This is a genomic window from Williamsia sterculiae (assembly GCF_900156495.1).
Taxonomy (GTDB): domain Bacteria; phylum Actinomycetota; class Actinomycetes; order Mycobacteriales; family Mycobacteriaceae; genus Williamsia_B; species Williamsia_B sterculiae.
Genome location: NZ_FTNT01000011.1, coordinates 1 through 57,159, shown reverse-complemented (window position 1 = coordinate 57,159; position 57,159 = coordinate 1). Strand labels below are relative to the sequence as shown.

The 57,159-nt window shown below is 64.5% G+C and carries 58 protein-coding genes, 2 pseudogenes and 1 riboswitch; of the genes and pseudogenes, 38 read left to right on the top strand and 22 right to left on the bottom strand.

Features of this window, described 5'->3' with window-relative positions:
• Positions 1-55 precede the first annotated feature (55 nt).
• The 10 genes from BW971_RS16725 (at position 56) to BW971_RS16680 (ending at position 7,770) form a co-directional block, all read left to right on the top strand.
• Positions 56-1,618 (top strand): amidase, encoded by a 1,563-nt coding sequence (locus BW971_RS16725; RefSeq protein ID WP_076481894.1) that lies wholly within the window; start codon positions 56-58, stop codon positions 1,616-1,618.
• A 106-nt stretch (positions 1,619-1,724) separates the two neighbouring features.
• Positions 1,725-2,789 (top strand): aliphatic aldoxime dehydratase, encoded by a 1,065-nt coding sequence (oxdA, locus tag BW971_RS16720; protein ID WP_076481891.1) that lies wholly within the window; start codon positions 1,725-1,727, stop codon positions 2,787-2,789.
• A 52-nt stretch (positions 2,790-2,841) separates the two neighbouring features.
• Positions 2,842-3,549: a nitrile hydratase subunit beta gene (gene nthB / locus BW971_RS16715; RefSeq protein ID WP_076481888.1), complete on the top strand. Its 708-nt coding sequence runs from the start codon at positions 2,842-2,844 to the stop codon at positions 3,547-3,549.
• A complete protein-coding gene (gene nthA / locus BW971_RS16710) occupies positions 3,546-4,145 on the top strand; it encodes a nitrile hydratase subunit alpha (protein WP_076481885.1) in 600 nt (199 codons plus the stop codon). The genes nthB and nthA overlap by 4 nt, the downstream gene beginning before the upstream one ends.
• Positions 4,145-4,561 (top strand): nitrile hydratase accessory protein, encoded by a 417-nt coding sequence (locus BW971_RS16705; protein WP_076481882.1) that lies wholly within the window; start codon positions 4,145-4,147, stop codon positions 4,559-4,561. Before nthA ends, BW971_RS16705 begins: the two co-directional genes overlap by 1 nt.
• A 34-nt stretch (positions 4,562-4,595) precedes the next feature.
• On the top strand, positions 4,596-4,829 hold the full coding sequence (locus BW971_RS16700; RefSeq protein WP_076481879.1) for a CbtB domain-containing protein: 234 nt from the start codon (positions 4,596-4,598) through the stop codon (positions 4,827-4,829).
• Positions 4,830-4,840: 11 nt separating this feature from the next.
• Complete coding sequence (locus tag BW971_RS16695) at positions 4,841-5,656, top strand: CbtA family protein (protein ID WP_076481877.1); 816 nt, start codon at positions 4,841-4,843, stop codon at positions 5,654-5,656.
• Positions 5,657-5,738: 82 nt separating this feature from the next.
• Positions 5,739-5,945 (top strand): DUF2510 domain-containing protein, encoded by a 207-nt coding sequence (locus tag BW971_RS16690; protein ID WP_076481874.1) that lies wholly within the window; start codon positions 5,739-5,741, stop codon positions 5,943-5,945.
• A gap of 43 nt (positions 5,946-5,988) precedes the next feature.
• Entirely contained in the window at positions 5,989-6,699 is a 711-nt protein-coding gene (locus BW971_RS16685; protein ID WP_076481871.1) for a DUF1345 domain-containing protein, read from the top strand.
• Between the two features lie 6 nt (positions 6,700-6,705).
• A complete protein-coding gene (locus BW971_RS16680; RefSeq protein ID WP_159441878.1) occupies positions 6,706-7,770 on the top strand; it encodes an erythromycin esterase family protein in 1,065 nt (354 codons plus the stop codon).
• A gap of 10 nt (positions 7,771-7,780) precedes the next feature.
• Here the strand turns inward: BW971_RS16680 and BW971_RS16675 are convergent, their stop codons facing one another.
• The 5 genes from BW971_RS16675 to BW971_RS16655 all read right to left on the bottom strand — a co-directional run bounded on the left by BW971_RS16675 (position 7,781) and on the right by BW971_RS16655 (position 13,547).
• Complete coding sequence (locus tag BW971_RS16675) at positions 7,781-8,770, bottom strand: iron-siderophore ABC transporter substrate-binding protein (RefSeq protein ID WP_076482133.1); 990 nt, start codon at positions 8,768-8,770, stop codon at positions 7,781-7,783.
• A gap of 64 nt (positions 8,771-8,834) precedes the next feature.
• A complete protein-coding gene (locus BW971_RS16670; RefSeq protein WP_076481865.1) occupies positions 8,835-9,851 on the bottom strand; it encodes an ABC transporter substrate-binding protein in 1,017 nt (338 codons plus the stop codon).
• Positions 9,848-10,636 carry an ABC transporter ATP-binding protein gene (locus BW971_RS16665; protein ID WP_076481863.1) on the bottom strand — a complete coding sequence of 263 codons (789 nt, stop codon included), beginning with the start codon at positions 10,634-10,636 and terminating at the stop codon, positions 9,848-9,850. Before BW971_RS16665 ends, BW971_RS16670 begins: the two co-directional genes overlap by 4 nt.
• Positions 10,633-11,673 carry a FecCD family ABC transporter permease gene (locus BW971_RS16660; RefSeq protein WP_076481860.1) on the bottom strand — a complete coding sequence of 347 codons (1,041 nt, stop codon included), beginning with the start codon at positions 11,671-11,673 and terminating at the stop codon, positions 10,633-10,635. Before BW971_RS16660 ends, BW971_RS16665 begins: the two co-directional genes overlap by 4 nt.
• Positions 11,674-11,775: 102 nt before the next feature.
• A riboswitch (cobalamin riboswitch) is annotated at positions 11,776-11,993 on the bottom strand.
• 57 nt (positions 11,994-12,050) lie between these two features.
• Positions 12,051-13,547 (bottom strand): ArnT family glycosyltransferase, encoded by a 1,497-nt coding sequence (locus BW971_RS16655; RefSeq protein WP_234974451.1) that lies wholly within the window; start codon positions 13,545-13,547, stop codon positions 12,051-12,053.
• Positions 13,548-13,865: 318 nt separating this feature from the next.
• Here BW971_RS16655 and BW971_RS16650 point away from each other — a divergent pair, with 318 nt between their 5' ends.
• Both BW971_RS16650 and BW971_RS16645 read left to right on the top strand, forming a co-directional pair.
• On the top strand, positions 13,866-15,611 hold the full coding sequence (locus BW971_RS16650) for an ABC transporter substrate-binding protein/permease (RefSeq protein WP_407701233.1): 1,746 nt from the start codon (positions 13,866-13,868) through the stop codon (positions 15,609-15,611).
• A gap of 5 nt (positions 15,612-15,616) precedes the next feature.
• Positions 15,617-16,366 carry an amino acid ABC transporter ATP-binding protein gene (locus BW971_RS16645; protein ID WP_076482125.1) on the top strand — a complete coding sequence of 250 codons (750 nt, stop codon included), beginning with the start codon at positions 15,617-15,619 and terminating at the stop codon, positions 16,364-16,366.
• A gap of 21 nt (positions 16,367-16,387) precedes the next feature.
• Here BW971_RS16645 and proP read toward each other — a convergent pair whose 3' ends face one another.
• Positions 16,388-17,803, bottom strand: a complete 1,416-nt coding sequence (gene proP, locus BW971_RS16640; protein ID WP_327201774.1) for a glycine betaine/L-proline transporter ProP — start codon at positions 17,801-17,803, stop codon at positions 16,388-16,390.
• 180 nt (positions 17,804-17,983) lie between these two features.
• Here proP and BW971_RS16635 point away from each other — a divergent pair, with 180 nt between their 5' ends.
• Positions 17,984-18,337, top strand: coding sequence for a TetR/AcrR family transcriptional regulator (locus BW971_RS16635; RefSeq protein WP_076481857.1), 354 nt, complete (start codon positions 17,984-17,986; stop codon positions 18,335-18,337).
• Complete coding sequence (locus tag BW971_RS16630) at positions 18,334-18,681, top strand: hypothetical protein (RefSeq protein WP_076481855.1); 348 nt, start codon at positions 18,334-18,336, stop codon at positions 18,679-18,681. The genes BW971_RS16635 and BW971_RS16630 overlap by 4 nt, the downstream gene beginning before the upstream one ends.
• 21 nt (positions 18,682-18,702) lie before the next feature.
• Here the strand turns inward: BW971_RS16630 and BW971_RS16625 are convergent, their stop codons facing one another.
• Entirely contained in the window at positions 18,703-19,440 is a 738-nt protein-coding gene (locus tag BW971_RS16625) for a FadR/GntR family transcriptional regulator (protein WP_076482120.1), read from the bottom strand.
• A gap of 190 nt (positions 19,441-19,630) precedes the next feature.
• On the opposite strand from BW971_RS16625, the gene BW971_RS16620 reads away from it, so the two are divergent.
• The 3 genes from BW971_RS16620 (at position 19,631) to BW971_RS16610 (ending at position 22,058) form a co-directional block, all read left to right on the top strand.
• Positions 19,631-20,131, top strand: coding sequence for a gluconokinase (locus tag BW971_RS16620; protein ID WP_083710229.1), 501 nt, complete (start codon positions 19,631-19,633; stop codon positions 20,129-20,131).
• Positions 20,131-21,552, top strand: coding sequence for a GntT/GntP/DsdX family permease (locus BW971_RS16615; RefSeq protein WP_143690438.1), 1,422 nt, complete (start codon positions 20,131-20,133; stop codon positions 21,550-21,552). Before BW971_RS16620 ends, BW971_RS16615 begins: the two co-directional genes overlap by 1 nt.
• Positions 21,553-21,695: 143 nt before the next feature.
• Positions 21,696-22,058 (top strand): hemophore-related protein, encoded by a 363-nt coding sequence (locus BW971_RS16610; protein ID WP_076481850.1) that lies wholly within the window; start codon positions 21,696-21,698, stop codon positions 22,056-22,058.
• 55 nt (positions 22,059-22,113) lie between these two features.
• Here the strand turns inward: BW971_RS16610 and BW971_RS21725 are convergent, their stop codons facing one another.
• Entirely contained in the window at positions 22,114-22,416 is a 303-nt protein-coding gene (locus tag BW971_RS21725) for a glycosyltransferase (protein ID WP_200799464.1), read from the bottom strand.
• Between the two features lie 28 nt (positions 22,417-22,444).
• Between BW971_RS21725 and BW971_RS16600 the strand changes: the two genes are divergently transcribed.
• From BW971_RS16600 to BW971_RS16590, 3 genes are all read left to right on the top strand, one after another.
• On the top strand, positions 22,445-23,662 hold the full coding sequence (locus BW971_RS16600; RefSeq protein WP_143690428.1) for a glycosyltransferase: 1,218 nt from the start codon (positions 22,445-22,447) through the stop codon (positions 23,660-23,662).
• A 128-nt stretch (positions 23,663-23,790) separates the two neighbouring features.
• The gene (locus BW971_RS16595; RefSeq protein WP_076481846.1) at positions 23,791-24,405 is read left to right on the top strand and encodes a class I SAM-dependent methyltransferase; all 615 of its coding nucleotides are present in this window, start codon (positions 23,791-23,793) and stop codon (positions 24,403-24,405) included.
• 161 nt (positions 24,406-24,566) lie between these two features.
• Positions 24,567-24,848 carry a hypothetical protein gene (locus BW971_RS16590; RefSeq protein WP_234974450.1) on the top strand — a complete coding sequence of 94 codons (282 nt, stop codon included), beginning with the start codon at positions 24,567-24,569 and terminating at the stop codon, positions 24,846-24,848.
• A gap of 11 nt (positions 24,849-24,859) precedes the next feature.
• Here BW971_RS16590 and BW971_RS16585 read toward each other — a convergent pair whose 3' ends face one another.
• Positions 24,860-26,383: an MFS transporter gene (locus BW971_RS16585; protein ID WP_083710182.1), complete on the bottom strand. Its 1,524-nt coding sequence runs from the start codon at positions 26,381-26,383 to the stop codon at positions 24,860-24,862.
• Complete coding sequence (locus BW971_RS16580; RefSeq protein ID WP_076481840.1) at positions 26,380-27,285, bottom strand: SDR family oxidoreductase; 906 nt, start codon at positions 27,283-27,285, stop codon at positions 26,380-26,382. Before BW971_RS16580 ends, BW971_RS16585 begins: the two co-directional genes overlap by 4 nt.
• 283 nt (positions 27,286-27,568) lie before the next feature.
• On the opposite strand from BW971_RS16580, the gene BW971_RS16575 reads away from it, so the two are divergent.
• The 5 genes from BW971_RS16575 to BW971_RS16555 all read left to right on the top strand — a co-directional run bounded on the left by BW971_RS16575 (position 27,569) and on the right by BW971_RS16555 (position 33,047).
• Complete coding sequence (locus tag BW971_RS16575) at positions 27,569-27,931, top strand: PLDc N-terminal domain-containing protein (protein WP_327201723.1); 363 nt, start codon at positions 27,569-27,571, stop codon at positions 27,929-27,931.
• Between the two features lie 1,014 nt (positions 27,932-28,945).
• Entirely contained in the window at positions 28,946-29,890 is a 945-nt protein-coding gene (locus tag BW971_RS16570) for a site-specific integrase (RefSeq protein WP_234974449.1), read from the top strand.
• 167 nt (positions 29,891-30,057) lie between these two features.
• Positions 30,058-30,423 carry a helix-turn-helix domain-containing protein gene (locus BW971_RS16565; RefSeq protein ID WP_076481835.1) on the top strand — a complete coding sequence of 122 codons (366 nt, stop codon included), beginning with the start codon at positions 30,058-30,060 and terminating at the stop codon, positions 30,421-30,423.
• Positions 30,424-30,634: 211 nt separating this feature from the next.
• A complete protein-coding gene (locus BW971_RS16560) occupies positions 30,635-31,729 on the top strand; it encodes a Fis family transcriptional regulator (RefSeq protein WP_234974448.1) in 1,095 nt (364 codons plus the stop codon).
• Positions 31,730-32,231: 502 nt separating this feature from the next.
• Positions 32,232-33,047, top strand: coding sequence for a hypothetical protein (locus BW971_RS16555; RefSeq protein WP_143690427.1), 816 nt, complete (start codon positions 32,232-32,234; stop codon positions 33,045-33,047).
• Between the two features lie 33 nt (positions 33,048-33,080).
• Here the strand turns inward: BW971_RS16555 and BW971_RS16550 are convergent, their stop codons facing one another.
• Entirely contained in the window at positions 33,081-33,695 is a 615-nt protein-coding gene (locus BW971_RS16550; RefSeq protein WP_143690426.1) for a hypothetical protein, read from the bottom strand.
• 134 nt (positions 33,696-33,829) lie between these two features.
• Here BW971_RS16550 and BW971_RS21980 point away from each other — a divergent pair.
• The 5 genes and pseudogenes from BW971_RS21980 to BW971_RS16525 all read left to right on the top strand — a co-directional run.
• A pseudogene (locus BW971_RS21980) lies at positions 33,830-34,046 on the top strand (integrase core domain-containing protein); the annotation flags it as partial.
• A gap of 175 nt (positions 34,047-34,221) precedes the next feature.
• Positions 34,222-34,839 (top strand): GntR family transcriptional regulator, encoded by a 618-nt coding sequence (locus BW971_RS16540; protein WP_076481826.1) that lies wholly within the window; start codon positions 34,222-34,224, stop codon positions 34,837-34,839.
• Positions 34,840-35,009: 170 nt separating this feature from the next.
• Complete coding sequence (locus BW971_RS16535; protein WP_234974447.1) at positions 35,010-36,434, top strand: MFS transporter; 1,425 nt, start codon at positions 35,010-35,012, stop codon at positions 36,432-36,434.
• A gap of 44 nt (positions 36,435-36,478) precedes the next feature.
• Positions 36,479-37,402: an ABC transporter substrate-binding protein gene (locus BW971_RS16530; RefSeq protein WP_076481823.1), complete on the top strand. Its 924-nt coding sequence runs from the start codon at positions 36,479-36,481 to the stop codon at positions 37,400-37,402.
• Positions 37,399-38,385 (top strand): ornithine cyclodeaminase family protein, encoded by a 987-nt coding sequence (locus tag BW971_RS16525; RefSeq protein ID WP_076481820.1) that lies wholly within the window; start codon positions 37,399-37,401, stop codon positions 38,383-38,385. Before BW971_RS16530 ends, BW971_RS16525 begins: the two co-directional genes overlap by 4 nt.
• 1,152 nt (positions 38,386-39,537) lie before the next feature.
• On the opposite strand, the gene BW971_RS16515 is transcribed toward BW971_RS16525, so the two are convergent.
• The 6 genes and pseudogenes from BW971_RS16515 to BW971_RS21720 form a co-directional block, all read right to left on the bottom strand.
• A complete protein-coding gene (locus BW971_RS16515) occupies positions 39,538-39,720 on the bottom strand; it encodes a hypothetical protein (RefSeq protein WP_076481814.1) in 183 nt (60 codons plus the stop codon).
• 108 nt (positions 39,721-39,828) lie between these two features.
• Positions 39,829-40,407: a hypothetical protein gene (locus tag BW971_RS16510; RefSeq protein ID WP_076481811.1), complete on the bottom strand. Its 579-nt coding sequence runs from the start codon at positions 40,405-40,407 to the stop codon at positions 39,829-39,831.
• Positions 40,408-41,044: 637 nt separating this feature from the next.
• Positions 41,045-41,188: pseudogene (locus tag BW971_RS22175) on the bottom strand (TetR/AcrR family transcriptional regulator); the annotation flags it as partial.
• A 1,081-nt stretch (positions 41,189-42,269) separates the two neighbouring features.
• On the bottom strand, positions 42,270-43,103 hold the full coding sequence (locus tag BW971_RS16505; RefSeq protein ID WP_143690425.1) for a hypothetical protein: 834 nt from the start codon (positions 43,101-43,103) through the stop codon (positions 42,270-42,272).
• A 248-nt stretch (positions 43,104-43,351) separates the two neighbouring features.
• A complete protein-coding gene (locus BW971_RS16495; protein ID WP_143690424.1) occupies positions 43,352-44,155 on the bottom strand; it encodes a site-specific integrase in 804 nt (267 codons plus the stop codon).
• A 948-nt stretch (positions 44,156-45,103) separates the two neighbouring features.
• On the bottom strand, positions 45,104-45,991 hold the full coding sequence (locus BW971_RS21720; RefSeq protein WP_200799463.1) for a hypothetical protein: 888 nt from the start codon (positions 45,989-45,991) through the stop codon (positions 45,104-45,106).
• A gap of 142 nt (positions 45,992-46,133) precedes the next feature.
• Between BW971_RS21720 and BW971_RS16480 the strand changes: the two genes are divergently transcribed.
• Together BW971_RS16480 and BW971_RS16475 are read left to right on the top strand one after the other, a co-directional pair.
• Complete coding sequence (locus BW971_RS16480; protein ID WP_076481793.1) at positions 46,134-46,889, top strand: hypothetical protein; 756 nt, start codon at positions 46,134-46,136, stop codon at positions 46,887-46,889.
• Positions 46,886-47,599 carry a hypothetical protein gene (locus BW971_RS16475; RefSeq protein ID WP_076481791.1) on the top strand — a complete coding sequence of 238 codons (714 nt, stop codon included), beginning with the start codon at positions 46,886-46,888 and terminating at the stop codon, positions 47,597-47,599. The genes BW971_RS16480 and BW971_RS16475 overlap by 4 nt, the downstream gene beginning before the upstream one ends.
• A gap of 261 nt (positions 47,600-47,860) precedes the next feature.
• On the opposite strand, the gene BW971_RS21290 is transcribed toward BW971_RS16475, so the two are convergent.
• Positions 47,861-48,334, bottom strand: a complete 474-nt coding sequence (locus BW971_RS21290) for a hypothetical protein (RefSeq protein WP_143690423.1) — start codon at positions 48,332-48,334, stop codon at positions 47,861-47,863.
• A gap of 414 nt (positions 48,335-48,748) precedes the next feature.
• Positions 48,749-49,297, bottom strand: coding sequence for a cupin domain-containing protein (locus tag BW971_RS16470; protein ID WP_076481789.1), 549 nt, complete (start codon positions 49,295-49,297; stop codon positions 48,749-48,751).
• Positions 49,298-49,394: 97 nt separating this feature from the next.
• On the opposite strand from BW971_RS16470, the gene BW971_RS16465 reads away from it, so the two are divergent.
• Complete coding sequence (locus BW971_RS16465) at positions 49,395-49,952, top strand: TetR/AcrR family transcriptional regulator (protein WP_076481787.1); 558 nt, start codon at positions 49,395-49,397, stop codon at positions 49,950-49,952.
• A gap of 102 nt (positions 49,953-50,054) precedes the next feature.
• Here BW971_RS16465 and BW971_RS16460 read toward each other — a convergent pair whose 3' ends face one another.
• Positions 50,055-50,798, bottom strand: a complete 744-nt coding sequence (locus BW971_RS16460) for a sulfite exporter TauE/SafE family protein (RefSeq protein WP_076481785.1) — start codon at positions 50,796-50,798, stop codon at positions 50,055-50,057.
• Positions 50,799-50,938: 140 nt separating this feature from the next.
• On the opposite strand from BW971_RS16460, the gene BW971_RS16455 reads away from it, so the two are divergent.
• Complete coding sequence (locus tag BW971_RS16455) at positions 50,939-51,871, top strand: LysR family transcriptional regulator (protein WP_076481783.1); 933 nt, start codon at positions 50,939-50,941, stop codon at positions 51,869-51,871.
• A gap of 203 nt (positions 51,872-52,074) precedes the next feature.
• On the opposite strand, the gene BW971_RS16450 is transcribed toward BW971_RS16455, so the two are convergent.
• Positions 52,075-52,203 (bottom strand): VOC family protein, encoded by a 129-nt coding sequence (locus BW971_RS16450; protein WP_200799462.1) that lies wholly within the window; start codon positions 52,201-52,203, stop codon positions 52,075-52,077.
• A 410-nt stretch (positions 52,204-52,613) separates the two neighbouring features.
• Here BW971_RS16450 and BW971_RS16445 point away from each other — a divergent pair, with 410 nt between their 5' ends.
• Both BW971_RS16445 and BW971_RS16440 read left to right on the top strand, forming a co-directional pair.
• The gene (locus BW971_RS16445; RefSeq protein WP_076481781.1) at positions 52,614-53,453 is read left to right on the top strand and encodes a helix-turn-helix domain-containing protein; all 840 of its coding nucleotides are present in this window, start codon (positions 52,614-52,616) and stop codon (positions 53,451-53,453) included.
• A 216-nt stretch (positions 53,454-53,669) separates the two neighbouring features.
• The gene (locus BW971_RS16440; protein ID WP_076481779.1) at positions 53,670-54,254 is read left to right on the top strand and encodes a dihydrofolate reductase family protein; all 585 of its coding nucleotides are present in this window, start codon (positions 53,670-53,672) and stop codon (positions 54,252-54,254) included.
• A gap of 201 nt (positions 54,255-54,455) precedes the next feature.
• Here the strand turns inward: BW971_RS16440 and BW971_RS16435 are convergent, their stop codons facing one another.
• On the bottom strand, positions 54,456-55,097 hold the full coding sequence (locus BW971_RS16435; RefSeq protein WP_076481777.1) for a class I SAM-dependent methyltransferase: 642 nt from the start codon (positions 55,095-55,097) through the stop codon (positions 54,456-54,458).
• A gap of 482 nt (positions 55,098-55,579) precedes the next feature.
• Here BW971_RS16435 and BW971_RS16430 point away from each other — a divergent pair, with 482 nt between their 5' ends.
• Positions 55,580-56,251, top strand: coding sequence for an alpha/beta hydrolase (locus BW971_RS16430; RefSeq protein ID WP_076481774.1), 672 nt, complete (start codon positions 55,580-55,582; stop codon positions 56,249-56,251).
• 285 nt (positions 56,252-56,536) lie between these two features.
• A partial coding sequence (locus tag BW971_RS16425) for an MlaD family protein (RefSeq protein ID WP_143690168.1) occupies positions 56,537-57,159 on the top strand: 623 nt, incomplete at its 3' end.

The following is a 57,159-nucleotide window of genomic DNA, read 5'->3' as shown; positions in this document are numbered from 1 at the left end:
ATTGGTTCATACTGTTCTCGCATCAGGCGAGGATCCATCCGAGGAGTGCGTACCGATGACCGTAGAACGTCCCAGCTCTGATCAGATCGGTTCTGCTGCTGAGCATTTCGGACTCAATCTCGACGAGGCGGCTCGAAACGAGTTCGTCGGGTTGATCGATGGCGCGCTGGGTTCCTACGACGTGGTCGACGACTTGTACGCCGCCGAGGCGCCGGTCGCTCCGGCTCGTGCCCACGCGATCCCGGCGGCGGAGGATAATCCCCTCGGCGCGTGGTACGTCACCACCCGGATCACCGACACCCACCCGGTCGCCGACACCCTGTCGGGCAAGCGAGTGGCCATCAAGGACAACGTCGCGGTCGCCGGCGTCCCGATGACGAACGGGTCGAGAACCCTGGAGGGATTCGTCCCGACCCGGGACGCCACGGTCGTCACCCGGTTGCTCGACGCGGGTGCGGAGATCACGGGCAAGTCGGTGTGCGAGGACCTCTGCTTCTCGGGTTCGAGCTTCACACCCGCCGGCGGACCGGTCCGCAACCCGTGGGACCCCACTCGTGAAGCGGGTGGATCGTCCGGTGGCAGTGCGGCATTGGTGGCGGCCGGTGTGGTGGACCTCGCTGTCGGAGGTGATCAGGGCGGCTCGATCCGGATCCCCGCGTCCTTCTGCGGCGTCGTGGGACACAAACCCACCTTCGGTCTCGTTCCGTACACCGGCGCGTTTCCCATCGAGCGCACGGTGGACCACCTCGGACCCATCACGCGGACGGTCGAGGACGCCGCGACCATGCTGTCCGTACTCGCCGGCCGCGACGGCAACGATCCGCGGCAACCCGCGGACGTCACCGTCGACGACTATCTCGATGGTCTCGAAGGCGGAGTGGACGGTCTCCGCATCGGTGTGGTCACCGAAGGTTTCGGGCATCCCGCATCGCAGACCGAGGTCGACGAGACGGTACGCGCGGCCGCCGCCCGCTTCGCCGAGTCAGGGGCGACGGTGGAGGAGGTGAGCATCCCCTGGCACCTGCATGCCTTCCACGTCTGGAATGTGATCGCCACCGACGGCGCGGCGTACCAGATGCTCGACGGCAACGGGTACGGACTCAACGCCGAGGGGCTCTACGACCCGGAACAGATGGAATACTTCTCCCGTCGGCGGCTCGAGTACGCCGACGCCCTCTCCGAGACCGTGAAACTCGTGGCGCTGTGCGGGTACCACGGGGTGAAGGAACTCGGTGCCGCGAGTTACGGCAAGGCACGCAACCTGGTGCCGACCGCCAAGGCGGCCTACGACGAGGCGTTGGAGAACTATGACGTCCTGGTCATGCCCACGCTGCCGTACGTCGCATCCGAGCTGCCCGGACCCGACGTGGACCGCGCGACCTACCTGACCAAGGCACTTGGCATGATCGCCAACACCGCACCGCTCGACGTCACCGGGCACCCGGCGCTCTCGGTCCCTGCCGGTCTCGTCGGCGGCCTGCCCGTCGGGATGATGATCGTCGGCGGCGCTTTCGACGACGCCACCGTGCTGCGTGTCGGGCGGGCCTTCGAGAAGCTCCGTGGCGAGTTCCCCAGCCCCGATGCGAACCGTCACGCGGAGCTCAGCGCCGCACAGTAGCGCCCCCGAACACGCACCAGATCCAGCCCATTCGACAGCCCGGTTCGGCGCACCTTCGCTCGCAGCCCTCGAGCCTCACCGCCGAACCCGATCAGCGAGGACACCCATGGAATCAGCAATCGACACACACCTGACCGCCTGCCCGCGCACCATCTCCCGCCGTGTACCCGACGCATACCAGCCGCCGTTCCCCATGTTCGTGGGGCGCGCCGACGAGACTCTGCACCAGGTCACCATGGCCTACCTCGGTGTGCAATACCGCGATGGGGGTCAGCGCACCGCGGCTCTCGCGGCCGTGGCCGAGATCGTCGGAACCTTCGACATCGCCGATGGTCCGGCCCACAACGACATCACCCGGCACACCGACAAGGAGGGGTACGTGAACCTCATCGTCGTCGGGTACTGGCGCGACCCGGCCGCGTTCTGTCGATGGTTGCGATCGCCGGATGTCAACGGCTGGTGGGACTCTCCGGAACGTCTGTCCGGAGAGCTCGGTTACTTCCGCGAGATCGTCTCGCCGCGGGCCGAACAGTTCGAGACCCTGTACGCCTTCACCGACAACCTGCCCGGGGTCGGCGCGGTGATGGACGACATCAGCGGCGAGATCAACGAACACGCCTACTGGGGCTCGATGCGGGAACGTTTCCCGCTGTCCCAGACGGATTGGATGGAGTCGTCGGGTGAGCTCGTCGTCGTCACGGGCAATCCCGCCGATGGCGGGCGCGTGGTGGTACAGGGGCACGACAACATCGCGCTCATCCGATCCGGGCAGGACTGGCGCGAGGCCGGGCCGGAGGAGCGCGCGCTCTACCTCGAGGAGATCCAGCCGACGCTGCAGGCGGGCATGGACTTCCTCCGCGACAACGGCGAGACGGTCGGTTGTTACAGCAATCGGTTGGTGCAGAACATCGACCTCGACGGCAACCTGCTCGACGAGACCTACAACATCGGTCACTGGCGGTCGTTGGAGAAGCTGGAGCGGTGGGCCGAATCGCATCCCACCCACCTCCGTATCTTCACCACCTTCTTCAAGGTCGTCGCCGACCTCGACAAACTCCGCCTCTACCACGAGGTCTCGGTATCCGATGGTGCGAACCAGATCTTCGAATACCTCAACTGTCATCCGTCGACCGGGATGATGCGCGACGCCAAGGTGATGGCGTCGCGATGAGTCGCAACACGAACGGTCGGGTCATCACATCACCTGTAATGAGGAGCAACGTATGAACGGCGTCTTCGACCTCGGCGGCACCGATGGGCTGGGTCCCGTCGACCCACCCGAGAGCGAACCCATCTTCCGCGCCGAGTGGGAGAAACCGATGTTCACGATGTTCTCGGCGTGCTTCCGGGCCGGTTACTTCGGGCTCGACTCGTTTCGTCACGGTATCGAGAAGATCGACCCGGCGACCTACTTGCAGTCGCCGTACTACGAACACTGGTTGCACACCATCGAGGACCACGCGGTGGCCGCAGGCGCCATCGATCCGGATGAACTCGATCGGCGGACTCGGTACTACCTCGACAATCCGGACGCGCCACTACCCGATCACGAACAGAACCAGGAGCTCATCGACTTCGTCGACGCGGTGGTCCCGGCAGGCGCCCCCGCACAGCGAGCGACGGACAAGCAACCGCGATTCTCGGTCGGTGACGTGGTGCGGGTGCGTGATGACAGCCCGCATGGGCACACCCGGCGGGCCCGCTACATCCGCGGCAGGACCGGCACCGTGTCGGCCCATCGTGGTTCGTTCATCTACCCGGACGCGGCAGGCAACGGCCTCGGGGAGAACCCCGAACACGTCTACACCGTCAAGTTCACCAGTGACGAACTGTGGGGTCCCGAGTACGCGGACCCCAAGGGCTCGGTCTACTTCGACGTCTGGGACCCCTACATCGAACTGGTTTCCGCAACAGAAGGAGCGAACGCATGAGTACCGGAGTGTCGAGCCAGGAGGAGATCGCGGCGCGCGTCAAGGCCCTGGAGTCCATGCTCATCGAACGCGGGGTGATGACCACCTCGATGGTCGATCACATCGTCGACATCTACGAGAACGAGGTGGGTCCCCAGCTGGGAGCGAAGGTGGTGGCCAAGGCATGGGCGGACCCGGACTTCCGTACCCGGCTGCTCGACGACGCCACCGAGGCCTGCAAGGAGCTCGGCATAGGCGGTCTCCAGGGCGAGGACATGGTGGTACTCGAGGACACCGACGAGGTGCACCACGCGATCGTCTGCACTCTCTGCTCTTGCTACCCGTGGCCGGTGTTGGGACTCCCGCCCAACTGGTACAAGGATCCGCAGTACCGGGCCAGGATCGTGCGTGAACCGCGCAAGGTCCTCTCCGAGGACTTCGGCTTCGCGGTGTCCGACGACCGCGAGATCCGCATCTGGGATTCCAGTTCGGAGATGCGCTACTGGGTCCTGCCGCAGCGTCCCGCAGGTACCGGGGGATGGTCCGAGGATCAACTCGCCGAGCTGGTGACCCGCGACTCGATGATCGGTGTCGGGCCGGTCAAGGAGGTCGCGTGATGAGTGACGTGGCAACGCCGGTGAACCCGCAGCGCGACGCCGTCGAGGATCTGGTGTGTGACCTGCCCGGAGGGCGTCCCGACGAGCTCTCCTTCGACAGTCCCTGGGAGATTAGAGCATTTGCGCTCGCCGTGACCGCGCACAAGGCCGGCCACTATCAGTGGGAACAGTTCCAGGGCGCGCTGATCGACTCGATCGCCGAGTGGGACTCGAGGGCAACACGACTCGACGACGAGTCGTGGTCCTACTACGAACACTGGGTCGCGGCGCTGGAACGGGTGTTGGCTGATTCTGGTGCGCTGGACGCCGCCACACTCGCCGACCGCACCGCGGACGTTCTCGCGACCCCGCCGAATCGCAACCACCACAGGGCAGTCCTCGAACCCGTAGCAGTGGATCCGCGCCGCGCCGCGTGAGCGAACGGTGCACCAGACAACCCCGATCAGGAGAATGACCATGACCATGACCGATCCGGTTGCGCGTACCGCGCAGCGTGAATGGGCAGTAGCCGACCTCGACGTCGCGACCGCGGCGTTGTGGCTCAGCCTCACCGTCGTCTTCGCGGCGATGGCCTACTACTTCGTCGGCTACGACCAGGGCGCGGTGTCGGTGTTCGGACAGGACACCCATGTCCACGAATTCGTCCACGACGCCCGCCATTTCCTCGGTTTCCCCTGCCACTGAGGGATACCGCCATGGAGAAGAGGAACATCGCCGCCGGACTGCTGGCCGGACTCGTCGCCGGCATCGTGTCGTTCTGCTACGCCCGACTCTTCGTCGAGCCGCAGGTGCGGACGGCCATCGCCTACGAGGGGGGCCGATCGCACGCGGCCGCTGCCCTGAGCGGCGCACATGAACACGACCACGAGGTGTTCAGCCGAGCCGTACAGGAGAACGTGGGAGCCGGGGTGGGCACGATCGTCTTCGCTGCAGCCATGGGGGCGGTGTTCGCCGTGGCGTTCACCTTGCTGTGGTCCTACCTCGGCAAACGGTATCCCGCTACCGATGCCCGCTGGGTTGCCGCGGCGACAGCTGCCGCCCTGTTCGTCGCTGTATATCTGACACCGTTCGCGGTGTACCCGGCCAACCCGCCCTCGGTCGGCGACGGCGACACCATCGACGCCCGTTCGGGCGCGTATCTCGGCATCACCGTGGTGTCGGTGATCGCGATGGTGGTCGCGGTGACGGCGGCGGTGTTGCTGAGGGCGCGGATCAACGGCCTGCTGGCCGCGACGTGTGCTGCGGTCGGATACACGGCCGTGGTCGCGGTCGCGGCCGCGCTGCTCCCACGTTTCGACGAGGTGCCACGGCCGCTGACCGTACCGTCCGGTGACATCGTGTTCCCGGGCTTCCCGGCGGAGACGCTGGCCGACTTCCGGCTTCATGCGATCGGCGTACAGCTGGTGCTCTGGGTGGTCATGGCGGCGGTGTTCAGCGTGGTGATCGGCAGACGCCGTACGCCGGTGAAGACCAGTTCTCCGGCGAACATCTCGGCGCCGGCTCGCATCTGACGATTCCCGATCGCACGTCGGTTGGTCCACCATCCGGGGCGGGTGATGGACCGACCGCTGGGCGTCGCACATAATGAGGCCCATGCCGACCTGGATCATCGTCGTCCTGATCATCGCCGTGCTCATCGCGCTGGGTGCCGCGGTCGGCCTCTGGCGGTATTCCCAACAGAAGCCACCCCCGATTCCCGAGGGGTGGTACCCGGACCTGCACGACCCGACGATCGAACGTCGTCACGACGGCCGCGGCTGGACCGAGGAGACTCGGCCCAATCGCGAGGAACAGGAGTGACCCGGCCCCGTCGAACCCTTCCTCCGGTGGCGACGGGAGCGAGGTGAGCAGCGACGCCTCCGGTTCGTCCGGTACGGCCGTACCCGGGTCGCGCTGGCTCTCCGAACACCGTCGGACGACGGTGGCCCTCGTTCTCGCCGTGGCGGCCGGCGTCGTCTTGGGCTTGGCGGTGCGGCCGGTGACGACGATCTCGGTCACCGACTCGCTGGTGGTGACGCTGATCTGCTACCTGGCGGCCTACGTCGTCATCACGGCGATCACTTTCTCGCAGGCGACGGATTCGAATCTGGAGCAGTGGGCCGACCGCGAAGAGCGCGGCAACTTCGTCGAGCGATATGTGCTCGGTACCGCGCCCGGGCCGGGCATCTCGATCGGCGCGGCGGCATTGGCCCTGGTGGTGGCCACCGTGTGGCTCCCGGGAAACGGCAACAGTGGACTCAGCCATGGCTGGCGCGCGCTGATCGCCGTCGTATTGCTGGTCGTCTCGTGGAGCACGGTGGTGTGTTCCTATTCGGTGACCTTCATGGCCGACAACATCGTCGACCGTGGCGCCAGCCTGGATTTCCCCGACGACTCCAATCCAGGTTGGAGCGATTACATCTACTTCGCGTTCGCGGTGATGACGACATTCGGTGCCACCGACGTCACTGTGACGTCGAAAGCCATGCGGCGGACCGTCACCGTCGCTGCCACCATCGCCTTCGTCTTCAACACGGTCATCGTCGCGGCGGCGGTCTCGGCACTCATGGGCTGACTGCTGTTGTCGACACCTTGGGAGGACGCGGCGATCCGTGACGGGTTGCTGGACGATCTGTGCTCCGATGCCACGGTCGTGGGCTGGTCAGAGGGTCCGCACCGGACCTCCGAGTTTCTCGACGCCCGGAACATCGCGTTCCGGGCGCTCGTACAGAACCACGGTGTCGAGGTGCTGGCCGCCGAAACCGGCTTCACGGATGGGCTGGTCACCCAGCGGTACCTCGACGATGATGCGGCCGTGACGTTGTCGGAGGCGACGCATTGCATGTGGATCTGGAACGATCGGCCGCTGACGCAGAACAGGGATCTGCTCGAGTGGATGTACGCCCACAACCGCCGTCGTCCCGCCGATGCGGTGCGATTCGTCGGGATCGACATGTGCGGTGGTCGGTTCGGACGATTCGCGCGCGCTCACATCGGGCTCGGTCAGGCGCTTGCGGTGGCAGCGCGAATCTCGCCGCGGGCGCTCGGGGCGCGCACCGAGGTGGCGCCGCTGCTGCCGCTGTTCACCGCCGACGATTACCGACGACTCACCGGGAGACAAGCGGACACGATCACCGCGGTCATCACCGAGCTCACCGAGGTGCTCGCATCCCTCGACCCCCACGATCCGGACGTCGCGATCGCACTACGGCAGTGTGCGATCGCCGCGCACCACGACGCCAACTTCCGTCACGACCCCACGACATGGTCGATGGGCATCCGCGACGCCGCGCAGTTCGAGAACCTCCGCTGGACGCTGAACCGGCTGTGCGCACCGCGGAAGGTGATGGTCTTCGAGCAGGTTTCACACCTGGAACCGCACAACCCGGTGTCGCTGGGCCACGCCATCCGCGCCGCACACGGTGACCGTGCGGTACTCGTCGCCGCGGCCTGGGGTGATGGGACCGACTCGCGCGCCAGTCGGGACACCGCGCGGCTGAGCTCGGCAGTCGCACGGTGGCTACCGGCATCGGAGAACGGACCGATACTCATCGACCTGCGGCGGGACTCACCGCTGCGACCTCACGCGGCAGGGTTCGACGCGGTGCTCTACGTACGACAGCCCACCTCGGCGTCACCACTGTGAGTACTGATGCTCACGGCTGAGCAGGGCGTTTCGCGGCAGTCACCAACTGGGGCACCACGGTGTCGAGCACCCAGTCCAGACTCTCCGACGACGGGAAGGCCATCGCCTGCGCCGGAGTGGGCTGGAGTGGGATGTAGGCGCCGCGGCGAACGGCGTTCAGACTCTTGGCGACCGGGTTCTCGGAGAAGTTCGCCAACGTCGATCCGGTGCCGGTGACGAGTACCACATCGGCGTCCATCGCCTGCAGGTTCTCGTAGCTGAGTTGCGCGCGACCGGGAATCGACGACGTCGGCAACGACGTGACCGTCGGGTTCAACCGCATGCCCAGCGCCACCAGCAGTCGGGCGGTGACGTCGTCGGTCGAATTGACCACGTACAGAGATTCTTTCCCGGGCTGCACGCCGAAACTGAAGGTCTTACCGGCAAGGTCGGGATTCGCCTTGGCGGCATCGGCGATGCGTTTGTCGGTTGCGGCGATCGCGGCCTCGGCCTGATCCGACTTGCCGGTCGCGGTGCCGACCTTGGTCAGACTGTCCTGCCAGGAATCGGAATTCGGTGCGGTGTCATAGCTGATGACCGGCGCCAACTTGGACAATCGGTCGTAACTGTCCTTGAGGTTGTAATCCTTGGTCGCGACGATCAGATCCGGTTTGAGTGCGGCGACCTGATCGATCGGATCGCCCTTGTTGACGTCGAACAGCGTTGGCTGCGTGGCACCCAGCGCCTCTTTGGTCCACGGCTGGATTCCGTCCTCCCGGGTGGGTACGCGGGCCATCCCGACGGGTTTGATACCCAGGGCCAGGGGGAAGTCGGCATCGGTCCACGACATCGCCACGACCCGCTTCGGCTTGCCGGCGATCGTGGCCGTGCCCAGCTTGCCGGACACGGTGACCGCCGGACCGGACGCACCGCCGTCGTCGCCGGCGGGGGCCTGACACCCCGCGAGAGCCACGCTCAGCACACCGAACAACACCAGGATCCCGAGAACTGGTCTCCGCATCAACACCTCCGTTTGTCCCGGTCCGACTGTAGGAGATGGACGCAGATAAGGATAGGCGTACCTGTCAGAAACCCTTGCTGCGGAGATATTGGGCAAGCGCTGTGATGGTGGCCGGGTTCCGCGGGCTCTCCACCAGTGCCGCGTAGGGAAACGCGACGATGTTTCCCTGTCGGACCGCGGTGGTCTGCGACATGAGCGGCTGTGCGCGCAGCGTGTCGATCTTCGACTGCACCGTGTTCGACGGTCCGGTCGGATAGTCCACGATGACGATCACCTGCGGGTCGTCCCGCGCCGCGGCCTCCCACGACACCGAGGTCCACGAATCGTCGAGGTCGGCGAACACGTTGTCGCCCCCGGCCTGCGAGATGATCTCGTCGGGGGCCGCGTTGTGACCGGCGGTGAACGGCGCCGGGTCGGCGCTGTCGAACACGAGCACCCGCGCGCGTCCGTCCTTGGTCGGTGCCGACGCGGCCGCCCGTGCGACCTCCGCACGGTAGGTCTGCACCAGCGTCGTCGCCCGAGCCCGCACCCCGAAGATGGTGCCCAGATTGGTGAGGTCGTCGTAGAGCGCATCCAGCGGACGCTCGATGCCGCGACGGGTGGTCCCGGGTTGCCGACAGGCCTCGGTGAGTTGGTAGGGCGTGGCCCCGATGCTGCGGATCCAGTCGGGCGTGACGCCCGTGGACTCCTTGAATCCGTAGTTCCATCCGGCGAACACGAAATCGGGGTCGGCATGCTGCACCACCTCACGGGTGAAGGCGGTTCCCAGTGACCGCACACTCCCGAAGTCCGACCGCCACGGTGAGCTGTCGATGTCGATCTTCTTGCTGTCGTACGTGGTGTAACCGACCATCCTGGCTTGCAGACCCAGCGCGAACATCATCTCCGTGATGCCGGTGTCGTTGGTCATCGCCCGCGTCGGCGTTCCCGGAACCGTCAGCGGGGCATGACAGTTGGTCACCGTGGCTGTGCTCGCACCCGACGACCTGCTGGGCTCGGAGACCGTTGCGCCACAAGCGGATACCGTCAGTACCGTCGCGACATACACCGCGGCCGCGAGAATGGTCGATCTCGTGTTCATGGGGACAATCCTTCGTCGAAGATGATCTGAGGAACCGACAGACGTGGATGTCGGACGACGTGACAGCCGATCCCGAACCACTGCCCGATGGACGCGGCGGTCAGCACGTCCGCGGGCGTGCCCGTGCGGACGACGCGGCCGCCCGCGACCACGGCCAGGTCGGTGCAGAACCGGGCGGCGACGTTGAGGTCGTGCAACGCGGCGATAACCGTCGTACCGCGGTTGCGGGCCGCCTCGAGTACCGCGTACTGATGCCTGACATCGAGATGATTGGTCGGTTCGTCGAGAACCAGGACAGGGGTCTGCTGAGCGAAGGCACGCGCGATCAGTACCCGTTGCGACTCGCCGCCGGAGAGCTCGCTGAACAGCCGTCCGCGCAGCCCGCCGACCCCGGCCTCGTCCATCGCCTGATCGCAGACCCATGTGTCGTCGGTGGTTGTCGAACGCAACAGGCCGGTGTGGGGGAGCCGGCCGGTTCGTACGACGTCCTCGACCGTGAAGTCCAGGAACATCTCCGACGACTGCGTCAAGGCAGCGACATGGCGTGCGTTGGCCCGCAACGAACTCGCGGCAACGTCCCTGCCGTTCAGCGTGATCGCACCGGTGACGGGGGTCAGGGCGCGATACAGGCATCGGAGGATCGTCGACTTGCCACCCCCGTTGGGCCCGATCAGCCCGAAGAATCGTCCCTCGCCGACCGAGAGGTGGATGTCGGTCACGATGTCGACGTGACCGAGGCGAACGGTCACCTCCCGGTAGTCGACCGCGGGCGCGGGGGTGTTCACGGTGCCATCACCCGTCGCCGTCGTCGCATCAGGAGCACGAAAGCGGGAACGCCGACAGCCGCGGTGATGGCGCCGATCGGCAGTTCGTAGGGCGGAACCGTGGTGCGTGACAGAGTGTCGGCGACGACCACGAACACCGCGCCGAGTACCGGACAGACGAGCAGTACTCGGCGGTGGTCGGCACCCACCAGGAGTCGGGTCACGTGCGGCATGATCAATCCGACGAAACCGATGGCGCCGCACACCGACACGATGACTCCGACGACCACGGCCGTTCCCGCGAAGAGCAGCAGTCGAAAGCGACCCGCGTCGATGCCGACGCTGGCCGAGACGTCGTCACCCATCGACAGCGCGTTCAGATGACGAGCAGTGCACAAGGCCAGAACCGTGGCAATGCTCACCACCACCCCGACCAGCCAGACCGACTGCCACGTCGCCGCGGCCAGGCTGCCCAACAGCCAGAACATCACGTTGCGTGCGGCGTCACCGGCAGGGGCCAGGAACACCAGAACGGTGGTCACGGCCGAGAAGCCGTAACCCAGAGCGGTGCCCGTCAACACCAGGCGTAGCGGTTCGAGACCCGACGGGGTACGGGCCAGTGCGAACACGACGACCGTGGCGACCAGTGCCCCGAGGAAGGCCGCCGAGGGCAGCGCGTAGACACCGAGACCGCTGAGTGCGCCGAACAGTACGACCGCGGTGGCTCCGACGGATGCACCGGAGGAGATGCCGAGTACATAGGGGTCGGCCAAGGCGTTGCGCACGATGGCCTGGACCACCACCCCCACCACACTCAGGCCCGCGCCCACGAGCATCGCCGTCAGCACCCGCGGAAGACGCGACTCGACGACGATGCGGTATCCGGGCAGTTCGGAGGCGGCGATCCGCCCACCGCTCACCTCGGCCCAGAGGTAGTGCAGGGCGTCTCCTGCTGGAATGGGAACACTGCCGACCACCAGGCCGAGGACGCCGACACCGGCGAGCACCACCGTGCCGGCGGTCAGCAGAGCAGTGACGTGCAGACGCCGCAACCGCATCCGCAGGTCCCTTCGTCGTGTGAGACCGGTGTGCGGATGCCAGCCGACGACAAGGGCACCGCACCGACCATGTCCCACGAGGCCGATGAGTGGCCGCAGCATCCGCCGCGGCCAACGGCGGCAGGTCTTCGGACTCTCGGGCACGGCATCGGACACCCGATGCCACCTACCGGCGACTGCTTCCCGGCCGGAGCCAGTGCACCTCTGTCGCGTCGTTCCCGATCACCGCTGCGGGGCAGTTCCGGACTCGCACCGGATTCCCTCTCTCGGTGCTCCGGACCCGAATCGCCCCGGAGCACACCGACGTCGGGTGGGAATATACAGCAGGCCTCGGCGGTCGTCGGGAGCGGTGAGTCGATGCCGGCGGAGCAGAACGATCACGTTCGGCGGAGGTGTGGCCAGAGCACCGACCACGGACGGTGCGGTCCGGTGCACAGCCACACGCCGGTGCCCTGCTCGTCGTTGTCGACACCACTGTCGATGCGGGCGGCGTGCCGGCAGTCGGTGAAATATGCAGGCGCCCGGTGCGGATGGCCACCGTCGACCACGACGACGGGGCCGGTCTCCCGGTCGGAGGGTGGTCCCCAGTTCGCGAAACTCATGTGTCCCGAGTACGGCATGAGGTCGGTGGCGTACCGATCCAGAGCTCCTGCCTCACCGTAGTTGTCCGAGTACACCACCGCCGTCGGCCTACTGCTCTCCGGTATCTGATGCCATACACCGTCCACCGTCGCGGCGAACGACTGCCAACCGATCTGTTCGCCCTGTTCCTTGTCCGCCGCGTTGACCACCCCGATCGCTGTTGCCGGCAGTAGCGGTAGTCCGATCAGCGCGTTGGTGATCAGGGTGATCACCACCGCGGCCGACGCCATCACCAGACGTGCACCACCACGTCGTAGCCAACGCAGGGTGGGCGCGGCCCCCGTGACCAGCAACACGGCCAGCAATCCGAAGACGTAGTAGAACTTGCCTGCCCCGATGATCACCGCCACCGCGGCGACAGGATAGGCCACACCGAACGCGCGAAACCGGCGCAACCCCGGATCACGCCACAGTGCCAACAACCCGACAACCCACATCGGGGCGAGCAGCGGGCCGACGATCAGGATCTGCATGGGAAAGAACAGGATTCGGTTGGTGGTGGCGTCGTCGGCAATCGACGACGCCACCGCAAACTGTGGAAATCCTTGCGCTGCCTGCCATCCCAGGGTGGGGCTGATGATCAGGACGGCCAGTATCGCGCCGACCGCCACCCACCACGAGCGCAGGACGTCGCGCGGACCGACGATCATCACTCCGATCACCAACGTGGCCACCAACAGGAACACGGTGAACTTGTTCAACGCACCCAGACCGGCCATCAGCCCGACGGCCACCCACCAACGGGATTGTCCGGTGCGCAGCATACGGGCGAACACCACCGCGATCGCCAACCAGATCGCGATGTCGGTGGTGGGGGTGGACAACATGTGGCCCACCTGCAGCACCATCGTCGTGCTACCGACGGCTCCGGCGGCCAGCACCTGGGCCCCCCTCGTCGCGCCGAGTTCCCGGGCGAGCAGCCCTGCGGTCACCACGATGATGCCCGCGATGACGGCCGGGAGAACACGCAGCCCGATGACCGTGTCACCGAACAGATCGACGCCGATCCGGGCCAGCAGAGGCGTCCAGGGTGGCTGATCGACGTATCCCCACGCCAGGTGGCGCCCGGCGACGCGGAAGTACAGTTCGTCGCGGTGATAGCCGTATCGGGTGGAAAGTGCCAGCAGTACCGCGCAGAATCCCACGGCGGCCGCCCCGACGGGCACCCACGCCATCGCGGGCACCCATTCGGGCGAATCCGTCGTGCGATCCGTGGCTGTCGTCTCGTCCACCCTGATTGCTCCCGGGTTCTGCGATGGTGACCCGACGCAGTGATGATCGCAGATCCACGACAAGATCGAGCGATGAGTGGGTGCCCGGTTCGGAGAATTGCGCGGCCACCCTCTCGTGGGTTCCGGCCATGTACTGTTCGTCGACACCGGCGTTCGGGTGTTGCGCTCGGACTGATTGCAAGTTGGTTGCCGCTACCCGTCTGTGGCTAATATCCGTCGGTGCTGTCACGCCGATCCGCCGATCTCAGCTCGCCGACGTCCGCGATCGCTCGCTGCGCGGCGTTGGTCCTGGCCATAGCGCTGCTCGCCGCCGTCGCGGTGCTCGGGGCGCCGGCATCTCGAGCATCCGCGGCACCGGCTGCCGACAGCTGTGCCCCGGCGGGGTTGGCGTCCGCGTCGGCCGCGCCGGTCAACCTCGCGGCGGCCGAACAGGGCGGGGAGGACAAGTACACCACCGCGACGACGACGCCGGTCGATCAGATAGACGTCGATGCGTTGGGTCTGCTGGATCCGGGCACCATCTCGGTGGGCACGTTGTCCGATGCCGGACCGAGCATCTGCGTCAACGGCAAGGGTTCCTTCACCGGATTCGACAACGAATTGCTCAAGGCGATCGCCGCCAAGTTGAAGCTGCGTATCCAGTTCTCCGGAACGGAGTTCTCCGGACTCCTCTCGCAGGTTGCCAACAACCGCTTCGACGTGGGGTCGTCCTCGATCACCACCACCGACGAGCGCCGCAAGACCGTCGATTTCACCAACGGTTACGACTTCGGTTATTTCTCGTTGGTCGCGCCCGCGGGTGGGTCGATCAAGGGATTCGCGAACCTGTCGAAGTCGACCCGCATCGGCGTGGTGCAGGGGACCGTGCAGGACGACTACGTGCAGAACACGTTGCACCTGGAGGCGGTCAAGTTCCCCGACTACGCGACCGCGTACGCCAACCTCAAGAGCGGGCAGATCGACGCCTGGGTGGCGCCCTCGCAGCAGGCCGAGGGCGCGATCCGCCCGGGCGACGGCACGACGATCGCCGAGAACACGTTCAGTGTCAACAATTTCGTGGCGTGGGCGGTCGGCAAGAACAAGCCGAAGCTCACCGAGGCGCTCAACTCCGGCCTCGACGCGATCATCGCCGACGGTACCTACGCCAAGCTCTACACCGACTGGGTGCCGCGGGAGCTGCCCAAGGGTTGGAAGCCGGGCAGCAAGGCCGCGCCCGCACCACGGCTACCCGACATCGCAGCCATCGCGCGAGAGAACGAGGCGAAGGCTCCGAAGACCGACAACGCGGCCAAGCCGAAGAGCACTCTGCAACAGCTCGGCACCACCTTTTTCAGCTGGGATCTCTACGCCAAGGCTCTGCCCGATCTGTTGAAGACCGGTCTGCCCAACACGTTGATCCTGTCGGTGGTCTCGGGGGTTCTCGGCACGATTCTCGGCATGGTCCTGGCCGTCGCGGGCATCTCCCGATCGCGCTGGCTGCGGTGGCCCGCCCGCATCTACACCGACATCTTCCGTGGTCTACCCGCGGTGGTGGTGATCCTGGTTGTCGGTCTGGGTATCGGACCGGTGGTGAAGAATCTGACCGGGAACAATCCGTACTGGTTGGGTGCGGTGGCACTGGCGTTATTGGCCGCGGCGTACATCGGGGAGATATTCCGTTCCGGTATCCAGAGCGTCGACGACGGACAGCTGGAGGCGTCGCGGGCCATCGGGTTCAGCTACCGACAGTCCATGCGACTGGTGGTGGTGCCCCAGGGCGTGCGGCGGGTGTTGCCCGCGTTGATGAACCAGTTCATCAGCCTGATCAAGGACAGCTCGCTGGTGTACTTCCTGGGTCTGTTGGCCAGCCAGCGCGAGCTGTTCGCCGTGGGTCGTGACCTCAACGCACAGACCGGCAACCTGTCGCCGCTGGTCGCTGCCGGACTGATCTACCTGGTGCTGACCATCCCGTTGACACACCTGGTGAACTACATCGACCACAGACTCCGTACCGGGCGACCCACTCAGGCCGAGCCGGAACCGCTGCCCGCCGGAACTCCCGGTGCGACGCCAGGAAAGGGGTGATCGGCGTGTCCGCCGAACCCACCACACGCGAGGCCGTGTCGCTCACGGGCACCGATCTGCACCTGTCGTTCGGTGACCACAAGGTGTTGCGCGGAGTCGACATCCAGGTCGACGCGGGCACCACCACGACCGTGATCGGTCCGTCCGGGTCGGGCAAATCGACTCTGTTGCGGGTCTTGAACCGGCTGCACGAGCCGGATGCGGGTGACATCCTGCTCGACGGGCGATCGGTGCTCAAGGACAACCCCGACGACCTGCGCCGCCGAATCGGCATGGTGTTCCAGCAGTTCAACCTCTTCCCGCACAAGACCGTGGCCGAGAACGTGGCGCTGGGTCCGCGCAAGCTACGAGGCCTCGACAAGGAGCGGGCGCGGGCGTTGGCCTTGCAACAGTTGGAGATCGTCGGTCTCACCGCCAAGGCGGACGCCCGTCCGAGCCGGCTGTCGGGCGGGCAGCAACAGCGCGTCGCCATCGCCAGGGCGTTGGCGATGGAGCCGCAGGTCATGTTCTTCGACGAGGCCACGTCGGCCCTCGACCCCGAACTTGTGAAGGGCGTGCTGGGTCTGATGGCCGACCTCGCCCAGCAGGGGATGACCATGGTGGTGGTGACCCACGAGATGAGCTATGCCCGCAACGTGTCCGACAACGTGCTGTTCATGGACAACGGGGCGGTGGTCGAGACCGGTGAACCCGATCAGCTCTTCACCGATGCAGCCTCCGAACGCCTGCGTAGCTTCCTCTCGCAGGTGTTGTGACCCGGGGTCGTCCATCCGGGCCTAGACGGGGTGGGTATCGGCGTAGTCCTTCGCATCCCGGTACACCTCGGCCGCTTCCTCGGGATCGTCGACCTGTGGCGGTGACCCCTCCAAGGGGTGAGTGGCCGTCTCGCGCAGGAAGACCACCGCGATCAGACCGATCACGCCGCTGATGACCAGGTAGAACCCGGGCATCAGATTGTTGCCGGTTCCACTGACCAACGCCGAGGTGACCAGCGGCGTGGTGCCGCCGAAAGCCGAGACGGCGATGTTGAACCCGATCGAGAGTGCGCCGTAGCGCACCGCGGTCGGGAACAGGGCAGGCAGTGTCGACGCGGTGGGAGCGGCGAAGCAGGCCAGGATGACACCGAAGACGACACAGGCGATGATCGGCGCCCACAACGAGTGCATGCTCAACAGCCAGAATGCCGGCACCGCCAGGATGATCTGCGCGATCGCGGCGGCCGCGAAGATGGGTCGCCGACCGAAACGGTCACTGAGATGTCCGATGAACACGATGCTGGCGACGACGATCAGCATGGAGAGCAAGACCAGCAGGTCGCTGGTCAGCTGGCTACGTCCCACCACGTCGGTGAAGTAGGTCGGCAGATAAGCCGTGATCATGTAGTTGGTGACGTTGTAGAGGATCACGAGGCCGATGCAGATGAGCAGCCCGCGCCAGTACTTGACGAAGATCTCGCCGATCTTGTGGCCGCTGCTCTCGTTCTGTTTCACCTTCTTGTCGTGTTCGTCGAGTTGCTGACGGAACGCCGGAGTGTCCTCGAGCTTCAACCGCAGGTACAGGCCGATGAGACCCATCGGCCCGGCGATGAAGAACGGGATACGCCAGCCCCAGTCGATCATCGTGTCCTCGCCCAGGCCGGCATTGAGCACAGTCACCATCAGCGAACCCAGCGAGTAGCCGATGAACGTGCCGAAGTCGAGCCAGCTGCCGAGGAATCCGCGTCGACGGTCGGGGGAGTACTCGGCGATGAAGGTGGTCGCGCCGCCGTATTCGCCACCGGTCGAGAAGCCCTGAACCATCCGGGCGACCAGCAGCAGGATCGGAGCCCAGATGCCGATGGATCCGTAACTGGGGATCAGGCCCACCGCGAAGGTGCCGATGGACATCATGATCATGGTGGCCGCCAGCACCTTCTGACGACCGATCTTGTCGCCCAGCGGCCCGAAGAAGAGGCCACCGAGCGGGCGCACGATGAACGCGGCGGCGAAGGTGGCGAACGTCGCCAGCAATTGGGCGCTGCTCGACGCGCTCGGATAGAACACCTTTCCCAGCGTGGCCGCGAGGTAGCCGTAGACGCCGAAATCGAACCACTCCATGGTGTTGCCCAGCGCTGCGGCACTGATGGCGCGCTTGAGCATCGGTTGATCGACCACGGTGATCGACGACTGGGTCAGTGGCGGCTTGCGGCGCATGAGGCGCCCCAGAGCCTTCAGTCGCGAGCGCTTGACTTCCTCGGGGTCCCAGCGCGGAAGCAAGGTCGACACGTCGGTGTCAATATCGGAACTCATGAAATTACCTTATTAAAACTTCGCGGGCCGCGATGACGTCACCCCGGTGTTGCCTTTTTGACCATTCAGTCTAATATCGGTGTCATGCCTCGACCTCGGGCCTTCGACACCGACGCGGTGGTGACGACTGCAACCACGGTCTTCACCGAGTACGGGTACAACGGGGCGTCGATGGATCAGCTGCTCGCGGCTACGGGGATCCGACGGGCAAGCCTCTACAACGCGTTCGGGAGCAAACGGGGACTGTTCCTGTCGGCACTCCGGGCGGCCGCGGTCCCCGTTGATCTGGTGGTAGTGGCTTTGATGGACCTCGCGCCTGCCGATCCCGCGGTACGAGCCGAGCTCGCGGCATTGCTGGACGCGCGAGGACTGAACGCGCACGCACTCGGCGAGGCCGTGCTTCGTCGAGCCGGGATCGAGGAAAGGGGCCAGGGATGAACACGGTGACCATAGAGGGCGACCAGCTGATCGTGCGACCCGGCGGTCTGGACCGCCTGTGGAGCTTCCGGCGACGAATCGACACACCCTTGCGAGCGGTCCGTGGCGCGACCGCCGACACCGGCGTGCGGCGTGAGCCGAAGGGTCGCCGGGGGCCGGGGTTGCGCGTTCCGGGGAAGTATGCGGGAACGTTTCGCGCCGGCGGCGAGACCACGTTCTGGAACGTGAGCGATCCGGTCGACAACGTGGTGATCGAACTCGACGGGACGGCGGGTTTCGACCGCCTGGTGCTGACGGTTGCGGACCCGCAAGCGGTGGAGCGTGCGGTGAACGCGGCGATCTGACCGCATCCCGTGGCCGGGTGATCAGCGGAACTCGTGCGCCACGGCGTCGGCAGCCTCGGTGATGATCCTGCGCATCGTCGCCTCCGCGGTCGCCGAGTCGCCCAGCCGGATGGCGGTGGCCACCTCCTCGTGCATGGCGATCGCGAGAGGGTTGGGGTCGGCGGGCATCATCCCGTGATGGGTTCGACCGGCCAGTACCTCGGCGACGATCGGACCGAGGGCGCGGTACATCTCGTTGCCGGTCGCGGCGAGGATGGTCCGGTGGAACCGGATGTCGGCCTGCAGATACTTCTCCAGGTCCCCTTCACGACCGAAGACGATCATGTCCAGCGCGGCCGCGGACAGTGCGCTGCAGTCCTCGGGAGAGGCTCGTTGTGCGGCCAGGGCTGCCGCGGCAGGTTCGATACCGCGCCGCAGATCCGACATCGACAGCAACTGCTCCACCTGGTCGCCCGAGTCCATTCGCCACCGGATCAGCATCGGGTCGAACACATTCCACGAGGAGCGGGGCTGGACCGTGAGCCCCACGCGGCGTCGGGCCGTCGTCAGGCCCATCGAGGTCAGCACCCGCGCCGCCTCGCGCGCGACACCGAGCGACACCCCCGCGGATTCCTGGATGGATTCCAGCGTGAGCACCGTCCCGGCCGCGAGCTCACCGGAGACTATGCGTCGACCGAAGGTGTTGGTCACGGTGTCGTGTAACCCCGTCGCGCGCGCGCCACGGGGTCGATCTGGGTGACTGCGATCTCCGCGGGTCATGTCCACATCATGTCATCAGCGGCACGCATCGGATATGAATCGCACGATATACGTCGAACCCTTGTAATAATCTGATGATTAAGCCACCATGTGTGTCACACGTCACTACACAGATCGGTGAACATCCATGTCATCACAGTCCACCTCGTCAGCGTCGACGACCCGACCAGATCACCGTCTGGTCGTGGTGATGGGCGTTTCCGGTTCGGGCAAGAGTGTCGTCGGAGCTGCACTCGCACAGCGTCTGCGGGTTCCCTTCGCCGACGCCGACGACCTGCACCCGCAGGCCAACATCGACAAGATGGCCGCGGGTGTGCCGCTGGACGACGCGGATCGGACCCCCTGGTTGGAGACGATCGCCGGCTGGTTGCGTGAGCACAGGACGACCGGTGGGGTGGTGGCCTGCTCGGCGCTCAAGAGGTCCTACCGCGATGTCCTCCGGAGCGGTGTCGACGCGGACACAGGGGTGCAGTTCCTCTATCTGAGCGGTTCGCGCGAGCTGATCGCCGCTCGACAGGCGTCGCGACCGGGACACTTCATGCCCGCTGCGCTGCTGGACTCGCAGTTCGACACCCTGGAGCCGCTGGGCGATGCCGAGGCCGGCGTGACCGTGGACGTGTCGCTGCCCATCAACGACATCGTCGACCGTTATGTCGGTGTCGGCGACGAGGGTGCTGAGGTGACGGCGTGATCGCGCGCGCGTTGGCTGCCGAATCCACGCTGCCGGCTCCCATCGCATCCGACGCGGTGCTCGCGGTCAGTGCGGTCGCCGGCATCGTGGTGATCGTGGTGCTGATCCTGTGGTTGAAGGTGCACCCGTTCATCTCGCTGCTGTTGGGTGCCGCGTTGGTGGGCCTCATCGCCGGCATGCCGTTGGTGAAGACCGATGCAACCCCCGAGAACGGCAAAGTGTTGCTGGACTCCATCTCCAAGGGCTTCGGCGACACGATGGCCAGCGTCGGCATCCTGGTGGCACTGGGAGCGATCTTCGCAAAGCTGTTGGCCGACTCCGGAGGTGCCGACCGGCTGGTCGCCACCATCGTCGACCGCGCCTCACGTCGCACGCTGCCGTGGGCGATGGCGCTCGTGGGCGCGGTGATCGGCCTGCCCATGTTCTTCGAGATCGGCCTGGTGTTGTTGATGCCGGTGATCTGCCTCGTCGCCAAAAGGGCGCAGATGTCGTTGATCAGCATCGCGATCCCGACGCTTGCTGGCCTCAGCGCGATGCACGGGTTGGTCCCACCGCACCCGGGCCCGTTGCTGGCGGTCGACTATCTCAAGGCCGACCTGGGCACCACCCTGATGTTCGGGGTGATCGTCGCCATTCCCACCACCATCCTGGCCGGTCCATTGTTCGGACGTGTGGCCGCGCGATGGGTGGATGTACCCACACCAGATCGCTTCGACCGTCGAGCGGACGACGCCACGGGTTCCACCGACAAGCGACCCGGTTTCGCCGTCACCCTGGCCACGGTCCTGCTCCCGATCGTGCTGATGATGGCGAAAGCGATCGTCGATGTGGCGATCGCCGACGACACGTCACCGGTTCGCGAGACCTTCGACGTGATCGGCTCGCCCATCGTCGCGCTCCTCATCGCGACGTTGGTCGCGATGTTCACCTTCGGCGTGGGATCGGGGATGAACGCCAAACAGATCTCCACCGCAGCCGAACAGTCGTTGCCGGGGATCGCCGGCATCGTTCTCATCGTCGCAGCGGGCGGTGCGTTCAAACAGGTGTTGGTGGACACCGGGATCGGGACGATGCTCGGTGAGGTCGCAGCCAAGGGCAGCATTCCTCCGGTGTTGCTGGCGTGGGTGTTGGCCATGCTGATCCGCGTGGCGGCGGGATCCGCGACCATCGCCACCATCACCGCATCGACGTTGATGACCGGCGTGGTCGCTGATCTCGGTACCACGGAGACCGCGCTGGTGGTCCTGGCGGTGGGTGCCGGATCGTTGTTCTTCTCGCACGTCAACGACGCGGGGTTCTGGCTGGTCAAGGAATTCTTCGGTCTGAGCGTCCCGCAGACCATCAAGAGTTGGTCACTGATGGAGACGGTCCTGTCGGTCGGAGCACTGGTGGTGATCCTGCTGATCGATCTGGTGGTGTGAGCCGGGCGGGTGCGAGATCTCCTGAAGGTTTGGTGAAGATGGTCTGCGCTGTCCCTCTATTTCAGATGTCTCTCAGAATCACTCGGCAGGTTGTGCATCGGAGGTATCGCCTTCGCCGAACACCAGAACCGAGGAGATCTCAGATGACCATCACCCATCCATCGACGATGACCTGGACCCGTCGCGTCGGCGCGGCAGCGACCATCGCTGTCGGAATCGGCCTGGCCGGGATCATCCCGGCAACGGCATCGGCGGACACCCCGCACTGTGATCCCCAGGCCAAGGCGGCAGCCAAGGCACAAGCCGCGCCGCAAATCGCCGCCGTGCTCGCCAAGCATCCGGACCTGGCCGCGGAGATCGCCAAGGTGCGCACTCTGCCCAAGGACCAGCGCAAGACGGAATGGAAGAGCTTCCGCAAGGGACACAAGCAAGAGGTCCAGGAGTTGCGGGCGGCGAGAAAACCGGTTCACGACTACCGTGCGGCCTGCAAACCGGCCAAGCACTGACCCCTCCGCGACGTGATCCCGGGGTCGGCGGCAATGCCGGCCCCGGGATGTCTCGTCACCTCGTCGTCGGGGTCTCGTACCCGTCCAACAACCGTTCGATGACCTCCACCGCGTGCCGCGGACCGTCCTCCGCCCCGATGCGAGCGGCGAGGTCCTGAGCATTCCGACCGTGGGACGGATCGGTGACCACGGTCGTGATCGCGGCGGCGAGGTCGTCCGCGGTGAGCGCTGTCCGAGCCAGCGAGGGCGGGCTCACACCCAGGTGATGTAGGCGCCGCGCCCAGAACGGTTGATCCATGATCCCCGGCACCGCGACGCTGGGAAGTCCTGCACGCAAGGTGGCAGCAGTGATCCTCATAGCCGCGTACGGATCCCGCGGTGACATCATGCCCCTCACCGATGTCGGATGCGCTCTCACCGATGCCGGACACCACGTGACCATGACCACCAACACGGAGCTGGCCGACGAGGTCACCGAGCTGGATCTCGCCGCGATACCGGTCGATTTCACGCTCGACACCTCGGCGGATCGGAGTACACAAGACCCGATGAAGCTGGCCATGCAGATGGTGAAGCCGGCCGGAATGCGGCAACTCGGCCGTAACCTTCTCGCGGCCGTGGAGGACGTGCCTGCCGACATCGTCCTCATGACCCCATTCGCGGAACTGGCCGGACATCCACTGGCCGAGGCTCGCGACGTTCCCAGCATGGGTTTACGCCTGCAGCCGCTGTCGACCACGGCCGAGTTCCCGCCCGCTCTGGTCGGCGGTTGGAACGGCGGCCCCGTGGTGAACCGCGCAGTCGGGACATCGCTCACGCGGTGGTTCGACCGCATCTACAGCAGCACGATCGCCGGATTCCGCGACGAACTGGGCCTGCCGCGGCGTTCGGCCCGTGCCTCGCGTCGATGCCGAACCGATCACCAATGGCCCATCCTGCACGGGTTCTCACCGACAGTGCTGGCGAGGCCCGCCGACTGGCGGCAAGGACTTGATGTCACGGGCTACCGGTGGCCACGTCCTGTTCCGGGCTGGCGCCCAACCCCCGAGCTCGTCGAGTTTCTCGCGGCCGGGCCGCCGCCGGTATACGTCGGATTCGGCAGCCTCATCCTTCCCGATGCTGCCGCCGGTGCACTGGCCGAGGCGGTATACGGCGGACTCCGGCTGGCTGGTGTCCGAGGAATCATCCAGTCGGGAGGTACCCGCTTTCCCGAGCCCCACGACGACTCGCTGTGCCTGATCGGTCCGATGCCGCATGAGTGGCTCTTCCCGCGGATGGCCGCCATCGTCCATTCCTGCGGAGCAGGGACGACAGCGGCAGCGCTTCGTGCCGGGCGACCGAGCGTCGCCGTTCCGTCACCGGGCGGGGACCAACCGTTCTGGGCAACGCGCCTGACGCGTATGGGTGCCTGCTCGGCGACCATCCCGCGTCCACGGCTGTCATCGGAGGGTCTCGCAGACGCGATCACCGCGGCGATCACCGCCCCCGAGTACCGGGACAACGCGTCTGCCGCCGCGGACGAGATCGACAGTGAGCACGGGGCTCAGAACGCGGTGGACCTGGTGGAACAGGTGTTGGACGATACCGACACGGTCACGTCGTGACATCGGATCCGGACATTCATCCGCCGCCTTTCGCGCATGTGTCCCCTCCAGCTGTGCAAAGCTGTTCGTCAGATGTCTGTCGGCTGTACGAGGTCGATCGAGTGCTCGAACGATGTGGGAGATGACACGTGGGCGTTGAGCGTCTGTTGACCGTCGTCGAGGACGCCCGTTCACAGGGTCAGTTCGTCGAAGGGTCCGTCAGCGCCGAAGAGATCGACTTCTTGCAAGCCCGGAGTCGCGGTGCGGAAATCAGGAGCATCGCCGAGATCGGTTTCAACGCCGGTCTGTCCGCGCACGCTTTTCTCAGCGCGAACCCCGGCGCACACGTCACGTCGTTCGATCTGCTCGCACACGAGTACTCGACTCCGGCGAAACGGCACATCGACGACGAGTTCCCCGGCCGGCACACCTTGATCGTCGGTGACTCGACGCGGACGGTTCCGGAATTCGCCGACACTGCAGAGAATGCCACATTCGACCTGATCTTCATCGACGGCGGGCACACGTACGAGGTCGCCATCGCCGACCTCCGCAACATGAAACGTCTGAGCCGCGCCGACACGGTGATCGTGCTCGATGACATGTTGCCGCACAAGCCGTGGGGTGAGGGACCGATCAGAGCGTGGCAGTCTGCGGTCGCAGACGGAACTGTCGTCCAGAAGGGGTTGTTCCAAGACGGTGTCGAGGTGGACGAGGTGGGCCCGGACGCCCGGCGGGGTTGGGTCGTCGGTCATTACGTGTGACCCACCGGTGTCGGCGCGCCGAATGCGTTGGGCCTGTGATCGGATGGTCCGACACCGTCGCATCGTGATCGAGCCGCATCGGAGAACTCACCGTGACCGGGTTACCTGAGCATTGGATTCCGCATCGGCGCGACGATGGTGAGATCGTCGGGTGGATCGATATGGAAACCGCTGCACCGAAGCTGGTCCCGATCGATCGTCTGGGTCGACCGCTCGCAGCGGTCGACGACTGGCACCTTGCCGAGGAGGCACTCGAGGACCTCGGTCTCGCTCTCCTACTCGGCCGATTCGTCCATCGGGGACATCGAGTGCGCATTCGGCAGGTCTACGACGACCGGGTCATCGTCACCACCGCGATGTCGGATGCGATCGGTGACGTCGGCACGGAGTTCGAGGTGAAATTTCCGGTGGAGTCGGAGCTCGTGGAGGAGCCCCACGCCTGAGCCGGCCACGGTCACCGCGCATGTGCGTCGCCGCTACCGGTGCGATTGCCCAAGGCCGTTGCTGTCAGCAGGAGGGCTCCGGTCACGGTCACGATCGCCGCGAGCGTGAGGATGGATGTACGGGCGCTCGCCGTATAGGCGTCGACGACAGCGGTATGCATCGTGGGCGATGCGGACAATGCCTGTGCGACGGTTCGGTGCGTGCCGCCGGCGAGCCGATGGTCGAATCCAGCGGTCAGGATCGTCCCCATCACGGCGACGCCGAGAGCGCTACCGAGTTCTCGCGTCGTTGCCTGTAGTCCACCGGCGACACCTGCGTGACGTGGCGGAAGTGCCGCGGAGATCGCGATGGTGAGAGTGGGCAGTGCCAAGGTCATTCCGATGCCCATCACCACCAGCCAGGCCGCATAGACGACGTACGGTTGGTGAATCGCCGACGCCACTCCGGCGAGTCCTCCGGAGATGGCAACGAAGGCGCTGCCGAGAACGATCCGATCACCCACGCGGTGAACAAGACGTGGTACAGCCCGTGCACCGACGATGAGTGGGACGGTCATCGGAACTATCCCCAACCCTGCCTCCAATGCGGTGAATTCTCGGCTGTACTGGAGCAGTGAGGCGTTGAGGAAGAAGAAGCCGAACATCCCGAAGAACACCACGAGCATGCCCACACACGCGGTGGCCACCGCCGAGGTTCGAAAGACACGCGGATCGAGAAGGGGCTCCGCGCTGCGGAGTTCGTACACCGTCCAGCATACGAACATCAGCGCGGACGCCGCGAAGGCATCTGTCACCGTCGGGCTCGTCCACCCGTCGACGGGACCCTGGATGACCCCGACCAACAGGGCGAGCGTGCCCAGGGTCAACAGCGCGACGGCCGGCGGTGCGATCTTCCGCTCGTGCCGTGGTGATCTCGACGCAACCGAGGCGACGAGGCCTGCACTCAGAACCGCGGCGGGTACCACGGCCGCGAACATCCACCGCCACGAACCGATCTGGAGCAGCACACCACCGCCGACATTGCCGACAACTCCTCCGACTCCGGACATCGCCGCCCACACCGCGATCGCTCGCGGTCGTCGCTTCGCGCCGACGGCATGCACCACCACCGCCAGCCCGCTGGGCAGAACCGCCGCCGCACCTACGCCGCTGATCACGCGCCCGACGAGCATGACCGTCACGTCGGGTGCGATTGCGGAGAGCAACGCACCGACACCGAAGACGAGCATGCCCAGGGTCAGTGCCCCTTTTCGCCCCCATCGGTCGCCGGCAGCACCCGCAGGGATCACCAGGCATGCGAACAGCACGACGTACGCATCGACTATCCAGAGGAGCTCGGTCGACGACGGGTGCAGTCCACTGGCCGCGAGTTCGGGAACAGCGAGGTTGATCGAGGCGACGAAGCCGACAACGAGCACAGTGCAGGCGCAGACCACCGCGAGAACCGAGTTCTCGCGTGATCTGGTCGACGACGCATCCGTTGTCGGTCGCGGAGATGATGTCCTGGTCGTAGTCGAGCGTTCGCTACCGGTCATCGGTCCACGCGTCCTGAGTAGGCGCCGGACCGGATGTCGTCGATCAGTCGCGGCTGCGTCGGTTCCCATCCCGTCAGGGAACGGGTCGTCGCACTCGTGCCGGTCATCGACGAGCCGAAGAATTCTGCCATGAAACCGAAGTGCTGGTCCGCGTCGTCGCCGGCGATCGATACGATGGGCACGTCGAGCGCCGAGCCCAGTGCTTCGGCGATCGCTCGGGTGCTGATCTCCTGCTCGGCGACCGCGTGCAATCGCGCTCCGCTCGGTGCGATCTCGATGCCCAGCCGAATCAGTCGCGCGGCGTCGTGCCGGTGAACGGCCGACCACAGTGTGGTTCCCTCGTCTATGTAACCGCTGACTCCCCGTTCGACCGCGATGTCGGCCAGAAATCTCACGAAACCCCAGTCGCCGTGTCCGTGCACTGAGGGCGCGAAGCGGATGGCCATGCCACGCACGCCGTCGTGCGCTGCATCCAAGACCAGGTTCTCCGACCCGCCCCTGTCGGCCCCCGGCCCGATCGCCGGTGACGGGTCTGATTCGACTGCTGCTCGCCCGACGACGAGGCCGGACAGACCATTGGCAACGAGAAAGGCCTTGTCAGTTCCGCTGACGACTTCCAGCATCGACTCGACTGCCGCGCGCTCGGCGCGATCGGTTCCCCCGGGGTCGGCCCAGTCGTGCTTGTTCGCCAGGTGAATGATGGCGTCTGCTCCGACGGCACCGCGACGCAACGACTCGAGGTCGTCGAGGTCGCCAGGTAGCGCGGCGGCGCCGGCTGTGCGCAGCCGATCTGCGGACGAATCGGAACGAGCGAGACCGACCACATCATGTCCCGCGGAGATGAGCTCGTGAACGGTGGCAGTGCCGATCCAACCGGTCGCGCCGGTGACAAACACACGCATGGGCAGCCCTTTCGATGGCGAGAGCACGTGATTCGACGTGCTCGGCGGGATGACACATTAATGAGACACAGTGACTCGTATGCGGTCGACCATATAACGAGACACGATGGCTCGCTAGTGCACGGTCATCGATCCGACCGATATCCGGCGTCATCTGATGTGGGCAACCCTGTGAGCCCGGTTGAGACGGGGAGAAGTTCAATCCGCACGCATACAGCTGATTCACAGGTTAGGGTTGCTGCTGCCCGCACGGGGCCGACGGGAGTGTGATCACGTGCCGTACATGGGTGCGATTGTGCTGCTGGTGATGATCGCGGCGCTGGTCGACATCGTGTCCAGCGACGGGGCGCTGGTGCGCGGTATCCCGCGGTGGGCGTGGTTGCTCCTGGTGATCGTGTTGCCGCTGGTCGGCTCGGTTGTGTGGTTCATCGCGGGACGGCCCGCCGCTGCGTTCTCCGGCCGCGTGTCGCGGGACGCCCCGGGTCGTGCGTCGGCGATGGGGTTTCCCGAGTACGACCACCCAGGTCGATTCATACCTCAGGACCCGGAGGCGGACGCGGAATTTCTGCGGCAGGTTCGTGAACGCGCCGAGGCCCAGCGCCGCGAAGGTGAGATCCAACGCCGTCGGCGCGAACAGGAGGGATGAGGCCTCCGACACGTGGCCTTGTCGGAGGCATCGCCCGCATGAATCCGTCGGTATTGCGCGCATAGGTGGTACGTCTCGGACTATTGATCCGCACGGAGCATGCTGATCAACGCTCTCCGGATACATCATCGAGACCGTGTCCGAGCAATGGTGAGGTCGATCTGGGGCGCGTGATCAACGTGAGCCGAATAAGTCATATCGGGCAATTGATTTTGAGCCCGTTTCCGCTCGATGCTCCCGTGTACAACGGATGCCTTCGGTGATCCCCATGCGGACGAGCGCAGTCGGGATATCGGTGAGGTCACCGTTTCTGTTCGATCACGTAACCGCCGCAGTGGTCGTGTAACTCGACTGATGCGGTCAGCGATCATCCTCACGAACAGTTCATCATCACAGACATCTACCGCTGGCCGAAGATGATGTTCGTGTCCCATGCCGCTGTCCGACAGTGATTTTCGCAATTATGCTCAGGACCATGTCGGATGACACCGTAGTTGGCAGTGATGACACCTTCTTGGGAGCGCCGACCCGTAGTTTCGGTGGAGGAACAGCTGTCATCGAGTCTCAATCTAGGGTGGCAAAGTCTCAGGTGCGGTGTCACCCGACACCCATTGAGAGAAACCTAGAGACCCAAGAGAAAGCTTTCCAGCCTTAACCTGACATAATGTTTCTTATCGGCGAGCAAACATAGCGAGTTGCAGTAGATGCAAGGACTCGCAGCTCGGTGAGTATTCCGGCAGTCGTTGCTGTGCAACGGATGTGATGAGCATCGGGTCAAACACTGTGTGGCACGCGTTGCTGGCTTCGCGCTGGTCGGGCTACGTTTCATTCGTTAGATGATCGATTCCTGCACAGGCTGATCGAGTTCTTTCCAGGTGTGACCAGTGTTGAGCCCGGCCTGGACGTCTGACGCACTTGCCCCTCCTTACGCACATGGCCGGTATTCGTCATGCCCGCGCGCGAGGCCGGGCCGCTTCGCTAATCGTCACTGTGACGTTATGAGGTGATCCGGAAGTGTCCGAGGAATTACCTGGTTTCGCACCAAAGGTGTTTTCCACCAGCGATGTTGGTGTGATCCGCGCGGAGGACCGTGTGTATGAGGCGATGCTCGACGGCTGGCGCTCGCAGCAGCTCGCTCGAGGGCTGGTGCCGGCGACGATCACGCCACGCTGTCAGCTCGTCGACCGATTCTTCACCTACACCAACGAGTATCCGTGGCATTGGCGGCCGCAGGATCTCGATGACTATATGGCCGAACGACGACTGGCGAGTTCAGCGATCACGGTGCGCACGTTGCGAACGTATAGCAATGCGATCGCGATGTTCTGCGAGTACATCTCCGATCCGCGGTACATGTGGACCGAGGTGTGCGATAAGTACTTCGGCACCCATCCCATCCAGATCCGGTTCGAATGGAACACCCCGCGACACAGCGCCGATGATGCGATGCCGACACGGCGGCGGGCCTTTACCAGACCGGAGCTGCAACAGGTGTTCGACTGCATCGACGACTATGTCGACGACCTGCACGCCCGGAACCGAAAACAATGGCGCACGGTGATGCGTGACTCCATGGCATTCAAGGTGGCCTACGCCTACGGGCTGCGCCGCCGCGAGCTGACGATGCTCGACACCATCGATTTCGGGCCGAATCCCTACGTGCCGCAGTACAGACGCTACGGTGCGTTGACCGTGCGATGGGCCAAAGGAACACGTGGCTCGGGCCCCCGGCGACGGACGGTTCTCACCGTTCCCGGCTTCGCCTGGGTGGTCGAGCTGCTCGAGTATTGGTGCACTGACGGCCGCGAAATATTCACCACCGCCGAGCGATCACGGGCGTTATGGCCCAGCGAACGCGGCGAGCGGATCACTCTCGGCACCTTGGGACGTTCGTTCGCCTTTCACCGCGACCGGGCCGGGCTTCCCACCGAACTGTGTCTGCACGCGCTTCGGCATTAGTACACCACCCACCTGCTAGAAGCCGACTACAAAGAACAGTTCGTTCAGCAGCAGCTCGCCCACCTGAACTCGTCAACGACCGCGTTGTATTCATCGGTGGGTGACGACTTCAAGAACCGCAAGATCCAGCACATGATCAACCGCCGGACCGCGAAGGAAGGGCAACCATGAGCGGTGAACAACGCCGGATCGGGTTCCACTGGCACCTGCGCACTGTCATGGCCACCCACAATCTCTGGAAATCGACCGACCTGAAACCGTTGCTGCAATCGCGTGGCATCCACCTCTCTGATGCGCAAATCTATGGGCTCGTGACCACGGAGCCACAGCGCATTTCGTCACAGACACTGGCCGCGCTATGCGACATCTTCGACTGCTCCCCCGGCGACCTATTCGAACCGTTCGTGGAAATGCGAGCAGCCAAAACCGCGCACGCACCGCCTGACCGCGCTCTCGGCCTGCGCCCGTCTCCGGGCGGGCCGATCGCTCACCGTATCCGCGTAGTGGAGGATCCCGATCGCCAGACCACGTAAACCCGAAGAACCCGACAAATACTCACCGTGTGATCGGTGCGGCAAATGCTATTGGCCGGCCGCGTGGTGGCCGGAAGGCCTGGTGTGCGGCAACTGCTATCAAGCGGCTAAACGCACCACGGGACGCTGCGCCTGCGGACACGAAGGGGTCCTGCCAGGAATTATCGATGGTGCACCGGCCTGCCCGCGCTGTAGCGATATCACCCTGAACGTGGACTGCGTCGAGTGCGGCGCTGAAACCGAGTTGTACCGCGGCGGGCGCTGCCAGCGGTGCATCCTGCAGTACACCGCCACCGAGCTACTACGCAACCCCGACACCGGAAACGTGGACCCGAAGCTGACGGTGATCGCCGATGCACTCGGCGCGATGGAACGACCCAACAGCGGCCTGACCTGGATCCGCCAACCACATGTCGAACAGTTCCTCACACAGCTCGCCGCGCAGAACAACATTGACCATGACACAGTCGACGCGCTGCCCACCGGCCAGACGACGAACTACATGAGGGCGCTGCTCGTGGAACACGGTGTGCTCCCACGACGAGACGAGCTGCTGGCACGATTCGAGATGTGGGCACTCGATAAACAGGAACGGGTGATCGATCCCGAACAGCAGATAATCATCGATCAATTCCGCCGGTGGGGACTGCTGCGCCATCTGCGCAGTTCGTCCCCGATCAGCAACTCCGCGTTCCTGCGAGCCAAGCAATTATTCACCGTCGCCATCGAGTACTGCAACTGGTTGACCCTCGAACACGGACTCACGCTCACCCAAGCCGGCCAACACGAGATCGACGCCTGGCAACCCGGCGGCACGAGCACCCGCGGACATGTCTACCGATTCATTCGCTGGGCGATCGCCACACGAATTGTTCCCGCCGACCTCACCGTCGTACAGCACCGACGCGGAACCGCCACCCGGCTCGACACTCAATCCCAAACCGAAGCAGTCCAGCAGGTTGTGTACACCGAGGATCTGACCGACCGCGACCGGCTCGTAGCCATCCTGATCATCGTGTTCGGCCAACGAGCCGAGAAAATCAGCAACCTCACCTGCAACGACATCATCGTCACCGACACCGGCGTCACCCTGCAACTGGGCAGCTACCCAATCACCCTGCCCCACCCCTCGACGAACCCGTCCGGGCACTGGCCGCGGACAACATCCACGGACAAACCGCCGCCCACCCCCACTCACCATGGGTATTCCGCGGCTACACCCCCGGAAACCACATCGACCCCGCACACCTGCGGCTACGACTCAAACCCCTCTTCGCCGCACTCGCCGCCCGCCTCGGCACCCTGACAGACTGTCGAAAACAACACCCGTCGCGATACTCGCCGACACCCTCGGATACCACCCCGCGACACTAGAAGCACTCCAACGGATCGTCGGCAGCATGGGGGTCCGTGTAGAGCACAGCACCACGAATACGGTGAGGTGACCTCGCAGTACCAGGGCTCGTCATCGGCGTACCTTGTGATTGACGCTGGCACTGCTGCCATGCGAGACAGCATTATTGGCCAGGCAGGGTTTCGATGCGGGTCCTCCGATTCCGGCACCTCGGTGACCCGGCGAGACCCGTCACATCACGGTCCCCCACCCTCCCCGAGCTTGATGACGTGCACTCGGCCGCGACCCACGTACAACACCGGGCCCGCACCGTCGGGCGAACGGGGCGGAGACCTCGACGCGTGGTTCGACCCACACGCCCGCGACCGTAGTACGTGGCTCTACATACACGCTCTGCCCTACTGACAACAAACCGCGGGACTGGGCAGTCTCGGCACTGTTACGTTGACCGGATGTGGCGGCCAAGAGCGGCATACGTGACGTCGTTCACCGCTGCCCTGGTGTCGCGGCTGCTATGAAACGGGTCGATCCCACAGCGGGAGAATGGATCAGACCTCGGCTCACTGGTCCGTGGGGTTCTGTGACCGGGGTCTGCCCCTCCGGGTATACCGCGTACGTACGGATCTTGCATTCCGTCGGCGGCTCGGAATGGGGAATTCACTGGCGTGACGTGGCCGCGGTCACGGGACGCCGGGTTCATCCGCTGGTGCAGTGGTGGAGGCTCATCGACGCCGACGAGCCGGTGAATCCGACCAGCACCATGTGGCGTAACGACGAACCGGTGATGGGCGAGCTGCCATTGCACGACGCCCTCGCCCTGTACGAGCTGCTCATCGGAGTGACAGGTACTCCGGAGTCGGTCTACTTCGGGTTCTGGAACGGCTACTCCGGCAACACCGGCGCCGATACCTGGGTACACGCCGCCCACGCGCTGTGGCCCACCGAGCAACCAACCCACATACAGCGCACACCCACCGGCACCGTGTCTGTGCCCGGCCGCGATTTCGAAGTGGTGTCCGGCTCCCTATTGCACGCACCGCACATCGCCGGCTACTTCGACCGCAACGACGGTAATCCGCCATCCCCGAACATCATGTGGCCCGCCGACCACACCTGGTTCGTCGCCTCAGAAATCGACTTCGACTCCACCATCGTAGGCTGCACAGACCACGTCGCGGCAACAATCCTCGACAACGCCCAGCTTGAGGCCTACCCCGTCGGCCCCGAAGACTCCCTGCAATACGATGCCGACACCATCAACCGTAGGTAGGCCCTCGCTGCTACCACGTGTGCTGCGACAACGTCACCGGTTGCCAGTCAGATCCAGGTCCACCAGCAGTTCCTCTACCCGGACCGCGCCCTGGGTGTCACCGTCAGGCCAATGGGTATGCAGTTCGGCCGGGGGTTGGTCGAGGTCATAGATTCGTTCGCTGCCTGCGATGGGTTCCCGTCGGTGCCACGCCGGCCACTGTGGGTGCGCGCGGTAGTCGAGCTTGATCGACACCAGGTGCATCCCGGCGATGACGCCCTCGGTGTACGCAACCTCGCCAGGACGGCCAAGAGGGTGCGACTGAGGCGTGTCAGCACGGGGTCGCAGCCCAGCCTTGAGGCGTACGGCACCGCTGAGGACCACGGTGTCTGGTACCGGAATCTGTGCGGTGCAGTGAACACGCAAAGCACCGACTGTCCCGATGGCCGGCTGCATCAGTGTGTTGTCCTCGGGCCTGGCACCCAGATGAGTCACCGGCTCTGATGCGGCGGGGCGCAACGCCGCCGTCAGCGACCACCCCGGTCGAAGACCAGGCCACCACCCCGCGAAAGGCTCATTCCAGAACAGTTGCCATCGAACATCATCCCCGACCTGCGGTGCAATCCCCTGCCGGTAACGATGCTCGTCAATCAACACCGGCACAATCACCAGGCCACAACCTCCTAAAGCGGACACCTCTCACCACAAGGATAAACAACTCGCACCTGACTAACACGCAGCGTTACCAGCTGCCGTTGTCACACAACATGATCCGTTTATTTCGTCACGGGTGACGAAATAAAGCATGCGGGGACAACGCCGCCATGGAGTCGTTCTTCGCCCTTCTGCAACGCAACGTCCTCGACCGCAGGCGCTGGTCCGCGCGTGCCGAATTACGCCTTGGCAATCGTGTCCTGGATTGAGCGGACCTACCACCGATGTCGCCGGCAACGCGCCCTCGGCAGGCTCACCCCGATAGAGTTCGAACTGCTCCACCCACCAGTCGCAACCGCAGCTTGAAATTCACACCCCGCGAGTCGACTGAACTCGGGGCAGTCCCCGCTTAGCGATGCGAATGAAAAACAATCGGTGAGAGCTTCCTGGTCAGGACCGCCGCCCACTCTCAACTAGTTCTGGATCGGACACGGTTGCGCAGCAACCAATCAATACGCGCGACGTCGATAGAGTTATTCATGTGAGTGCCGAGGCGCAGGGAAGTGACGAGTCACCCGGTGATGTCATCGCCCGGTTGCTGCGGGCGGAGATCCTGGCCGGCCGCCTCGAAGGTGGCGAGCGGCTCGTGGAGGAGGCGCTCGCCAAGCGGTTCGGCGTGTCCCGGGTCCCGGTGCGTGAGGCACTCGCCCAGTTGCAGGCCGAGGGGTTCGTGACGATCGTTCGCTACCGCGGGGCTACGGTCTCCTCGTCGTTGCGCAAAGACAACCGTGAACTGCTCGAGGTTCGCCGTGGACTCGAGGTGTTTGCGGCACGGCTCGCCGCCGACCGGCGCGGCGGGGCTGTCGCCGACGTGCTCGTCCGCTACACCCGGCCCGACGACGCAGACCTCGACCAATCCGCCGACGGGCGCAGCTTCCACGCACTCGTCGCCGAGGCGACGGGCAACGACCAGCTCCGCGATCTCCTGGGGTCGGTCAGCAGGCGGGTCGCGTGGGGTCTCGGCCACGACCCCGAGACCTCACGACGCGACCACGCCGTGCTCGCCGCCGCGATCCTCGATGGCGCCTCCGTGCAGGCCGGCTTCCTCATGGACGAGCACTTGCGGCGAGACGAACCGGGGCGTGCGACCGCTGACTAATTTTTGTATACGACTGCTTGGCTAATAGCCTGCTCGTAACATAGAAGTTGCGAGACGAAACGCGTACGACACCTTTTTTGTATACAACTTGCTCATCGCCAGACACTTCCGACGGCGATCGCCCGTGGCGATACCACCGGCGCCATCCTCGCTCCTTCGGAGACACGGCTATGGCCATCCCAGCACCCATCGCACAAACCGTCCCCCTCTCCCCGCCCGGCGCGGGACTCACTACCGCCCTGGACAAGATTGGCTTCACGCGGGTCCAGGCGGCGGTCATCGCGCTGCTCATGGCAGGCCTCTTCTTCGACAGCCTCGAGCAGAATTCGACCGGCGCCATGGGACCGCTTATCAAGGACTCCTTGGGGATCGGTAACGCGCAGCTGACCCTGATCAACACGGTCACAGTCGTCGGCGGGCTGGTCGGCCGCCTGATCGGCGGGTACATCGCCGACCGGTGGGGTCGACGGGTCGCTCTCAGCCTGAATTTGCTGGTCTACACCCTCGGCGGGCTGATCAGCGCCGCCGCCGTCAACTACGAGATGCTGCTGGCCAGCCGCTTCATCGTCGGCATCGGCCTGGGCGGCGAGTTCACCGTCGGACTGGCGATCCTCGCCGAGGTGGTGGCCACCCGGCATCGCGGCTCCCTGCTCGCGACGCTCAACATCTCCTCGGGCGGCATCGGCAACATCGCCTCGTTCGGCTTCTTCCTCCTGGTGCTCGGCCCCCTCGGGGGTGTGCTCGGCGGTGACGACCACTCGTGGCGCTGGACCTACGTCATCCTCGCACTGCCGGCCGTGCTGGTCGTCGCGTTCCGCCGCTACCTACCCGAGTCACCGCGGTTCCTACTGTCGAAGGGTCGCGTGGACGAAGCGAACGTGTCGCTGACCCGACTCGCGAGCGGTTCGATCAAGGGGCTGCGCAAGCCCGGGCCGACAGGCTCGTTCGTCACCGCCGGCGACGCCCTGCCCGACGTGAAAACGTCGTATGCCGAGGTCTTCAAGGGCCGCAACCTGCGTCGCACCGCGGCCATCGGCTCCGCGTCGTGGATGTCGTTCGGTGCGCAGGTCACCCTGCTGTTCCTCATGCCGATCCTGCTGGTGTCCCGGGGCTACTCGCTGTCGGATTCGCTGCTGTTCACGATGATCATGAACATCGGCAGCCTGTTCGGCGCCTGCACCGCCTGCTATCTCGCCGGCCGCGCTCCCCGACGGGCGACCGTCATGTCCGCCGCCGTGCTCGGCTGCATCTCGGCCATCTGCTTCGCCGTCTTCGCGCAGAACGTCTTCCTGATCCTGGTGCTGGGAGCTATCTTTCAGTTCTTCACTATGCTGCTGAACACGATGTTATCGGTGTGGACGCCGGAGCTGTTCCCGACCTCCATCCGCGCCATGGGCGCCTCGGTGGTCAACGGGATCGGCAACGTCGCCGGTGCGGTGATGCCGTTCGCCGCACTGTTCTTCTTCGACATCGCCGGTGTCGCAGGCGTCTTCTTCATGATCGCCGTGATGTATGGGCTGCTCGTCGCCGCCGCCCGCTTCGGCCCCGAAACATTCGGACGGTCGCTCGAGGAGGCCAGTGAGGCCCCTGCCTAGACCGCCCGACACGCACACGAATCATCACAGAGAGGTACACACCTATGGCACACCTGGCCATCTCCGCGACTGCCCACGGTCTCAACTACCTGCCCGAGTACTACGCCGATCACGCCGGACTGTTCGCCGACCGCGGACTAACGGTGACAGCCAAGGCATGCGACCCCTGGACCGGCGTCCTCGACGACCTCGCCAGCGGCGCAGCCGATGTCGCACTCGGCGGCATTTGGGTACCCGGCATGTACCACGGCACCCCCCGGGAGCTGACCGTCTTCACCCAGCTCAACCACCAGTTCCCCAAAGCGCTGGTGACACGCACGACGTCAGACAGGACGTTCACGTGGTCATCACTCCACGGGGCGGTGGTGCTCGCCCCCGGCATCGGCGGCAGTGCACCATACGCCATCACAGCAGGAATGATGCGCGAGTCGGGCGTCGATCCGGCCGACACGACGTTCCTTCGCGACCTGTCGACCCCGATGTTCGTGGAGTTGTTCGAGAGCGGTCTCGGCGACGCGATCATCCTCGACATCACCACGGCACAGTCGATGTCCGACCGCGGCACCGGCTGCATCGCCGTCGAATACGCCAAGGTCGGCGGACTCGGACCGAATAGCGTCTATTACTGCCGCTCCGACCGATTCGACGAACTACAGGACCGCCTCGTCGACTTCACCTCAGCACTCGGCGAGGCCATGGCTGCGGTAAACCAGGCACCGGTCGCCGAGCTCGAGCCTCTGCTCGTGGAGCACTGGCCGTCGATGTCACCGGCCACCCTATCTGCCGCGTGTGGTCGTATCCAGTCGTCACGCACGTGGGAGACCCCACGCATCGATCCCGCGGCCACCGACCGGTGGATGCGCATCCTCGCCGAGGAGTCGATGGTCCACACGGCGCCATCGTTCGACGACATCGTCGACACGCGCATCATCGACTCGATCGAGATGGCGGTGGGCGGCACCCGATGACACTGGTACTGCGGCATTCCGAGGTCGCCGCCCTGCTCGACCGCGACGCCGTACGCGTCGCGGTCGAGCAGGCTCATGCCGACCTCGCCACGGGTGCCGCACGGAATCCCGAACCCGGTTCGCTGCCGGTAGGCGAGGACGGAGAGGACGGACGAGTGCTCACCATGGTCGCCGCCCTCGGCGACCTCGCCTGCGTAAAGATCCTGTCCGACCTGCCGTGCAATAGCACCCGCGGCCTCCCCCGCCAGCGGTCGACGATCGTCGTCACCTCCACCGTCACCGGCGAATGCGTTGCCGTCCTCGACGGACGGGCGATCACCGCGATGCGCACCGCCGCGACCAGCGCCGTCGCCACAGCACATCTCGCCCGCCCCGACGCGTACATCCTGGGCCTCGTCGGTGCAGGCAATCTCGCCATCGAGCACACACGGGCGATCGCGGCGACGCGCACCCTCACCGAGGTCGTCGTGTGGTCGCGATCACCGAAGAGGGTCGACGAGTTCCAAGGTGCACTGTCTGACATGGCGATCCCGGTATGGACCGCTGCGTCGGTCGACGACGTTGCCGCCCGCGCCGACATCATCTGCACACTCACGCCGTCGGTCACGCCCGTGCTGCGCGGCGCCGCGCTGCGACCGGGGACGCACCTCAACGTCGTCGGCGCCGCACCACGACCCGGCGAGCGCGAGGTCGACGGTGCAGCCATGGCCCGCAGCCGCATCGTCGTCGACAGCCGGGCCACCGCTCTGGCCAAGTCGGGCGACGCCGTCCTCGCGATCGCTGAGAACGCCATCACCGCCGACGACGTCTCCGTCGAACTCGGCGACGTCATCACCGGTCGCCGCCCGGGTCGCCGCAGCGCCGACGAGATCACCCTGTTCGACTCGACCGGTGTCGGACTGCAGGACCTCGCAACCGCCGCAATCGTCGTCGCCGCGGCACGTGGACAGGGCCGGGGAACGCCTGTGTCGCTGAACAGCTAGAGCGAAGCCACCTCCTTGGGAGTCCTGACCTGCGCGTTTCGGCGGCGGAACACACAGTCAGTGTCATCGGATGTGAGACTCTCTAGATTCGCGAACTCAGGCCGCCCGGATGACAATCGTTGTGGGACTTACCGTTTCTGTTCCGCGAGGTCAGCGGGCTCGTCGACCCCAGGTAGCTGTCATCGAGTCTCATCTGGGGTGGCAAAGTCTCAACAACGTTGTCACCCGACAATTTGCTCATTCGAGCGAAAACCATCGCAACGAAGCCAAAATGGCGTAATAACCGTTATCAGCGATATTAGTAAATCCTGCAACAGCTTTCCGTACTCTGTCGACAGATGTCGTAAAGGTTGCGGAGACCGACCTCAAGGTGTGCGAAATCGTGCAACAGTGCCGCGTTCGTTCGTGTGCTCCATTCGTGCAGGTCCAACGCGCGCTTCCGATTGCCGCCGGCCAACTTCAGGTCGCGAACCGGGCTGGACTCAGCCAACTCGTTCTGTAAAGGCCAGTGTCGCCTACGCGACGTGGTTAACGCTCCGGAAGAACCCGGTATTCGATCTCGAGCGATCGACCAGGGTTTTTTATACCCCGATCACACGTGCCGTCGACCGACGATGAGTCGAGCAGTCGACGGCCGCAGGAACCCGATCGAGTGGAATTGAAGAGTGCCAGCTATCACTCGCTCAGGCAGCCGCGGTATGTCACTTCGCTTAAGGTGATCGTCTGGTGGTTGGCATCGTCGGCCCACGCCGTATGAGCAGTTCGTGCGCCGGTATGTACTCGCGAGCTGCCGGGGTCGGGGCCGTCGACACGCTGCACACGGTCACCCGGCCAGAACGTCCGAACCACAATGGTCACGCGGCGAGGTGGCCAGCGAGGTCGGTGAGAGTACCGCCAGCGGTGTCTTAGTACGCGGTCTTCAATCGGGACGACTCGAATTGGGTAAGTGGGCGAGCCGAGCATCTACGCGACGACGTCAGCGATCGCGACGATGCGCAGTGGGCCGGAACGTCGCGACCGCGAGTGTCAAGCTCGTCCGCAGTGCGGTGGCGAGTTCCGCCCGACACCGCCGGCCGGAGTTCCTGCCACAGCGAACGACCCCACCCGAGTCGGGTGGGGTCGTCGTGGTGAGCAGATGGGAACGGAAACCGGTCAGTGCTCGTGGGTCTCGCCCACCCCGAGGGTGGTCACGTCACCGTCCTTGTTGTATGTGCTGTAGCTGTGCGTCGCGCCTTCGTAGTAGTCGGCGCGACTTCCGTTGTCGGAGATGACAAGCTTGCTGTCGTCGTCATCCCAGACCACTTGCTGTCCCGGATTGTTTTGATAGTCACCCATGATCTGTCCTCCCTGTGCTGGTGGTTGCCGCCGGCGGTGGCGTTTCTTCAGTGTCGGACCTACTGGGGCAACTACTCAGGTGATGGGACGGATTTGGGACAGCGCAGGTTAGGGACGCGCCAGAGTCCAACCCTCATGGATGTCGAGGACGTTCTCGCCGCCGAAGTCTTCGCCAGCACCAAACAAGACATGCGTTTGCTTGTCACACACGAAATTCAGGGTTCGCGAGATCCCGTCTGGGTCCTTGGCTTTTCCTGTGGTGAGGAGAACGCCAGTGGGTCCGAGAGTCGGTAGCTCCACTGTCCGGTTCCACGGGCCCCACGCCAGCATCAGCGAGTGATCTTCGTTGATCGAGGTGGCGGCTGGAACGACTTTTATCCAAACCAGGCCACTGAACCTCGCCGGCCACCGAGCGAAGTGATAGCGCTGCGGCCATGAGTCCTCGCGTTCCCAAGGATCCCACTTCGGCCGCCACAACGTCCTCAACCCCACATCAATCCATCCATCTGCTTCGTATAACTGATCTAAGTGCTCGGCCAGCTCCAACGGTGGCAGGGTGCCATTCTCGTAACGATTGAGAGTGCTCTTTGAGAGCGCCAGCTCGTAGGTGTATCCGTAGCACCCCTGACGCCCCACGTCCTGTTTTGTGACCAGCAAACGTAGCCCCACCGTCCGCAGCAGCCGCATACCCGCGCCGAGCTCACCGGGGGTGCTCGGGAGAGGAGGAATCCGCTGCCCGGTCCATCGCAACGCAGTCCCCCCTGGACTTGGTTCGCTGAACGGTGACACACCCCGTGCAGGAGTGAGCCACGGCGACGATGCTCGGCGGCAAACACCTCCACGAGTCACCGATGGGCGACTAGCGTAAGCCTCCCCAGACAATGCACTGATAGCGTAGACCATAGCCTACAATCTCTCGCTTGATATTTCGTCGCGGCAGAACCGTTAGAGATGGCGTGTCCGGATATATCTGTTTCCTTGGCGCTTGTAGTACCTCGGCCGTTAAGTTATGGAACTCCTCTTCGCAATATTCGGAAGAAACGTAAGTATCGCCAAGGACCTGGGTGTCGAGACGGCTGATTGGCCCGCCTCGACCTTCCTCGCTCATCTCAAACTCCACCCTAAAAACCCCACCGGTTGTGCGAAATTGGAATCGGGCGTTACGAGTGATTGCCTCGACGAGTCGCGGCCGCATGACTGCAAACGCTGCATCAAAGCGGGCACGGGCTTCCATATCTCGTCTTTCCTCTTGCTGCAGATATTTCTCTCGGTCTCGACGATCCCCGTCTCCAATGAACCCCACTGCCCTTGTTACTCCCCTTGTCGCCACCTCTCGGCTTGTGCGGTCGATCAGCACATCGTGCAGATGCATCTGCGAGGCCGGCGGTTCTGAAACCGCTCGTCGTACGTAATTGACCACGGGTGCGTTCGCCGCCAGCATCTCCCGAACCGATTCGTCTCGTGCCGCGGCACAGATTTTCGCCCGCCGGGCCACACCGATCTGCGCGGTTCGCGAAGCTCCGCGTAATCGCCACCCAACGCGAGTTTTGATCACTCGTCATGGCATAGATCGCACATCAAGGGTGAGGTGGTTGCTGGATGCGGGAGCGAATCCCACGGCGGCAAGGACAGGAATCGCTAGAGTCGTCGTGACCTCGAGCGCCCCCGCGTCGGCGGCAGCGTGAACTGCTTTGAATGCGATTCTTTCGACAATGTGTGGAGGAGTCCCCGGACGCGTATCTAGGATGTCGAGTGACGCCACACCGTCGGAACCTGTCCAAGACGTGACGGCCTTGCCGACGTACCGCATCGACTCTGCGTCAGAGTGCCGGGCCGCAATCTCCCACCCGATTAGCTGGTCAGGGTTATATGTACTCACACGTCTATTATGTGGGGATTGCCCGTGTGTGATATGAACCAAGCCATCTGCGTCCGGCGATATGTCTTGGTGGTAGAAGCTGTAGGTGTACCCGTGTTCCGGGTCAAGCGCTGTCTTTGCAGGCTCTTCGATGTAGATCACGCCGTCGACCCGTCGACGAGTGCCCCGCACTAGTAACCCCGTGCTCAACTCCTCTTGCCACATAAGCGTCATGTAGAGGGCCCACTCAGCAGGAGTATCCGCAGGTGAACGTAATTCGTCAGCGGTTTGAGGAAGTCGGCGGGTGATGGCGAAGGAATTGGGATTGCTTCTCCATTTGAACACCAGTTGCAGCGTCTCAGCGTTCACTCGGACCGATGTTGGCCGTAAGTCTTTGTGGATTCCATTGCCGGTCATGATTTTCTGCATTAACGCACTGAAGCATGCTTGCGCTATTTGAGTAAGTGAGGCGCGGTCCCCAACTATCTCAGGTTGGTCATCTGACATACCTACGCTAGGTGTAATCACGACCGATTAGCGCTTTTCATACGGCTTCTAATCCGCATACCGCCGGTGGCCAAACACTGCATATAACTTCTCATACACCCAACTCGTCAAGGTTGTTGGCAAACCGGCATATTCGGCCTGACCGTCGTCGTCTCCCGCTCGTGGCTGACCGTCGCGAACCTACTCAGGTAACTGCACTGTCTGTGAAGCGTGCCAGGAGTCGTTCGGTGCGCTCTAGTAGCTTGGCGGCTTGTCTGTCGATGTCGAGGTATGCGATGTCTGCGTCGTTGACGACCGACAGTGCGGCGCGGCGGGCATGGATGCCTGCGTCGTGATTGTCAGGAAGATCGATTACGTGGTCGTGGTGCAGCTCAGTCAGCCCGTCTGACTGCGGTGTCCGCGCCTGGGCGCGGCCCCACTCGTCGCGGTCGCTCGCCACTCTGCGCCCGGTGAGAACGATCGCCGCCACGTCTCTGATCGCGCTCGCGCTCAGTCCCGACTCCGACCGTGCGCGTAGGGCCCGCGGGTTGCCCCAGCGGTCAAAGGCAGGAAACAGTGCGGCGTCGGGTGCGGCCACCGGCGGCGCGATGAGTCGGACTGCGGTGTGGTCGGTGACACATGGTGCTTGGGTCAATGGTCCGGCGAGTCGAGTGGGTCCCGCGCTGGCGACGAGGAGGTTGCGTACCGCCATCGACCGCTGCCATATTGGCAGCACCCCCCATGGGTTGTCAGGGTCAACGGGGATCTCTGCCTGCACATCGCCGGCGATGATGATCGTCATCTCGGGGGTGAAGGCGAGGTCACCGCACGCGAGTTCGGCAACCGATGCGGACGGTATTCCGACGATGCACAGGAGGTACAGGAGCAGTGCATCACGTCGACCGAAGAGGCCTTCCGTCCATCCGGTGGCCGGCAGTGTCGCCAGCATTGTCAGCGCGCGGTTTGTTTGCCGATCGCGCTGAGATAGCAGGCGCCGCAACGCGGTCGTCGTACCGGGCGCCGGGTGGTGCTGCAGCACATGAGCCTTGTTGATTGCGCTACTCGGCTGCGCAGCGTGCGAGGACTGACCTCGTGGTTGTCATCCATCAGGTAGTGGGCCACGGTCAGGGGTTCGGCGGGCAGCGCCGTGTGGCCGAACGCGGCACACCAGTCGGCGAATGCGCGCCACTCATAGGTGTACCGCGCCGGGACAGCGTCACTGGCCACTGTCAGAGACCTATCGTGACGGCGGCGTTGCTGGTGTAGATGTCGGTCTCGCGTACGTATTCACGCCAGGCGTAGGACTTTTGCCCGGTCTGGCGGGTGATGTTTTTCGGGGCTTGCTCCGTGGCGGAGTGCTTCGGTGACGAACCCGGCCCGCAGGCTGTGCGCACCGAAGCTGGTGGTGTCGCAGTGCAGGCTGGCCGCCACCGGGTGTAGTCGCCGGCGGACCACCCTGTGCACCAGCTGTCCCTGGGGTGCGGTGCCGCCCAGGTCGCAGCCACGCAAAATCGACCGGAACAAGTCACCCTCGGGGGGGCGTCCCGCCGGCGCATGGCCGCACATGTGCGTGGTCAAAGTGTTGTTCTTGGCCAGTAGTCGTATCAGTCCGGGTCGGCCCTGGTTGTCGAAGGCCTTGAGGCATTCGCGCCACCGCAGATAGGCGCACGGCGCACACGAGTCGATGTTGCTCGCTGTCGGGAGCGCCTTGAACGTACCCTTGCCCTCGCGGTCGGTCTTGGACCGTCCGATCCGCACGGTCCACCCGCTCGGGCCGAGGGTCACGTCGTTCACACACAGGCCGATGATCTCTGAGCGGCGTAATGCGGCGACCCAACCGACGATGAGCAGTGCACTGTCGCGACGCTCGTGCAACCGTTGACGCCAGGTGGTGGCGTCCGTACGGGCGGCGGCGACCATGGTTCGCAGGTGCTCGAGCAGCAGCGGTAATTCCTGGCGGGGTGTACTGGTGTCGCGGATGCGAATAGTGCGCATCATCTGAGCAATGCGGGGGTGTTGCCACAGCGGTGGCTCGAGGATGCCGTCAGGTCCGGGTGCGGCCAGGACGGCGAGTTGCTTGTGGAAATGCACGATCGCCGACCGCGCGATGTTGATGCGCGCGGCCGAGTACTCCGCCTGACCCCGGTGCCACCGTCGGTGTCGACGACACGGTGTTCCAGATCGAGCAGGAAGCTACATACGACGTCGGCGGTACTGGGCAGCGCCGGGTACCCACGCTGTCCACAGAAGTCGGTGAACTGCGACCACTCCCGGTCGTAGTTGCGCCGCGTCGACGGGGCGATGCTGTCCTGCAGCGCCGCGGTGATCACGTCCTGCGCGTGCCCGGACAGCTCGAACGCACTCCCCTGCCGACCGGCCAAGTCGGCACCCGGCCGCCCGTGGTTCGGGGCCAGTTCGTGGCCTGCGTTTGGCATGTTTGCGTCCCCCTCACCGGTTGCGCCCCGGGCTGTACCGGCCGTGACCTGCAACTTTACCACCCGCAGCGTGACGCTTCCGGTATTTACGCTGGTGGAAAGTGGTACTTGTGGCGCTTACGGAAATAGGCGCGATGTTGTCCACATGTAACGCCAGTGAGCACGCCGCAATGCGGCGATCTCAGAGAACGTCCCCTGTTTCCCCCCGGTCCGACACTCTCACCTATTCCTGGACACAGATCCGACACTCTCAGCTTTGTTTGGACGCCCAGGTCGGCGATTGTCCAGACTGAAATGAGAGTGAGCAGGTCAGAGCACTCTTCCACTCTCACCTCTTCTTGGATCGGACATAAAGCGGGCTGATCTGCACGTTCGGCGACAAGGTCGCCGGATGTCTTTTGACTGATGCGTGGCCGGAGCTGCAGAAACGTCGGTAGCTGATCGGATCATGCACCACACGAATACGGGTGTTGGTGGACTGCACTGGTGATGAGGAACTCTGGTCTTGTATCGAGTTGCTTTCTCTGCGCCACACCCGTTCGCCAGACCGTCACTGTGACAAAGGGTTTGATGTGGGCCTCAGATCGCCGACGCCAAGGGGCATCTAGAACGAGATGAGGAAGAACATGATGGGCAGTGCGGTCGTCAGCGACGACACCGCTTGTCGCCAGTACTTGCGGGTGAGAGCAGATGTGATGGCGACGATGATGATGGGTGTGATGGCGATAGCTGTCCATAGCAGCCATGTGGACAGTGGTAGCGACGGTCGCTCTTCTGTGAAACGGGGAATGTTGAAGGTCTCAGGGAGGACCCACCACAACAGACCGCAGAGGACGCCAACAGGGACACCTGCCAGTACACCCCACCACAGACTGGGCATGGGCTCTGGCTGCATCTGTGCGTCCGAGTCGCTCAGTGGTGGAATCTGGTGGGGTGTGCCGGGGCTCATTTCGTTACCGAAGTCCTGTCGCAGATTATGCGTGTCCCACCCCGGTGTCGGGGCAGTGCTAGATGGATCGGATGCGGTGTTGTCGAACAGTTGTGGCCCGGATGGGGTGCGGTAAATCGATGGTTCGTCAGGGGTCTGCTCATCACCGCGAGACGTGGCGTCACCCCGCAGGAGATGGTTGGTGATCGCTGACCCGGCGACGGCGATGGAGATCATGACCGCGAATGGCATGGCGGTGAGGAAAAGCCCGAAGTCGGGCATGCACAGGTCGATGTCACCGCACACGTCTCGACCACTGTATTGGTGAACTTGAAGAATGGACAACGTCAGCGCCAGTGCCCACATGACCGCGAACGGAATACTCACCGCGACCCCACGGCCACGACACCGCAGGACAACGGTGCTGAGCAACAAGAGATACGCCGCGACCGAGGCCATAGTGTGGAAATCGGCAACGAGGCGAGTCTCCGCGGTAATCGTGCGGGGCCGCGACACCACGTAATAGATCGCTAACCCCCAGGGAGCACCGAGGGTCGCGGCCACATGCACGACCTGCCACAGTCGACGTGGCGTCGTCATCCCCCACCGCCGGTTGTCCATGGAAGCATCCTGTCACCACAACGCGTATTCACCAGGCCACTCAACCTGATCCGGCAGAGCCCATTCACCGATCGGCGGTGCACGAGTGCGCACCTTCTATATCGTGGCGGTGATGGATGTGACCACCCCCGCGCCACGGCCGCTGACTGTTCAGGTGGCCTCATGGGAGTACGCGTGCTGCCGCACCCCACCCGCCGTGGGCGCACCCGTCTCAGGGCTCTTATTCGCTTATCCAGCCGCCACGCACTCCATCGCACATCATGTCACCGCCTGGGACCGCGGTCGCGAACTCGTCGTTGTCGACGGCGTTGCCGCACGATGGGACCCGTCTCACGGCGATCCGTTCTCCCAACCAATCGCTGTACGTCTGTCCTGGCACGACGACGGCGCACCCGGCGTCGCCGTGACAGCCACCGCCATCGAGACGGTTTCCGACCCGCTCACCACGGCAGATGCCTGTCACTCGGGCGACATCGACGTCACCATGACCGACCTGACACTGGTCGAGCCAACCGCGAAACAGGTAGCTGCATTCCGCGTCCAACAGCAGATCCGGCGGCGTACCGTGTACGTCATCGCTGCCGCAACGTTTTTCGGTTCCACAACATTACACTGCGGCGATCGCATCACCATCGACATCGCCGACCCGGCAGTCGCGGTGAGAAATGGTCCACCCGGTGAGCATGGACTCGTCACCGGCACCATCACAGACGTGAAAGTAGCCATCCCCCGTGGCGTGTTCACCGCTTTGACTTCGGTGGAGCCCGGCACCCCGGCCGCGACCATTGGACACCACTTGCACGTCACTTTCGTCACCGACGACCCATCGCGGCAGCCGTGACGGGTCCCGATTCCGCTGACGCCTATCAGCTCGCAACCATCGACGACATCCCCGGTGAAGTCCTCGCAGCACCCGGAAACCTGTTACGTGACTTCTTTCCCCCCGACCGGGACTACGCCGTCGTCGCCCACCTCAGTGAAGTCCTGCACACAATGCCCGCCACGGGGTGGCGCCTCATCCAACATCGCGACAACAACGACCTGCGCCGCGACACGATCGCCGCGCCGTCCCATCTCACCCCCGGTGCCTGGATCGTTCTCTACTCCACTCGCGGCGGTGACGGCCGATGGATCATCAGTACCGGTGGCGAGGGCTGGACCTTCCCCGCCGTGCCCACACGCAGCCATCGGCGTCGCGACCTGCGACTACAACTCGGTGAAACCACATCGCAAGTTGGAACGGCTCCGTTGATCTATCCCACTCTGACCAACACAGGCACCACCGCCTGGCACAACGTCGCCGACGACACCCCCACCGTTCTCGTCTGGATCCTCGACACCAACGGAGCCCCGATCGCAGAACGCGGTTTCATGACCTGGGGCTCGGTAGGCACCCTGCCCGATCTCGAACCCGGCGAATCAACGGTCCTCTACGCCGCCGACCTCAAGACCCCCAACGCCGAAAGCCTTCCCCCAGGCACTTACACCCTCACCGGAATGCTCCACAGCCTCGGCCTCCGCACAGAACCCGGCTCACTCCACATCACCTAGAGACGCACCCTGAATGGGGGCGTGCCCACCGCTAGGCAGCTACATAACGAACACTCCGATCCACGAAGACACGTCACGATCCCAGTAACTCGAGACAAAGTGATGCGAGTGCTCACCAGGTTGAGTTGCTGCTCAACGGATTACAGTTTATCCGAATACGTCACGGGCGTGGTTGGCGCGTACCGGCCCTGGTGCGGGTTGCTCACCACCACACACCCTGATTGGTGTGGTTGCCGTGTCGGTGTGCATTGAGCGGTGTCGTCAGGCCAGCGAGCCTTCGAGTGGCGTCACGCCCAAGTCTCCGATGGGTGCGAACGAAATGCTGGTTCCATTAACCATCCACGTTGCAGTGCCGTACACGGCATGTGGCATGAGAAGTATCGTGCCGCCGGGGGTTGGCCACGCGATATCTGAGGTGTCAGCGAGACCGTGTTGGACCAGCCGCGCAGTCCATACCGTTGCACTTGCGGCGCTTTTTTGTAGCCGCCCCAGTCGTGTTGTGTCGATACGTACGACCCCGCCGGAGTCGCGCACCTCGACCGATACGTTGCCATCGGCAATGGACAGCGTCCACTGCGCAGTCGTGGCGTTCCAGGCGTCGGCATCAGCGCCTGTCTGCATAAGCGGCAGATCCCGGCTCACCGCCGCGATCGCTGCTGCCCACACGGCGGGTGGGCTCTCGGGTCCACTAACTGTGTTCGCGCCGGGGTGGAATACCCACGTGTCTTCCGGCATGAACGCATCGTTCTTGAACGGCTGGGGCGGCAATCGTCCGGTGCCGCACCCCGGCCGGCGCCTGGTTACCCCCCGCGCAGCTGCCCGGAATTCTGACTCGACCGGGACAGACTGAGATGACGGCGATCCACTCCAGGGCTGTCCCCGCTGATTCATCACTTCAGAATGCACCCATCTGGTGTTCGACGTGCTACCGCCGGATCACCGGCGCACTCCGCTGCTCCGTCGGCCGGCTTGGGTAGATCGCCGAATCATTCGGCGTTGTCGGTGGCCACTAGAACTCCAGTCGTTCGTCGTCAGCGACGACAAGGCCAGCCCGCCCCAACCGCGTGCGACCAGCTCAGCCTCGACGTGGCTATCACGCAACCGCCAACCCTGCCTTAGTATTTGGAAACCGTCGTCAGCAGACGACTCTCACTCTTTCTCGAATCGGACACCGGACGCCATTCGCGCCGAGGCCGCCGCGAGCGCTGAGGCCGGCATCGTTTCGCCGGGACTCAGCGGCGGACCTAGTATCTCCTGACCGCCTGCCACTGCCGCGCGCTGCAGGCCCTCCGGGCTCGGAGTCCAGCCGTTTGGGGCAGGTCCGTCGGCCAGATTCCATCCCGCTGTGCGGAAGAACTCCTCCATCCCTGCCGGCGTGCACACGGTCACCAACTCGGCGTCCCGCACCACCGCGAACGTGTGGGCCGTCCCACGAGGAAGGAAAACAGTGTCGCCTGGATGCGCTCGGAAAGACTCCTCACCGGCCCATACCGCGAGTTCTCCGGACAACAGCACGATTGTCTCGTCCTCCGCTGGATGTAGGTGTACAGGGGCAGAGGTACCCGCGCGCAGCACTGACCGGAAGACGCTCAGCCGCCCTCCGGTCTCCCTGCCGGAGAGAACGACGTCGTGTTCGCTGTCACCGATCCACGCGATACGGTTCTGCTGGCTGGGGCGGACGAGCATCGGCGTTTCCATGTCGTTGTCCTTCGCATCGGTCCAGAGCTAAACGGGGTGGGCCCCCATTTAGGCTTGCACGATCCGATCGTGACTGCAAGGGTTCCGGTGTGCGGAGGTGAGGATCATCGAGGACGGTGCGAGTGAGGTGAATGGACGGCCCTTGCGCGCCGATGCGCGACGGAGTCGCGACCTGATCATCGGTGCGGCGCAGCGCGCATTCCGCATCGACGGCCCGAATGCGTCGCTGGAACGGATTGCGAGCGACGCCGGCGTCGGCTCGGCCACGTTGCACCGACACTTTCCGGGGCGTGAGAGCTTGCTGGCGGCCGTGTTTGCCGCGACCGTCGACCGATTTGTCGCGGACGCCGCAGCGACAGAGCACTCGCCCAACGGTTACTGGGGTTGGCTCGAGAGAATCGTGCGCGATTGTGCGGCGGACGACGCGCTCGGTGCCGCAATACGGGCCGGAGGCGGTGGTGCGCAGTTGTGGGCGCCTCTCATCGAAGCAGCGCGACCGCTTCACGCGGCGGCACCGGAGTCTGCGGCCGAGTTCAGGGTGGAGGAACTCCTGGCCCTGGTCGATGCGATTGCCTCGACGTTCGCGGGGCATCCGGATCGGGCGGGTCACATGCTTGCGGTGGTCCGTCGTGGCTTGGGAGGTAGTGGTGAATAGGTCCCAGCAAACGGATCTTCACCACCGTAGGTCACCATCCTGACACGATCCTTCTACCCCCGTACGAGTCACCTGACATCGCACCTCGGACCACCATCGGGACTACCCGCCGCTCAACGCCAGCTCGGCGGTCAGCGCCGCGCCGAGGGCGACGCCGCACCAGCGGATCGCGCCGGCGGGGATCCGACGTGTGACGGGAGGCCCCAGGGTGGAACCGAGGAACAATCCCACGGCCAGCGGTATCACGATGTGCCACAGCACCGGTCCGGTGGACACGATGATCACGGCCGAGGCGATGGCCGCGGCACCGGCGAGCAGATTCTTCAACGCATTGGCCTGCGGCATCCGTTCGTCGACGAACGCCAGCAGCAGGGTGAGAAGCATGATGCCCGAGCCGGCACCGAAGTAGCCACCATAGACGGACACCACCCCGACGCCGAGCCAAGCCACCATGGGGGAACGTAACGAATGGCGTCGGACCAGCGTGGTCAACCACGGTTGGACCAGCAGCGCGAGACTCGCGAATGCGACGAGCCACGGGGCCACCCGTCCGAAAACCGCAGCCGACGTGTGGTGCAGGAGCAGCGCACCACCGCCGGCACTGATCATCACAGCGGGCAGACCCGCGGACAGCGGCAGCCGCGCCCTACGTAATTCCTGCCGCGAGGCCAGAGCGGAGCCGGGACCGCAGGCGGCGCAGGCGACCAGATTTGCAACGCTTGCCGAGATGGCGGGCAGGCCGATCGCCAGAAGCGTCCAGTAGGAGACCAGTGACGTCATCCCACCCGCGGAGCCGAGAACTCCCGCGACGACACCCGCCCCGACCAGTAGCACCACGTCGGTCACCGAACCGCACCGTCGTCGTGAGCCGTCTGCGTGCGGATGCCGAGCAAGTCGGCTGCGTCGTCATGCATGTACTCAGAGCTACCGGCGTCGTTGGTTAAACGCTAGTGACCTACACTTGGGTTCTGGTTTAGTCTGACTTCATGCCACCTGATGCGCATCGACTGTTGGTGCTTCGCGCGCTGTGGCGCACCGGGAGCATGCAAGACGCGGCCGCCGCACTACATCTGACTCCGTCGGCGGTGTCGCAACATCTCTCGCGACTGGAGGCCGAGACAGGACTCGCTCTGGTGGATCGCACCCGGCGCGGCGGGGGCCGGGCGGTGGGGCTCACTGCCGCGGGCCATGTGCTGGCCGAGCGTGCGGAGGCCGTCTCCGTGGCGTTGGCCGAGGCCGGCCGCGAGGTGCAACAACTTCGCGACGGCTCGGCGGCCACGGTCCGGATCGGCGGTTTCGCCACCGCGCTGGGGCGGCTCGCAGTTCCGGCGATCGCGCAGACCGCGGTCAGCGACTCCGGCCTGGACATCCGGATCGTCGAGACCGAGACCGAGGAGGGTCTGCGACTGCTCCGCGCAGATGCCCTCGATCTTCTGATAGCCGATCGCGTCCTGTCTCGCGGGCAGCGCGCGGGACTGGCTTCGCATGACCTCATCCGCGACCGGTATCGCGTCGTTGTGCCACGCGCGTGGTCGACACGCACTCTCGCACAGTTGATGGCCGGGGTGTGGGTGGCCGCGGCTCCGGGGCAACGGGCGAGGGAACTACTCGACGGGATGCTGACCGACCACGGTGTCGCCGAGCCGCGACTCGACCACATCTGCACCGAGTCGCGCACCATGTTGGCGCTGGTGGCTACCGGCCTGGGCGCCGCGCTCGTTCCCGATCTCACCTTGGCCTACCAGACCACGGCGGGTATCACCGTGCTCGACGTGGACCAGAGCCCCGGATCGCGCACCCTCACCGCGGTGACGCGGCGGCCACCCACCTATGCCGTGGACCAATTCCGGAAAATGCTGCAGCGCACAGCATCCACTGCCCACACCACCACCGCCGGCGTCACCACCGTCCGTCATTGAGGCACCTCGGTAAACAGATCTACCCACAACCGGGCTCACATTTGTCAATCCCGGAACCGGTCAACAGATTCAGCGTCCTCTGCGGACTGTGTCAGCGTGATTCGCGGATCATAGGGCAATGACCGGATAGCCATCTGACCCCCACGACTGGTTCTGGATCAAACATCGGTTCCGAGAAGAGGTGATACCGCGGGTGGAGCCGATCAGGAGCGTTCTCGGACACCTCGCCCCACACAGAACTCGTTACCCTCCGGATCTGCCATCACAACCCATCCGAGACCGGAAGGTTCCCGGCGGTCGTCAACGATCCGGGCACCAAACTTGAGTGGCATTAGGGTCGCCCCAGTGGCTCGGTAGTTCCCTCCAGAACGTCGAAACCATCCTCCAGTCGTGGCAGTCAACACCGATCGCGTCGACCGCTATGCCCATACCCCCAGTATCTACCGGAGACACGCCCGACACTCTCAGAAGCTCCCGGACGATCGGGTCGGCGAACCGGCGTCATCGTCGGGTGGGACCGAGCCGTGTCGATGAGTTTTGGTGGAACGGCAGGTCTGCCCACTGATAGCCGACAGTTGTCGACGAGGAGCGAAGCGTGAGCAACATGGTGAATTCGTGAGTGTGTGGTCGACCAGTGGCGCCACCGCGAGAACGAACGTGTTCCGCCGGACACGCCGGGGTCACGTCATCACAGGCGTCGCGGCACCTGTCGGTGCAGTCGACCACACCGGGAGTTGAAGTCATGAGATATGTCAGCCGTGCACCTGCTCCCCCGCTGGACCGGTTCATCGATGACATCTACTGCATGACAGGTGTGCCACGACATCGCCGACTGAACGTGCCGCCGATGCCCTCGGCGCACCTCATGATCAACTTGGGTGAGCCGGTCGGCCTGTATGACTCCGACGCCGCAGCGCCGCCCGCAATGCTCACCGACGGCTGGTTCATGGGAATGTGGAGCCGACGTTTCACCATTGAGCACCACGCACCAGTGCGCGTGGTCGGTGTGCATTTCAAGCCATGGGGTCTGGCGCCGTTTGTCGGCATGCCGATGGTCGAGCTGCAGGACCGGTCGGTACAGGCCGACGCCATCTGGGCAGGATCTGTGGATCGTCTGCGCGACCGGCTCGATGGCGCACCGACTGCCGGCAGTCTGCTGCAGGTAATGGAGACCGAACTGCGGTCCCGGCTCGTGCCGCAGCTGTCGTCGGGCTTTCAACTCGTCGACCACGTGGCCGGGCAGCTTGAGGACTCGTGGGGTTCGGTACGCGTCAGCACACTCACCGAGGCCGCCGGCGTCAGCGGGAATCAGCTGACGGTTCAATTCAGGACCCATATCGGCTTGACGCCAAAGCGAGTGGCGCGGGTCTACCGGTTTGCGCGAGTGATTCTCGACGTCGACACGCGTTACTCCGTCGACTGGTCACAGGTGGCTCATTCCGCCGGGTACTTCGATCAGGCCCACTTCGGTAAGGAGTTCAAGAACTTCACCGGCCACACCCCGACTGCCTACCTCGCACTGCGTCGCCGTTGTCCTGCGCAGATCGGGTTTCCGCCGGACAACGGTCCAATGCCCGGCTAGTGAATTTTTACAAGCCCTGAATGTTCTGTCTCGGGCAACCTATTCAGGAACGTGTCGGCACGCCCGGGGACGCGCAGATCCGGGCTCCGGTCGACCCGCCGCACGTGACTTGAGGGGTTGTGAGAGGGACGGAATTGCCACGCGACTCAGACGTCGTGATGTGGACGCACTCCTGACTCCTCGCAGTCTCAACCAGCACAACAGGAAGGCCGAGCAATGGGAACTGTGGTCATGCACAATGTAGCTTCCGTCGACGGATTCATCGCCGACCCCGACGACCAGGTGGGTCCGCTTCACGAGTGGTATTTCAGCGGCGACACCGCCATCGGTCCCGCCGAGGACTCGGATTTCAGGGTGCCGGCAGCGTCGGCCCGTTACGTTGGGTCGACCTGGGCCTCTCTCGGAGTCATCGTCATGGGACGACGATTGTTCGACTTGACCAACGGTTGGGAGGGCCACCCGCCCGCAGGGGAGCACGTTGTCGTGGTCTCACACCGCCCAAAACCGGATGGGTGGCATCCGGAGGCATCGTATTATTTCGTCGACGACCTCAACTCCGCGATGGACACGGCGCAGAGACTCGCAGGCGACCGAGTAGTCGCAGTGAATGCCGGAGTCGTCGGGGGACAAATCCTCGCCGCGGGTCTTATCGATGAGGTCGCGATGGACATCGTCCCCGTCGTGTTCGGTTCTGGTCGACGGTTTTTTGGCGACGTCGACAGCCAGCACCTGCTCGAAGATCCACACGTGGTGATCCGTAGCGAGCGAGTGCTGCACCTGCGATACAAAGTTCGTCGATGATTGACAAGACCCTGCAGATCCCAGCGCGACTGGTCCGCCGGCATCGGAGGACCTTGGGTCTCGCCGATGCCAGAGATCGCGGGGCAGGTCTCGGCACCGGGCCGGTCGACCCTGCGCGGATAGGCGCGATCGCTGTCCTCACTGTCTCAGTGAGCTCAGGCTCGGCCTGGCGCCGGCCGTAACTTCTCACGCCTGAGCCCTTTACGTCGCTTTCGGAGTGCCGATCAACAGGTGGGGTGCCCCCATCTTGTCGCTGGCTCGGCGGTGCTGCACGGCCAACCCGGCACCTCGCAGTGCGTCGATCACCTCTGGTATTGGACGAAGGCGGAAGCCGTGACGTGTGAACGGCAGTGTGGCCATCGTGTCGGGATCGCCGACACCCACGACGATGTGCGCAGCGGGTGCCGCCACTCTGCTCAACTCGCGGCAGGCCTGTGTCAGATCGGAGACGGAGTAGAGGGTGTTGACGGTCACGACACCGTCGAGGGCGCCATCAGCGAACGGAAGTCGGGTGATGGATCCGTTGTGTAGCACCAGCCGCCCGGACGCAATGTCACGGGGATACCGGCGGGAAGCGCGTGCGACCATTGTCCCGGAGACTTCCACCCCGTGGACGCATCCCGCCCGCCCCACGTTGTCCAGCAGCAACTTCAGGCCGCCCCCACCGCCAAATCCGATGTCGGCCAGCATCGCGTCTCTGCCGGCGTGCAACTCGGCCACCGCGGCGCCCACCAGGCTCCGGTTGCCGCGATTGAGGGCGAGCGCGACGACCTGGCCACCCACACCACGAGGATGGCCGAGTTGCTTGGCGATACCGGCCATGAGAGCGTCCCGGGCGGCCATGCGTTCATAATACCGCTTGTGGCGCACCGTTTGTGACGGTCTTGAGCGACAACGTGGATCGCAGCTGACTTTAGGCGGGCGACCCTGGGGAATGGCCACGCCGCGTGAAATACTCTCGTCAGGTCGATCGGCGCTATCAGAGCCATCGAATCCTGCGGTGACAACGCCGAGCGCTGTTGCACCGTGATGGGTACGGTCCTGTCGGATGAAGTGATCAAGAGGCGGACCCGCCGGTTGTATGCTGACACATTCCCAGCCTCCAGCGGTTGAGCGCGTCGCGCACCCAGTCCAGCATGCGATCGGCCCCTTCGCCGACGTCGCTGTTGCCCTGCCCGCACCACCGGCCTGACCAACACCCCACAACCGGGTGGCAGGCCGACCCGTCCGTCAGGGGATGCGCACGAGATCGACAGCGGCCCGCCACGGGCGTTGGTGATCGGCACCCGTTGACATCACCGTCTCACTCGGATTGGGTTTCGACGGTGGATGTCCAGGGCAGTCATCATGCAGTCTCGGGAGACTTCGTCACCGAGACATTCGACTACGACGGTGGACGGCAGGTCACGGTGTATGTCCCGCCGGACCCACCAGAGGCGATCGTGTTCAGCGGTGACGGTCAGTTGATCTCGCGTTGGGGCGGCGTCCTCGAAGACGCTGATGTCCCTTCGACCATGATCGTTGGCATCCACCGGTCCGCGGATGAGACGCTCCGGCTCCACGAGTACTCGCCACCCTTCGATCCAGACCGGTTCGCGGGACACGAGAAGTTCTTCGTCGATGACGTGCGCCGCTGGACGGCGTCACGATTTGGCGTGGTGCCGACGGTGGAACGAACCGCGGTGTTCGGCGTTTCGGCAAGCGGAGAGTTGGCGCTCGCCCTCGGGCTCAGGCATCCCGATGTCTACGGTGCGGTCTTCTGTGCCTCACCAGGCGCGGGTTACCGACCGCCTTCGACAATGCCGCAGTCGGTTCCGCGCACCTACCTCGTCGCGGGCACTCTGGAGCCGTTCTTCCACGAGAACGCCGTGCGCTGGGCGGACGCGCTCCGTGTCGCCGGGGTGCAGGTCGTCATGACCGAGCGCATCGGGTCGCACGGTGACGCGTTCTGGCGGAGTGAACTCCCGCTGATGGTCGGGTGGGCATTCGGACGTTGACGGTCAACACAAATTCGGCTGCGATAGATGGGCGGTGGCCCCTTCGGTGACAGTTGATCTTTAGGCGACTGTCCAGCCGCGACACGTACTCGACCTCATACAGGGGAACGTACCGCTTCGTGCGACCCACGAGGTGGCTTAACCCAGATCGTGTGAGGCTCCCCAGCGAAGGCATCAACGAGGTGCAAGACCGATACCGACACCACCTTGACACCCCCCCGACGGCGACTGAAACTAAGTTGGACGGCGTGTCACACTATTGCTACGACGACGGGTTGAGATGAAGTGATACCCAGGGTTGCGAAGTGGCAGTTGGTGATCTTTGCGATCGTCGGTATTGCTGCGTTGGTGTATACGGCGATCACGTATGCCCGGGTGGATCGGTTGCTGGGTGTGGGTACGTACACGGTGAAGGCGATTTTCCCTGACTCGGGTGGCATTTTCCAGAACGCCGAGGTGACGTATCAGGGTGTGCCTGTGGGTCAGGTGGGGACGTTGCGGTTGCAGCAGGATGGTGTGGCGGTCGATCTGCTGATCAATTCGAGTGGTCCGAAGATCCCGGCCTCGGCGGTGGCGGTGGTGGCGGATCGGTCGGCGGTGGGTGAGCAGTTCGTGGATCTGCGGCCGGCCAACACCGCGGGTCCGTACCTCAAGCAGAATTCGGTGATCACGAATACGCAGATTCCGACTCCGTTGCAGGATGTGCTGAAGAGCGCGGTTGATCTGACTGATTCGGTGCCGGTGAATGATTTGTCCACGGTGGTGACCGAGTTGGGCAAGGCGTTGAACGGTCAGGGGGAGAATCTTCGGAAGTTGTTGGATTCGTTGAGTGATTTGTCGAAGGCCGGGTTGGACAGTTTGCCGCAGACGGTGTCGTTGATCCAGAACAGTGATGTGGTGTTGGGGAC

What these genes read in the sequence shown, in the direction of transcription:
- BW971_RS16725 (WP_076481894.1), top strand. Translation starts at nt 56, where the DNA reads ATGACCGTAGAACGTCCCAGCTCTGATCAGATCGGTTCTGCTGCTGAG.
- oxdA (WP_076481891.1), top strand. Translation starts at nt 1,725, where the DNA reads ATGGAATCAGCAATCGACACACACCTGACCGCCTGCCCGCGCACCATC.
- nthB (WP_076481888.1), top strand. Translation starts at nt 2,842, where the DNA reads ATGAACGGCGTCTTCGACCTCGGCGGCACCGATGGGCTGGGTCCCGTC.
- nthA (WP_076481885.1), top strand. Translation starts at nt 3,546, where the DNA reads ATGAGTACCGGAGTGTCGAGCCAGGAGGAGATCGCGGCGCGCGTCAAG.
- BW971_RS16705 (WP_076481882.1), top strand. Translation starts at nt 4,145, where the DNA reads ATGAGTGACGTGGCAACGCCGGTGAACCCGCAGCGCGACGCCGTCGAG.
- BW971_RS16700 (WP_076481879.1), top strand. Translation starts at nt 4,596, where the DNA reads ATGACCATGACCATGACCGATCCGGTTGCGCGTACCGCGCAGCGTGAA.
- BW971_RS16695 (WP_076481877.1), top strand. Translation starts at nt 4,841, where the DNA reads ATGGAGAAGAGGAACATCGCCGCCGGACTGCTGGCCGGACTCGTCGCC.
- BW971_RS16690 (WP_076481874.1), top strand. Translation starts at nt 5,739, where the DNA reads ATGCCGACCTGGATCATCGTCGTCCTGATCATCGCCGTGCTCATCGCG.
- BW971_RS16675 (WP_076482133.1), bottom strand. Translation starts at nt 8,770, where the DNA reads ATGCGGAGACCAGTTCTCGGGATCCTGGTGTTGTTCGGTGTGCTGAGC.
- BW971_RS16670 (WP_076481865.1), bottom strand. Translation starts at nt 9,851, where the DNA reads ATGAACACGAGATCGACCATTCTCGCGGCCGCGGTGTATGTCGCGACG.
- BW971_RS16660 (WP_076481860.1), bottom strand. Translation starts at nt 11,673, where the DNA reads ATGCGGTTGCGGCGTCTGCACGTCACTGCTCTGCTGACCGCCGGCACG.
- proP (WP_327201774.1), bottom strand. Translation starts at nt 17,803, where the DNA reads ATGCGCCGCAAGCCGCCACTGACCCAGTCGTCGATCACCGTGGTCGAT.
- BW971_RS16635 (WP_076481857.1), top strand. Translation starts at nt 17,984, where the DNA reads ATGCCTCGACCTCGGGCCTTCGACACCGACGCGGTGGTGACGACTGCA.
- BW971_RS16630 (WP_076481855.1), top strand. Translation starts at nt 18,334, where the DNA reads ATGAACACGGTGACCATAGAGGGCGACCAGCTGATCGTGCGACCCGGC.
- BW971_RS16625 (WP_076482120.1), bottom strand. Translation starts at nt 19,440, where the DNA reads ATGACCCGCGGAGATCGCAGTCACCCAGATCGACCCCGTGGCGCGCGC.
- BW971_RS16620 (WP_083710229.1), top strand. Translation starts at nt 19,631, where the DNA reads ATGGGCGTTTCCGGTTCGGGCAAGAGTGTCGTCGGAGCTGCACTCGCA.
- BW971_RS16610 (WP_076481850.1), top strand. Translation starts at nt 21,696, where the DNA reads ATGACCATCACCCATCCATCGACGATGACCTGGACCCGTCGCGTCGGC.
- BW971_RS21725 (WP_200799464.1), bottom strand. Translation starts at nt 22,416, where the DNA reads ATGAGGATCACTGCTGCCACCTTGCGTGCAGGACTTCCCAGCGTCGCG.
- BW971_RS16600 (WP_143690428.1), top strand. Translation starts at nt 22,445, where the DNA reads ATGCCCCTCACCGATGTCGGATGCGCTCTCACCGATGCCGGACACCAC.
- BW971_RS16590 (WP_234974450.1), top strand. Translation starts at nt 24,567, where the DNA reads ATGGAAACCGCTGCACCGAAGCTGGTCCCGATCGATCGTCTGGGTCGA.
- BW971_RS16585 (WP_083710182.1), bottom strand. Translation starts at nt 26,383, where the DNA reads ATGACCGGTAGCGAACGCTCGACTACGACCAGGACATCATCTCCGCGA.
- BW971_RS16580 (WP_076481840.1), bottom strand. Translation starts at nt 27,285, where the DNA reads ATGCGTGTGTTTGTCACCGGCGCGACCGGTTGGATCGGCACTGCCACC.
- BW971_RS16575 (WP_327201723.1), top strand. Translation starts at nt 27,569, where the DNA reads ATGGGTGCGATTGTGCTGCTGGTGATGATCGCGGCGCTGGTCGACATC.
- BW971_RS16565 (WP_076481835.1), top strand. Translation starts at nt 30,058, where the DNA reads ATGAGCGGTGAACAACGCCGGATCGGGTTCCACTGGCACCTGCGCACT.
- BW971_RS16535 (WP_234974447.1), top strand. Translation starts at nt 35,010, where the DNA reads ATGGCCATCCCAGCACCCATCGCACAAACCGTCCCCCTCTCCCCGCCC.
- BW971_RS16530 (WP_076481823.1), top strand. Translation starts at nt 36,479, where the DNA reads ATGGCACACCTGGCCATCTCCGCGACTGCCCACGGTCTCAACTACCTG.
- BW971_RS16525 (WP_076481820.1), top strand. Translation starts at nt 37,399, where the DNA reads ATGACACTGGTACTGCGGCATTCCGAGGTCGCCGCCCTGCTCGACCGC.
- BW971_RS16515 (WP_076481814.1), bottom strand. Translation starts at nt 39,720, where the DNA reads ATGGGTGACTATCAAAACAATCCGGGACAGCAAGTGGTCTGGGATGAC.
- BW971_RS16510 (WP_076481811.1), bottom strand. Translation starts at nt 40,407, where the DNA reads ATGCGGCTGCTGCGGACGGTGGGGCTACGTTTGCTGGTCACAAAACAG.
- BW971_RS21290 (WP_143690423.1), bottom strand. Translation starts at nt 48,334, where the DNA reads ATGCCGGAAGACACGTGGGTATTCCACCCCGGCGCGAACACAGTTAGT.
- BW971_RS16470 (WP_076481789.1), bottom strand. Translation starts at nt 49,297, where the DNA reads ATGGAAACGCCGATGCTCGTCCGCCCCAGCCAGCAGAACCGTATCGCG.
- BW971_RS16455 (WP_076481783.1), top strand. Translation starts at nt 50,939, where the DNA reads ATGCCACCTGATGCGCATCGACTGTTGGTGCTTCGCGCGCTGTGGCGC.
- BW971_RS16450 (WP_200799462.1), bottom strand. Translation starts at nt 52,203, where the DNA reads ATGCCACTCAAGTTTGGTGCCCGGATCGTTGACGACCGCCGGGAACCT.
- BW971_RS16445 (WP_076481781.1), top strand. Translation starts at nt 52,614, where the DNA reads ATGAGATATGTCAGCCGTGCACCTGCTCCCCCGCTGGACCGGTTCATC.
- BW971_RS16440 (WP_076481779.1), top strand. Translation starts at nt 53,670, where the DNA reads ATGGGAACTGTGGTCATGCACAATGTAGCTTCCGTCGACGGATTCATC.
- BW971_RS16435 (WP_076481777.1), bottom strand. Translation starts at nt 55,097, where the DNA reads ATGGCCGCCCGGGACGCTCTCATGGCCGGTATCGCCAAGCAACTCGGC.